Here is a 55,395-nt window from a genome sequence, read left to right as displayed (position 1 = left end):
CTGGCTTTGTCCAGGCGCCCCACGGCGCCGAGCCAGGGCAAGCCGGCGCCCTCGAGCAGGCCGTAGACCGTGTCGCGCCCGCGCTCGTCGGACGCCGTCACCAAGAGGCCGCGCGGCTTGTTGAGCGCGACGTAGACCGATGTGGCCGCCTCGGCACCGGCCCCGTCCAGTTCGACGCGCTCGTGCCCGGCGACCGGAAACTCCGGATCGCGGACGAGTCGGCCATCCACGCGCACCCGGCCTTCACGCACCGCTTTCTCGCCCTGGCTGCGCGAGCAGAGGCCGCGCTTGGACAGGACACGGGCGAGGCCGTAGCGGGGTGTCGACGATCGAGGGGCACGCGGAGGCATCGCACAAGCATAAGCGAAACCCACCGACACCAAAAAAAAACGGCATGCCGAAGCACGCCGTTTCGGAAATATACGTTGAAGGGTGCCCGTCAGATGTTGCCGATACCTTCGGGACGCTTGGCGCCCACGAAATGCTTGGACCAGTAGGCCTCGTTGAGGCTATCGACGCGGACCGTCTTGCCGGCCGACGGCGAATGGATGAACTGACCGTTGTCGATGTAGATGCCCACGTGGGAGATGGCCTTGCCCCGGGTGCGGAAGAACACCAGGTCGCCGGTCTTCATGTCGCCGCGCTTGACCTTGAGGCCGGCGAGGAACTGGCTGGCCGAATTGGTCGGGAGGTCGAGGCCGATGCTGTGGAGGAAGACGTAGCGGACGAAGCCGCTGCAGTCGAAGCCCGTGGACGGCGCGCGACCGCCGCGGTGGTACCGGATGTCACGAAGCTTCATCGCGAACGCGAGAAGGGCCTCGCGAGCGTGGCCGTCGACGTGACCGGCCAGCTTGGCGGTGGCCGCGGCGACGAGGCTATCGTCGTCATCGTCACCCTGGGCATCGTTGTCGGCCGTGGCCGTGTCGGCTACCGCCGGCGCCTGCGGCGCGATCAGGGCGGAGACGTCGGGAATCGTGGACTGGGCCAGGGCGTTCGCGGGAGTGAACACCGGGAGGTCGGTCAGCAGGATCGAGGCGGACTGATCCAGACCCTTAGGCGCGGTGACCGTATCAGCGATGGCAGGCGTCACAGCCATGAAACAGCAGGTGGCTAGCGCGAGAGCGGTCAGTCGCTTTAAGTGCATGAGCGATAAGGCCTATTCGTCGAAAAGTTAATCCACCGAAACGGCGGGACCCCGTGAATGAGGGGTGAAGTTATCAAACCGAAACGTCCATGTTGTTTTCATAAAGTTAAAAACGGCCCGTCCTAGGAAATATTCAGAGCGTTTCCCAACTTCTTGCGATCACAAATGTGAAAAATGAACGCAATGAAGGGCTTGGCTCAAACGAGCGAAACCCTACCCGTTATCGGCAGGCGGGCGGAGCGCTTGACGTTGGGGCGCAACCTTCAGGGCGTGTATCGACGTTGGCCGAAAAGGGCGCTGCCGATTCGGATCTCGTCGCTACCCTCGGCAATGGCAAGCGCGAAGTCACCACTCATCCCCATCGACAGCCGATCGACGGCATAACCGGCGTGCCTGGCCCTGTCTCGCCATTGATACAGGTCACGGAAACACCGGCGCACCACGGCCTCGTCGTCCGACGCTTCGGCCAGGGTCATGAGCCCGCGGACGTTCAACGACGGAAACGACCTGAGCTCGTGGAGGAAATCCAGCAGCGACGCCGGGTCGAGGCCCGACTTGCTCGGCTCGGTGGATGTCTTCAGCTGCACCAGCACGTCAAGCGCGCGTCCCTGCGCCTGCAAGGCCTTGTCGAGGGCCACGGCGAGGTCGATGCGATCCAGCGACTGCACCTCGGATGCGTACCGGGCCACCGCCTTGGCCTTGTTGGTCTGCAGGTGCCCGATCACGACCCAGTCCAGGTGCTCGGCCGCCAGTGCGGACGCCTTGGCCTGGATCTCCTGCACCTTGTTCTCGCCGAACCGCCGCTCGCCCGCGGCCACCGCCTCGAGCACGGCATCGGTGCCGAAGGTCTTGCTCACCGGCAGCAGGCGGACCGCCGCCGGGTCGCGGCCCGCGGCGTGACAGGCGTCTGCGATCCGCGCCCGCACGGCCGCGAGGCGGCCGGCGAACGTGGCGTCGTCGCCGGTCATGCCTTGGCCGCTTCCTGGAAGTGGCGCGCGACGACGCTGGCCACGACCATGCTCACGCGCTTGCCGGTGGGAATGTGCAGGAATTCGTTGGGGCCGTGCGCGTTGGAGTGCGGACCGAGCACGCCGGTGATGAGGAACTGTGCGTTCGGAAACTTCTCGCCCAGCATGCCCATGAAGGGGATGCTGCCGCCCTCGCCCATGTAGGCGGCGGGCTGGCCGAAGTAATCCCTCGACGCCTGGGCAACGGTATCTTCCAGCCACGGGGAGAGCGTCGGCGCGTTCCAGCCGCTGCCGTCCTTCTCAAGGTCGAAGCTCACCTTCGCACCGTACGGCGGGTCCTTCTCGAGCAGTTGCTTGAGGAACCGGCCCGCCTCGGCGCCGGAGAGGGTCGGCGGTACGCGCAGGCTGAGTTTCACCGACGTCTTCGGCCGCAGCACGTTGCCCGCGCTCTCCAGCGGGGGCATGCCGCCCACACCGGTCACCGCCAGCTGTGGACGCCACGTGCGATTGAGCACGAGTTCGGTGAGGTCGTCCGTCACCGGATTCATGCCCTCGACGAAGGGGAACTTGTCGTACACCGCCGTGCCCAGCACCTCGGCAGAACGACGCGCCTGGTCGACGCGCTGGGGCGGGATATCCACATACAGCTCGCGCGGAAGGATGCGGCCGGTGGCCGGATCCTCCAGGCGGCCGAGGATGTCGCGCAGGATGCGGAAGCTGGAGGGCACCACGCCCGAGGCGTCGCCCGAATGAACGCCCTCCTCCAGCACCTGCACGGTGAGGTTGCCGCCGGTCATGCCGCGCAGCGAGGTGGTGAGCCAGAGCTGGTCGTAGTTACCACAGCCCGAATCGAGGCAGACCACCAGGGCGGGCTGGCCGAGGCGATCGGCGAGATGGTCGACGTAGTACGGCAGGTCGTAGCTGCCCGATTCCTCGCAGGCCTCGATCAGGATCACGCAACGCGCGTGGGGCACGCCCTGGTCGCGCAACGCGAGCAACGCCGCGAGCGAGCCGAAGATGGCATAGCCGTCGTCCGCGCCACCTCGCCCGTAGAGCTTGTCGCCCTTGATCACCGGCGTCCACGGACCGAGGTCGTCGGCCCAACCCGTCATCTCCGGCTGCTTGTCGAGGTGGCCATAGAGCACCACGGTCTGGTCGGTGCCCCTGCCGCCGTCCATGCCCTGCGCGGGCACGTCGATGTAGATCAGCGGGGTGCGCCCATCGAGGCGGATGACTTCCAGGGTGGCACCCTCGAACGCGGGCAGCTTGCCGCGCGCCCAGTCCTCCATCAGCGCCACCGCCTGGTCCATGTAGCCGTGCTCCCGCCATTGGGCATCGAACATGGGCGACTTGTTCGGGATGCGGATGTACTCGACCAGTTGCGGGACGATTTCCGCGTCCCAGAGGTCGCTGACGAAGGAAGAAATGCGGGAGGTATCCATGGCCAGACCACTCGTGGGGCAAAGAGCCATTGTAGCAGCGCCGACGGTGGGCCCCTCTGGCACCGACGGTGGTACCCGGGCGGCAACGCCGCAGCGCGCCGACACCCATCGCGTCCGGCACCCGCTGCCCCCGGACGGCGGGTCGCCGCACAGTGGCCCGCCCCGCGCCATCCGGTGCGGGGGCCACCAGGAGAACCCGATGAACCGATACCTTTCCGCCCTCGCCGCGCTGCTGCTCGCCACGCCCGCCTTCGCCGCCACGCCGGTCAACGTGAACACGGCCGACGCGTCGACCCTCGCCGAATCGCTCGACGGCGTCGGCCTGGCCAAGGCGCGCGCCATCGTCGCCTGGCGCGATGCCCATGGTCGCTTCGAATCGGCCGACCAGCTCACCGAGGTCAAGGGCATCGGCGCCGCCCTCATCGACCGCAACCGCGAGGCGATCCTGCTCGACGACGGGAAGCCGGCGAAAAAGAAAGCGAAGACGGCCTCGCGGGCGCGCGCGGCCGACGCCGAGGAATGATCCACCGGGGGCGGAATGCGGTCCGCCCCCCTTTCGCCCGTCCGCGAACGCGCTACACTCGCGCCCCATGCCGGGGGCTCGATATCACATCGCCACCCGCGACGGCACAGGGGCCCGATGATCCGATGATCCTGCCGCGTTACCGCATCGCCGATTCGGGAATTCCCGGGGCCGGCAAGGGGCTGTTCGTCGACGAAGACGTGCCCGCCGGGCAGATCGTCACCGCGCCCGATGCCATCGATCGCACCTTCCGCTGGGACGAGATCGCCCGGTCGCCCGACCTGCACGCCGCCGCGCGGTGGTTCGGCGACCGCTACACGCTTTCGCCGGACTGGCCGGACGAGTGCTACGTGAACCATAGCTTCGAGCCAACGGGGCTGTGGCATCTCGGCTTCATCTTTGCCGCGAAAGATCTCGCGCAAGGCACTGAAATCACCGTCGATTATCGCCACCTGCTGGCGCCGGGCCAGGAAGAGGCCTTTCACGACGCGGTGACTGGTGAGAAAATAGTCGGCTGGTCATGGCAGGAAAGCCTGGCGTCGAGCACTCACGCACTGGCTCACCTGATCGGCTGAACTTGGTCACTTCGATGGCATTCTGCGACATACCCTCAATCGACACCGCGCGCCTGCGGCTCACCGCCCTCAGCGAGCGTCACTTCGACGATTACGCGAGCATGCTCGCCGACGCCGACAGCACCCGCTGGATCGGCGACGGGCAGCCCCTCGACCGCATGAATGCCTGGCGTTCGATGGCCATGCTGCTCGGTCATTGGGCGCTGCGCGGCTGCGGCATGTGGGCCATCGAGTTGCGAGACACGGGCCAATTCATCGGCCGCGCGGGCCTCATGAAGCCCGAGGGCTGGCCCGACCTGGAACTGGGCTGGATGCTCAAGCCCGAGCACCGGCATCATGGCTACGCGACCGAAGCGGGCGCCGCCATCCTCGATTTCGCATGGAACCGCATGCACGCCCAGCGCGTGATCAGCCTCGTGCGCATTGGCAACGAGGCCTCCGACCACGTCGCCGAACGGCTGGGCGGCGAGCACATCGACAACATCGACTTCCTCGGCGGCGCCACCCATCTGTTCGCGTACTACCCGCCGCACCGCGAAGTGCGCCGGGCCAGCTAAGGCCCCTTCAGAAGGCGGGTGCCAGCGCCGAGCGGCGCCGCTGCGTCGCGGTGCCGGCAGTGAGCCCGGACAAGGCGATCAACCGCGCGGTGCGCATCCACGCGACCACGATCACCCCCAGTTGCACCACCACGAAACCCCAGACCACCCCGCTCCCGGCAGCCGTCACGTGTCCGCGCCACGCCGCGACCAACGCATCCAGCCCTCCGCCGAACAGCGTGATCACAAGGTAGATACCGAGGCAGGCGAACGGTCGCCGGACGAACTGCACGACGCCCCGTCCGAACGCGCGCAGCGCCGATCGCAGGGTCGGGTCGGCGATGAACTGGGCGCGGGCTGATTCGACGATCGCCTGCGCGATCACGAAGCACAGCACCACCAGCGCAAGCGCCGCGTCGTGGTAGAGGTCGGCTCGGCCTTGCGACAACGCGCTCTCTACGTGTCGGTCGGCCATCGGCATCACCGCCCTGCCCGCGAGCACGACGAGCCCGTAAGGCAGGAGTGCCGGTACGTAGAGCCGGAGCAGGCGCCCGTAGTCGGCCGCGCCCCCCTGCAACAAGGCACCGAAGCCGAGCGCCCTACCCGCGCGACCGGCACTGACCGCCATAGCGGCCAGGAACGGCGACAACAGCAACGTCAGCAACGCCCCGGCGGCGACCGTGGGCGTGAGCCAGTCGCTGCCGCCGAGTGCCTGGGTCACGTCGGCCATCATCCACCCGTCCAGGTGCGATGCCCAGGCGTCGGCGTGCACCGAATAACCGAGCAGTCCGTCGAGCGTGGTCCATAGCGGCAACGCGACGAGCAGGGTCGGCAGCAGGCTGATGAGCACCCAGAGCAGCCACAGGCGCCATTGCATCGCGGCGATGGCGCCCTGGACGAGCGCGGCGACCGCCGAGCGTGACGTGCGTGTGTTCATAGCGTTCCCAGCCAGGTGTAGAGGCCCTGCAACAGGGCGGCGATATCGGCGCTCCAGCGCGTGGACGCGGCGTGGTTCGGTTCGACGGTGCGGCTGTCGTTGAGCTTGTTCGCATCCAGCAGCACCGCCCCTTGCGGGTCGAGCTCGGCCGACACGCCTTGCGCGCCGCGGGTCAAGGTGAAGCGTGCCCAGCGCCGGTCGTCGTTCCAGGGCACGGTGTCCGTCGAGCCGTCGGCGAACGTCACCCTGAGTATCTGCGGCACGCTCGCGCCGTCGCGCCAGACCGTTACCGTGGTGCGCCAAGGGAACGGACCGGTACCCTCCTTCGCGTTGGGATGCGCATGCGCCCACGCCTCGCGCTGTCGCGCGATGGCCGCGTCATTGACGTCCTGGCCGATATCGATCCGCTCGCCGTCGCGCACGGACGATCCGGCGAGCGGCAGCACTTCGACGCTGTCGATACCTGTCACGCGGTCGTCGATGCGCGCCGTGCCGTAAACGTATTTGTCGAACACATCCGCGACCACGGCGGGTTGTCCCGAGACATCGGACAGCACCTGCTGGAGGTCGCCGATGGCCGGATGACGGAAGTGCCATGTCGCGTAGTACTGCCGGAACGCTTTCTCCAGCACGTGCTTGCCCAGCCGCGCTTCCAGGTCGTGCATCGCGGTAGCCGTGCGCGAATACACCGTGCCGTAGCCGTCGCTCGACAGGCGGTCCCACGCGTTCTGGCCCAGCGGATCGGCCGGCGCCCCGAGCGCGGCGCCCATGCGCTCGATCGAGAACACGTCCACGGCCGGATCGATGCCAAAGAGGCGCCACCCACGCCGGGTGAGATGGACGCGCTGGTCGCGCGCGCGGAGCATGCGGTCGTCCCAGAACTCGTTGAGCCCTTCGTCGAGCATCGGCTCCTCGAACTCGTTCGAGGCGAGCAGCCCGTAGAAGTAGCCATGGCCGAACTCGTGGATGGTCACGAAGTCGATCAGGTACTGGTCCAGCGTCCCGGCGTCGACCCGGCGCGCGTGATCCACCGTAAAGAACGTGGGGTATTCCATGCCGCCGGCTTCGTCGGCGTTGAACGGCGGCACCACGGCGGTCACGGTGCGATACGGGTACGGGCCAAGCGTGTCCGAAAACCAGGTCAGCGAATCGGTGGCGGCCTTCAGCACGGGCCCCGCGACGTGGGCATAGTCCGGCGGATAGACCACCTTGACCTTCACCGGCGGGCTGCCCGGTCCCGACCAGGTGGTTTCGCGGGCGAGATAACCGGGCGCGGCCATCCACGCGAAGTCGTGCACGTCGCCCTGCGCGAAATGCCAGGTGGCCTCCGCACCCTCGATCACCGGTGGCCCCTGCTGCTCGCCCACGGCGGCCACCACGTAATCCTTCGGCACGCTCAGGCGGACGTCGTAGTCGCCGAAGTCCGCGTAGAACTCGCTGTTGAAATGGAACGCGTGCACGTTCCAGCGTGGCTGCGTGGCGCCGCGCTCGCCCGGGAGCTCGAGTACGCCGATCTTCGGAAACCACTGGGCGACGAGGTTGAAGTCGCCGACGTGGCCGGTGCGCACCACCACCTTGGGCAGTTGCGCATGGAACGCCATGTCCAGGGACACGCTACCGCCGGGCGGCACCGGCCGGGCCAGGTCCACGCGCACCACCGTGTGGTCGGTGTCGGGGCCGCCGTCGGGATGCACGTAGCGCCACGTCAGCGGTGCGCCATCCTGCTCCACCGTGCCCAGATCGATATAGCCCCACTCGCCCTTCTTCAGTTGTGCAAGGCCCCTCGTATCGTCGTCGGCCAGCAGGCGACGCTCGGTGAAAAACAGGCTGCCTTCGCCCTCGAACGCGTTGAGATACAGGTGCAGGAACACCGCGCCGACGGAACGATCGCTGCGGTTACGCCAGGTCAGCTGCTGGCGCCCGTCCACGGCATGCCGCGCCGCATCAAGACGGGCCTGGATGCGGTAGGACACTACCCGGTCCGATAACGTCGGCTCGTTCCCCGTGCGCGGACCACCCCAGGCGTTTGGTGCGCTCGGCGTGCGAACGTAGGCCGCGTCGGCCGCCACGAAGGGAATGTCCGCAGGGGGCGCGACGCTGCCGGCGGGTGCCGGCGCCGGCAGCGGTGCCTCCTGGGCGAAGCTGGCACTCGCGCAGGCGAGCAGGCCCACGGCAACGTGGCGGACGAATCCGGATGCCTCACGGCGCATCGATGTTTCCCCTGAAGACGATCGGTTGACGCGACGGCCGGAGCCGCTGGAGCACGCACGGGGGGTGCCTTTCCCTCAACCGGAAAAGGCGCGCTCCCGCATCCATTTGGTGACGATCCACTTCTCTCCCTGCGTCACCGGCGCGCCACCGTGCAACGTCAGCGGATCGAGCCGACCCTCGGGCATATCGTATTCGAAGTAGAGGGCCTGCCCTTCCTTCGGCACGTAACTGAAATCGATGCGCGGAAACACGGTTTCGCCGCCCGCCTCGACATCGTTGAGGTACATGATGAGCGTGGCGATGCGCTGGCCGCCCGCATCCAGGTGCGGTTGGCTGCCCTTGTCCGACGGATCGAAATAGTCGTAATGCGGCTGGTATTCGCCGCCGATGCCGTAACGCATCACCTGCAGGCCTTCGCCGTGGTCTTCGGGCAGCCGCATGAGGGCGGACACGCGACGGTCTACCAGGGCCACCAGTTCGTTCTCGGCGCGCTGGAAGTACGCCCCGTCGCTGGTGCGGATGTCCATGACCGTGTTGCGACCGTCTTCCTTGTGCACCACCGTGGAGCGGTGCAGGCGCTCGGCGGCCATCCCGCGGAAGGCCGCGCATTCCTCCGGCGACAGCACCCCGTCGAGCACGGCGACCACGGGCCGGGCGATGCGCGTGACCACGCGCACGGCGCGGTCGCCGGCGTCGATGACGTGACCGTCGGCAAGCCGGCTGTCGAACGAGGGCCGGTCGCCGATGGCGGCGTCCTCCGGTGGCGCGGCCATCAGCGCATCGTCGATGGCCTGCCACGAGGCGCGCTCGGTGAATCCGTTGTCGAGCATGGTCTGGAGGATGTCCACCGCACGCGCGCCCGCCTGCAACGACTCCGCTATCCAGCGGTGCCAATCGGGCGTAACCTTCGTGTGTTGTCGTTCCACGGCGACCATGCCGTCATCCTATCCGCTACACGAACCGGACCGGTAGCCCCATGAACCACACCGCGCAAGGCACGTTCGACGTCCGTCTCGAGCCGTCCGGCACGCCCGATCAAGGGGAAGGCAGTGCACTGGCCGCTTTTGTGCTCAGCAAGCGCTATCACGGGCCGCTCGACGCCGAATCGCACGGCCAGATGATCTCGGCCAGCAGCGTCACCGAGAAGGGTTCCGCCGCCTACGCCGCGGTCGAACGGCTCACCGGCACGCTGGACGGACGCAGCGGCAGTTTTGCCCTGGTCCATCGCGGCATCATGTCGGCGGCGGAGCGCGAACTACGCATCGACATCGTGCCCGACTCGGGCAGCGGCGAACTCAAGGGGATCCGCGGCACGCTCGACATCGAGATCGCCGCGGACGGCACGCACACCTACACGCTTACCTACGCACTGCCTGGCGGAGACGTGCACTGAGCCTCGCCGAGCAGCCAGGCAAGCTTCCGGTGCCGCGGAAGACGCTTGAGGACGTACTCCGCCTTCGATGCGGCCGATCGGTCGGCGAACGGGCGACACCCGAGCAACCGCACCGGCGGATGAGACCGCGTGTAGCGCGCCCCCTTGCCTGCGACGTGCGCGGCATATCGCGCGTCGAGATCGTTGGTGATCCCGGCGTACAGGCTGCCGTCGCGACATTCGATGAGGTACACGCACCACATGGGCGCCAAGGGTAACCCGCGTTGACGGCGCCCTACGACCTCGCGGTCAACTTACCGCTGCGCGAGCACGTCGCCGCACGCCTGCGTGACGCCCTCGCCCGTGCGCCGGTCGACGCACGGATGCTCGGTTACCCCGCACCCGGGGGGGACGCCCCGACGCTCGAAGCGATCGCGGCGTGGATGCGCCGCCACGGCGGCCACACCACCCTGGATGCGCGGCGCCTCGTGCTGACCCTGGGTGCGCGCCATGCGCTCATGCTCGCCTTGCGCCTGTGCTGCCGCCCGGGCGACGCGCTGCTGGTGGAGCGCCTTACCTATCACGGATTCCGCGCCGCGGCCGACGCCTGGGGCGTACGCCTCGTCGCGGTGGACATGGACGGCGACGGACTGTGCCCGGCCGCCCTCGAACGCGCGATCGTCGTGCACGGCGCCCGCACCCTCTACGTACAGCCCACGCTGCACAATCCGACCACGGTCACCCAGCCGCTGGCACGCCGCCGCGAGATCGCCGGCGTCGCGGCGGCGCACGGACTGACCGTCATCGAGGGTGACGTCTATTCGGCCCTCGTCGCCGGCGAGCGACCGACGCCGCTCGCCAGCCTCCTGCCCGATCGTTGCCTGCACGCGGGCGGCATCGGCAAGGTGCTCGGGCCCGGCCTGCGCATCGGCTGGCTGCTGCTTCCGGACGACGCGCGTCGCGACGCCGCCGTCGCCGATATCGCCCGCGAAAGCGATGGCCTGCCCCTCCTGCTGCCGTCGGTGATTGCCGGCTGGCTGATGGACGGCACCGCCGACGCCCTGCTCCGCGACCTGCGCGACGCGTTACGCGAACGCAACGCGACAGCCCGGGCGCTCCTGGGCGATCGGCTGGTCACGGCGGACGCCCTGCACGCATGGCTACCCCGGCACGATGCGGACAGGATCGTCGCCGATTCGCGAGCGGTGGGCGTCGCGGTGACGCCGGCCGACGGCGGCATCCGCCTCAGCCTCGCCGCCGAGGAGGACCCCGTGCGACTGGAGACCGCGCTGCGCCGGGTAGCGGCCGTCCTGGCGGGCCGCGCGACCTGACGGTCTACCGGCCCGTGTGCGGTGGCGGCCCTGGCCGGCGATGTCAGGCTGGCGTCGTCAGCTTTTCGAGCGCCTTACCCACGGCCGCGAAGGCAAACGCGCCGGTGACATGGGTGGCGGCCCCCAGTCCACCGCCGCAGTCGAGCTTGAGGGCATCCGCGCCGGCCGGCCGCACGCCGCAGACGCTGCCGTCAGGCTGCGGGTAGCGCACGTTCTGCATCGAGTACACGGCGGACACACCAAAGAACCGCTGCGGGTTGCGCGGAAAGCCATGCTCCTGGCGGAGCTTCTTGCGGATCAGGCTGAGCATGGCGTCGTGTTCGGTGCGGGAGAGGTCGCGTACCCGGATCAATGTCGGGTCGGTCCGTCCACCCGCGGCGCCGACGGTGACCAGGGGCAGCTTGCGCCGACGGCACCAGACGATGGTCTCCAGCTTGACCTTGAGCGCGTCGCAGGCGTCGATCACCACGTCGTAGCCGCGATCGAGCAGATCGTCGAGGTTCGACGGCGTGAGGAAATTCTCCACCGCTTCCAGGCGCAGCGTGGGGCTGATGGCATGCGCGCGCTCGGCCACCACCCCGACCTTCGGCTTGCCGTACTGGCCGTCGAGGGCATGGAGTTGTCGGTTGGTGTTGGACAGGCAGACGTCGTCGCCGTCGATGAGGGTAAGCCGACCGATGCCGCTGCGGGCGAGCGCCTCGGCGGCCCACGAGCCGACGCCCCCGACGCCGATGACGCAGACGTGCGCGTCGGCCAGGCGGCCGAGACTGCCGCGGCCATACAGCCGCTCGATGCCGGCGAAACGTTCGGCCTGGGCGCTGCTCACGGGGATTCCGGTATCGGGTAAGGCGTTCATCATCTCATATTGAAACAGGCGGACCGTCGGCTATGCTCAGCGTCTCACGATCCATGGACATCCGATGCGAGCGCTGCTCCTCATCCTCCTGGGCCTCGTCATCGGGGCGATGGGCGCCACGTTCGCCCTGTCGGCGCTGCGCCAGGGGGTGCCGTTCCACAAGGCGGTGATGGCCGTGATGGCCCATCACGCGGGAGAACTGCATGCCCAGATGAGGGCCGGCACCTGCGAAGCCAAGGGCATCGCGGCACGCCTGGCCCGCCTGCGGGGAGACGCCGGCGACGTCCGCGAGGCGTTCGGCGACGGGATCGACGCCGGCTTCGGCCCGGCGGCCGACCAACTGACCACCGCGCTCGACCGCGCCATCGCCGCCGCCCCGGCGTCCTGCGCGGCCCTGTCCACCGTGATGCGGCCGGTGGACGACGCCTGCCAATCCTGCCACCGCCGGTACCGGTAACGATGTCGCCACCCCCCGAGCCCGCACCGGTCGAACGCAAGCCCTTCGTGAAGATGCAGCTTTGGCTGCTGCTTCGCGCCATGGCGCGCTTCGAAACCACGATGTTCCTGCGCACGCGGTATTCGCAACCGAAGATGGTAGCGATCGGCGTGGTCGGCAGCTTCTGCCTGGCGGTCTATTACCCGGTGTGGGCTTACCTGTTTCCGCAGCCGTACGAAAACCTGCCCATGCGGCTGATCTGCAGCGCCACGTTCATCCCGCTGGCGCTGCTGCCATGGTGGCCGCGACGCCTGCGCACGCACCTGCCCACCTATTGGTATTTCGCCATGACCGTGGCGATGCCGTTCTTCGTGGGCTACATGACGCTACGCAACGCCACGCCCGCCTGGCTGATGACCCACCTGGCATGCGTGATGCTGCTGATGATGCTGTTCGACATCGCTAGCTTCCTGGTCGTGTTCACCCTGGGCAGCCTGATGGCGTTCCTGGTGTTCGCGTTGTCGCCCGAGGCGCACATGCACACGCGCACGATGCTCGAATACGTACCGCTGCTGCTCTTCGCCATGGTCGGGGGCGCCACGTGCACCGTCTCGTCCAACGTGGCCGACCAGTCCCGCATCGATGCGCTCACGGCAGCCTCGAACAACATCGCGCACGAGCTGCGCACGCCCCTGGGCTCGCTGCGCATCGCCGCCAAGGCAGTGGCGCGTTACATGCCCGACCTGTTGCGCAGCCACCGGCTCGCCGAGCAGGGGGGCCTGCCGGTGCCGGACATCCGCACGCAGAACCTGCATGCGCTGGAGCGCAGCATCGGCGTGATGGAACGCGAGGTCACCTACGCCAACACCATCATCGACATGCTGCTGCTTTCGGCCCGGCCGATCGGCGAGGTGCCCCTGGTACCGCTGACCGCGCGGGCCTGCGTCGAGCAGGCGCTGCGTCGCTTCCCTTATGGATCACGCGCCGAGCGCGAGCGGATCACCCTGGCGCCCACGGGCGATTTCCCCTTGCGGGGCGAAGAAACCCTGGTGGTGCACATCCTCTTCAACCTGCTGCGGAATGCGCTTTTCCATACCGACCGGGCCGGCAAGGGCCAGATCGAGGTGTTCATCGAACCGGACGACGACGGCAACCGGATCCGCGTCCACGACACCGGCCCTGGGATTCCGCCAGACGTCCTGCCCCGTATTTTCAACCGTTTCTACTCCTACGCGAGCGATAGCGCGGGCACCGGCACGGTCACCGGACTGGGCATAGGGCTCGCTTTTTGCCGCGCGGCGATGGAGCATATGGGCGGTAGCATCGTCTGCCGAACGAACCTGGGTGAGTTCACCGAATTCACCCTGACCTTCCCGCATCCAGATTCCGGGGACCGGCAGTGATGACCTTGAACTCGCAGGGCGACATCCAACCCTTCCATTTTCCCACCACGACCGTGCTGGTGGACGACCACGAGGAATACCTCGACGTCGTGCCGCTGCTGCTCGATCCGATGGTGCGCGTGCGCACCTTCAGCTCGCCCCGCAGCGCGCTGGCCACCCTGGGCAACAACGGCAGCCGCCCGGTGCCCGGTGGCGGCTGGCTCTATCGCTGGAAAGACCGCCCCTCGGAGACCCAGGAACTCGTCGCGCTGGACATCGACTCCATCCATCGCGTGGTCTACGACCCGGAGCGTTTCGCCGAGGTCTCGGTGGTGGTGGTCGACCAGGCCATGCCCGAAATGGACGGCATAAGTTTCTGTAAGCGCCTGCCGAATCCGCATGTCGGCAAGATTCTTCTCACGGGTCGTGCCGACGACGCCACCGCGATCGACGCATTCAACTCAGGCGTGATCGACCGCTTCATCCGCAAGAACGACCCGCTCGCCATCGAGAAACTGCAGACGGCCATCGTCGAGCTGCAACGCCGCTACTTCGAGCGTGCCAGCGCCTTCGTGGCCGAAACCCTCGCGCTGGGCAACTTCCGGTTCCTCCGCGATCCGGCGTTCCGCGAAGTGCTGCAGAGCGTCACCGCCACCTTCCAGCCGGTGGAGTGCTACGTGCACTGCAACCCGACGGGCCTGCTGCTCGTCGACGCGTGGGGGATCGGCCGGTTCCTGCTGGTGCAGACCGATGAAGACCTTCGTACCCACTATGAAATTGCGGCAGATCTGGGGGCCCCCGCCCCGGTGCTCGATGCCCTTCGCAGCGGCGAGGCCCTGCCCTGGTTCGCATCCCGCGACGGGTTCTACCACAAGGGCGTGGACAACCCCGAATCGCACATGTACCCCGCCACGGCCGTGTCAGGCGAGCAGTGGTATTACTACGCGCTCATCGATGACGTGGAGCGCTTCCGCCTTCAGCATGTGAAGTCCTACCGGAGCTGGTTACGCGAGCAGGATCTCAGCCTGTCCGCCGACAGCCGCCCGCGCTTCATCTAGTTCGACATCTCTCTGGCCATTCACGAGGCGGCCACGGCCGCCTTTTTCGTTTGTCGCGCCGACCCCGGGCGAGGTCGTCGCGCGCCCTCCGCGCATCCCCGCGCGGGCGGTGTCGTGTCGCCCGAACCACCAGAGAGAGAAAACACCATGGCACATGCAGCATCCCAAGGTCAGCGGATCGTGCGCTCCCCGGCGCTTCCGGATTTCGTCGCGCGCAGGGTCGTCCGATTTCACGACGAACGCGTTGCGATCGACTGGGGTGGCCGTCACATTTTGCGGGGTCGCCGGCCATCGAGCGACGCGTTGATGCTCCAGAGCAACGATTATCTGGCCATCGCGGGTCATCCGGCGATCATCGAGGCGCAACGTGAATCGCTCGGGAGAGGCGGCCTGGGCATGATGATGTCGGCGCTCTTCCAGCAGGACGCCGACGAGCCCCTGCACCGTGCCGAGCGCGAACTCGCCCGCGCCGTCGGCAGCGAGGACGGCATCCTCGCGCAGTCGGGCTTTGCCGCGAACGTGGGCCTGATCCAGTCGATCGCCGAGGAGCGCGTCCCCGTATACGTCGACATGCTCGCGCACGCGTCGCTGTGGGAGGGTATCCGCAGCGCGCGCGCCACGGCGGTATCGGTGCTGCACAACGACGTCACCCATCTGGAGCGGCAGCTCCTGCGTCACGGGCCGGGCGTCATCGTGGTGGATTCGGTCTACAGCACGCAGGGCAGCGTTGCTCCGCTGGAACGCATCGCCGACCTGTCGGAAGCTCACGGCTGCGTGCTCGTGGTGGATGAATCGCATTCGCTGGGTACCCACGGCGAACACGGCGAAGGCCTCGTCGCCAGCCTCGGCCTCAACGACCGCGTGCACTTCATCACGGCCAGTCTCGCCAAGGCCTATTGCTCACGCGCGGGGTTCATCGCCTGCACGACGCGTTTCAAGGATTACTTCGGTTGCGAAGCCTTGCCGGCCATCTTCAGCTCGTCGTTGCTGCCGCACGACATGGCGGGCCTGCTCGCCGCGCACGGGGTCATCCGGAGCGAAACATGGCGCCGCGAACGACTACGCGCGGTCACCCGCCACGTGCGTGGCGAACTGACCGCGTTGGGCTATCCCATCGGCGAGGGCACCGAGCAGATCATCGCGTTCGAAGCCGGCCAGGAACGGCTGACGGCCCACGTACGCGACGTGCTGGAGCGCCATGGGGTCTTCGGATCGGTGTTCAGCGCGCCCGCCACCACCGTCAATCGCTCGCTACTGCGCCTGACGCTCAACGCGGGCATGGGCGACCACGACGTGGAACGGCTCATCGCGGTTTGTCATGACGCGCGCGAAGACATGAACCTGTCGGCATGGAGCGCCAGCCGGCGCGCCCAACGCGATGGCGAACGCGTCCTGGCCGTCAGCGCAGCGTGACGCGGCCGCGGAGTACGTCGACGAACATCCGCCAGTCGCCGAGCAGGCTGTACCAGGGATGGCGGAAGGTCGCCGGCCGGTTCTTCTCGAACACGAGGTGGCCGATCCAGGCAAAGCCATAACCCGCCAGCGGCGCCAGCCATAACAATGACCAGCGGCCGGTGAGCAGGGCCGATGCCACGACGACCAGCACCAGGCTACTGCCGGCGACATGCAGGCGCCGACACCGCACGTCGGCGTGTTCGCCGAGATAGTAGGGATAAAACTCGCCGAAACTGGCAAACCGGGCCATGGATGGCCTCCCTCTCGCAATACGGGTCAATCGCTGGGAAGGGGAATACGCTCGTGCTCGTCGCCGGGCACCGGGGGAAACCGCACCGCGTTGCCGCTGGCCCAGTCGGCCTTCGCCTGCTCGATCGTATCGCGCGAACGTGCGACGAAATTCCACCACAGGTGCCGCTCGCCATCCAGCGGCGCGCCGCCGAAAAGCATGCACAAGGCGTCTTCCTCGATCTCCAGCGCCGGTCGCTCGCCGCCGAAGCTCACCGCCATCTCCTTCGGACCGACCGCCAGGTCGCCGAGGCGGGCCCGGCCTTCCACGAGGTAGACGCCCACCTCGGCGTGTTCGTCCGGCATCGCCAGCCGCGTGCCGCGCTTGAGCCGGGCTTCGACGAGGAACATCGGGGCAAAGACCTTGACCGGGGATTCGCGTCCGAACGCGGTGCCGACCACGACGACCAGCGCGCCGCCCTCCAGGATCACGGTGGGCAGCGAGTCCTTGCCGTGGTGGTGGAACTCGGGTGCGGTGTCCTCGTAGGCGGCCGGCAAGGCCACCCAGACCTGCACCCCATGGACGTCATGTCCGCGGTGGCGCTCGTCGGGCGGCGTACGCTCGGAGTGCACGATGCCACGCCCCGCGGTCATCCAGTTGACGTCTCCCGGATGGATGTCCACGAGGCTGCCGAGGCTGTCCCGATGGCGGATCGCACCCTCGAACAGCCAGCTGACCGTTGCCAGGCCGATATGCGGGTGTGGGCGGATATCCAGGCCGGCGTCTTCGTCGAACGACGCGGGCCCGAAGTGATCGAAAAAGACGAACGGGCCGACATGACGCGCCTCCAGGTGCGGCAGCAGGCGCCGCACCATGAAACCGTCGCCGAGATCCCGCGGCTTGCCTTCGATGGACAGGGTCGTCATGGGCCTCACTCCGTAGGGGCTAAGGGGCATAGCGTAGCGCCGTGCGCGTTCGCGGTCCTGCACGGGAGTGCCGCGGCGATGCGCTCGACGAGGGCGGCGGGCGACGTCATCCATGCAAAATGGTCGGCCGCGGTGCCCAGCGCGGCCGGCGTCATCGCGTGGATGGCGCGCGATGCATCGGGCATCTTGTCGAGCAGGAACTGGAGCGACGACGCGGGCGCCAGCCAGTCGTCGCGCAACACCCACGCGGCGATCGGGGCCGACTGGCCGCGCAGGGCGGCCTCCAGGTCGACCGGATGGCCCTTGGCGGAGTAGCGGCCGGTGCGACCGCTGCGGGCCCAATCGGCGATGACACCTCGCGCCTCGTTGCCACCGAAGCCGATCCGACGTCCGGGCAACCGGCCGTTCAAGCGGGCAAGCAGGGGCGCGGCCACGTAGGCCAGATACACCCAAGGTCGGAACCGACGCCAATACGGCGCGCCACTGGCCACCAGCACCAGTCCGGAGGGCGCGACTGCGCCTGCGGCGGCGAACAGACAGGCGATCTGGCCGCCCAGGCTGTGGCCGCCGAGCAGGAGCGGCCGGTCGGGAAGCACGGCGCGAAGTGCCGCGGCGCTGTGGGGAAGGTCGTCACCGAGCAGCTCGCGGTAGCCCCAGTCGCAGCGCCGCCCTGCCCGCCGGTCGCTCGACCCGTGGCCACGCCACTCGTGCACCCCCACGGCGATGCCGCGGGTAGCCATGGCCTGCGCAAACGCGTCGTAATGGCGGGCCGCCACGCCCAGCGCGGGCACCCACAGGAGGCTGGCGCGCGGCACGTCGGGCGGTCGATGCAGGCGCAGTTCGGCGCGCGCGCCGTCGGCCATGGTGAGGGGAAGGATCTGCCTCAGGACGGAGGCGTCGGGGGGATCGTCGCGCATGAAGGCCTGCTGCGAAACAAAAACTCCCCCGGGTCAGGACCCGGAGGAGTCGAATCGAAACCATGCGGGCGGCGCGGAGCCGTCCCGGCAAGGCGTCAGATGGCCTTGACGTTGTCGGCCTGCGGGCCCTTCTGGCCCTGGGTCACTTCATATTCGACCTTCTGGCCTTCCTGCAGCGACTTGAAGCCGTTGCCCTGGATGGAACGGAAATGCACGAATACGTCCGGGCCACCGCCGTCCTGGGTGATGAAACCGAAACCCTTGGCGTCGTTGAACCACTTCACCGTACCAGTTGCCATTACACATACCTCTATCGGAACTCGAAAACCCGGTCATGACGACCGGTGACGTTACTGGGCATGCATGGCTGGGTGAGGCGATGGAGCGCAAAACGAGTCGCGTACATCGGGTCACTCGCGTGACCGCGCAAACACAGTAGATCGGATCATAACCACATTTGCGATAAGTTCTGTAGGGGAAACCCTACACACGATGATTTTTTGACGTCGATCACGGCAGGCCTATGAAAAAACGGCAAATGCGTCCAGGATCGGTGAAGAAGGCATTAAAAAAGGCCGGGCGTCGCCGCCCGGCCTTTTCGAAACTCAGGTGTGAAAAGGCTTAGGCCTTGTTCACTTCCTCAGCCTGCAGGCCCTTCTGGCCGTTGACGACCTTGAAGGAAACCTTCTCGCCTTCGGCGAGCGACTTGAAGCCGTTGCCCTGGATGGCGCGGAAGTGCACGAACACGTCCGGACCGTTCTCACGGGAAATGAAGCCGAAGCCCTTGGCGTCGTTGAACCACTTGACGGTGCCGATCTCACGATCCTGCATAAAACACTCCAATAACTAAATAACGAATGAAACCAGTGACCTATGGGAAGTCACCGATTACTGGTGTGCAAGGAAACGCGAGGAGCGAAGCGATGTTGCGGATTCGTGATCAGCGGCATCGGGTCAACGTAACTCTATGACCCCGGCAAACACAGTGGCGAGATCATACCCTCCTCCGTGGCAAATAGCGATGGCGGGAATCGGGACGTTCGCATACTGACACTTCGTTCACCCCCTCTGGCCCCATGCTCTGGCCGCGTCGCAGCCGTCCTGCGACCCTCCAAGCACCTTCGTTCCGCCGATCCACACCAGGGACCGCCGCCATGATGACCCCAACCGTTTCCCGCCTTGTTCCGCTTGCCGTCGGCCTCGCGCTGCTCGCCGCCTGCGCCGACCACGGCACCCGCAGCACGACCACCGCGACCCGTTCGGTGAGCAGCCCGGCCAGCACCAGCACGCCGGCGCGCACCACCACGACCTCGACGGCGTCCACCACCACCAAGGCGGCGACCCGCGCCACCAAGCCCAAGGATGCCCCGCTGCCCAACAGCACGGGCATCGCGTCCTGCGACGAATACCTCGCCAGCTACAAGAGCTGCCACCTCGCCGCGGGAGTCTTCCCCCGCGACCAGATCGACACGCGCTACGACATGATGCGGACGAGCCTGCTGCGCCAGTCGCAGGACCCGGACATGCGCGACCAGCTCTCGGCCCGCTGCACCTCGCTGGCCAGCCAGCTCAAGGACGTGCTCCGCGGCAAGTCCTGCGCCGACGTGCCCTCGCCCGCGCCGGCGTCCACCTCGCCCTAATCGCGCAAAAGCGCGGCGATCCGTCGCGCGAGAGCGCGCGGCTCGCTCCGCGCCACGACGACGCGCGGCGTGCCATGCCACGCCGCGCACTCGCGTAGCGCTCCCGCCACGGCGTCCACTATCGATGCCGACGGCTCCACGCCGGCCTCCAGCCACAGCCCGTTCACCCTGAACACACCCTCCTGGCGATGCGCCTTGGCATCGAGTCGCCCGATGAGATGGCCCCGGTGCAGGATGGGAAGCACGTAATAGCCATAGCGCCGCTTCGGCGCCGGGACGTAGCACTCGAGCGAATAATCGAAACCGAACAGGTCGCGTGCGCGGTCGCGATCCCAGACCACGGGATCGAACGGCGACAGCAAGGTCGTGCGCGACGCTCGCAGCCTGCCGAGCGAGGCCTGGTCCAACGCCGCGGCATGATCGCGATGCACGTAGGCCGGTTCGTTCCAGCCGTCGACCGTCGCTTCGATGAGGTCCCCGCGATCGACCAACGGCGCGAGCTCGTCCGCGGTGACCCGGAGGCGCAGACGAAAATAATCCGCGATCCAACGGGCCTTCGCGATACCTAGCGCACGCACGCTGGCCAGGATGAAATGCCGACGTATGGTCGCCTCGTCGAGCGGCTCCGTCGGCGGCGGCTCCGGCCAACGCGACGTCACGCGCGAGGCGAGGTCATAGACACGCTGGAAGCGCTCCCGCCGCGACACCATCAACTCGCCCAGGGCGAACCAGGCTTCCAGCCAGCGTTTTTCGGGCTTCCAGCCCCACCACCCCGTGCCGGCGGCGGTACCGCGTTCGAAATCGGCAGCCCGCACGGGGCCTTCCCGGCGAATGCGCTCCAGGAGCGCCTCCATGTCCCCGCGCGCGTCGGCGTGGACGCGTCGCGCGTTCTTCAGTGCCCAGTGGCTGGCGCGGCCGGGACGGTAATCGCGGTGGTAGCGGTATTCGCCGACGGGGACGAAACACGCCTCGTGCGCCCAGCACTCCGCGATGCGGCCATCGGCAAGCGCATCGTCCAGCCATCCCTGCGGATATCCGCCCAGCCGCGAGAACAGCACCAGGTAAGGGCTGCGCGCGACGACGTGGATCGTATCGATCTGCAACAGCGCCATGCGCGAGATCGCGTCATCGACGTCGGCGACGCGGGCCTTGCGGGAGGGGCGCCGTAGCAGGCCCTGCGCGTGCAGGTGAAGACGTTGCGCCGAGCGTTGGGACAGGCCGATCACGCGTCGCGTCGAAGAATCGTCGGATACGCGTGATGCCACGGTGAGGCCTTTTTTCAGTTGGGCCACCATTAAATCGCGCCTTGTTAGCGTCGGCAACGTCGTCGCGAACGAGGGCGTTCGCGGCTACTCGTCACGCTCACCAATGAGGAGGCTTTCCATGAAGAAGCAAGTGTGTGCCGTCGCCTTCGGCGCTTCGCTGCTGCTGGCCGGCGCAGCGTTCGCCCAGGTGCCGCCGCCGGCCGATCCGGCCCCGTCGAACATGCCGCAGCAGCAGGTCCCGCCTCCGCCGCCGGGTGAAGCCACCCCGCCGCCGCCCCCGGGTCAGATGCCGCCGCCCCCGCCGTCGGCGCCGGGCAGCATGCCGCCGCCCCCGCCGCCGCCGCATCCGCCCGCGGGCAGCCTGCCGCCGCCGGCCTCGGACGCGCCGCCTCCGCCGCCCCCGGGTGGCGCCATGGGTCCGGACACCACCTCGGACACCATGAAAACCCCGCAAGGCCCGGTGACCGTCAACAGCGGTCCGGGCCCGGCGGCCCCGGCCGGCCCGGCCCCCGACTTCAAGACGCTGTCGGGCGGCAAGGGCGGCATCACGCCGACCCAAGCCGCGGCCTATCCGCTGCTCGCCAATGACTTCGAATACGCGGACTCAAACCGCGACGGTCGCATCAGCAAGGCCGAATACGAAAAGTGGCTCAAGCACTCCGGTGCACCCGGCCAGTAAGCCGACCATCGGGTGACATCCGCAAAGGGAGGGCCTTGGGCCCTCCCTTTGTTCATCCACGTTTCTCATACGTGCACGGTGGATACACTCCGCTTCCTCCGGCGATCCGGCCGGACCCAGGGAGCGATCCAATGAAGCGTTTCACCGTGGCGGGCGTCCTCGGCGCCTATGCCTGCCTCTCCGCGACCGCCGCGCTCGCGCAGAACCCCAGCCCAACCGACATCCGCGCCTGCTCCGGGATCGAGACCGACGCGCAGCGCCTGCTCTGCTACGACAAGGCGGTGGGCCGCACGCAGATGCCGCAGGCGGCAAAGAAAACGGACGACAAGGCCGACACCGTCAGCGTCGACGTGGCCACGCGCGATTCGCACGACGTCAAGCGACCGCTGTCGCTGCTCGACAGCCGCTGGGAGCTCTCGCCGGAATCGAAGCTGGGCACGTTCAACCTGCGCGGCTATCGCCCCACCTACGTGCTGCCCGTGTTCATGGCGTCGCGTCAGAACGACACGCCGCACAGCCCCGCGCCCGACCATACGGTGAGCACGCCGCAGGACCTGGATCGCACCGAGGCGAAGTTCCAGATTTCGCTCAAGACGAAGATCGGCGAAAACCTGTTCGGCAACAACGGCGACCTGTGGGTGGGCTACACGCAGTCGTCCCGCTGGCAGGTCTACAACAAGGAAAACTCGCGCCCGTTCCGCGAGACCAACTACGAACCGGAACTGCTGCTCGCGTTCGCGACGAACTACGAGATTTTCGGGTGGACCGGCCGCCTGGCGAGCATCGGCATCAATCACCAGTCCAACGGCCGCGCCGATCCGCTGTCACGCAGCTGGAACCGTGTGGTCGCCGACATCGGCTTCGAACGCGAAGGCTGGACGGTGATGCTGCGTCCGTGGTGGCGTATTCCGGAAGACCGCAAGAACGACGACAACCCGGACATCCAGGATTACATGGGCCGCGGCGAAATCCAGGTGGTGCACGAACTGGGCCGCAACGAATTCGCCCTCGCCGCCCGCCATTCGTTCCGGTCCGGCGACCGCTCGCATGGTTCGCTGCGATTCACGTGGAGCTTCCCGCTCGTGGGCAACCTGCGCGGTTTCCTGGAGGCATTCAACGGCTACGGCGAAAGCATGATCGACTACAACCACCGGGCGAGCTACCTCGGCGTGGGCGTGTCGCTGCTGGACTGGTACTGAGGCGCCTCGCGCCGCCAGTGACGCGTGAGCCGGGCCGGCTCACGCGTCACCGGGCGTCGCTCAATGGTGGTGGCCACCTTCACCGTGGACGTGGCCGTGGGCCATCTCGTCGTCGGTGGCTTCGCGCACGTGGGTGATTTCCACGTCGAAGTGCAGCGTCTGGCCGGCGAGCGGGTGATTGCCGTCGACCGTGACGTTGTCGCCCTCGATCTTGCTGACGGTGACGTTGATGCTGCCCTGATCGTTGCGACCCTGGAACTGCATGCCCACCTGGAGGTCTTCCACGCCCTGGAAGGCGGCGCGCGGCACGACCTGGATCAGCTCGTCGTGGCGGGGGCCGTAGCCTTCTTCGGGCGCCACGTCCACCTTGAACTTGTCGCCGGCCTGCTTGCCGGCAAGCTCCTTCTCCAGGCCCGGCACGATATGGCCTTCGCCATGGATGTAAGCCAGCGGCTCGCGTCCTTCCGAGCTGTCGATGACCGCGCCCTGGTCGTCGGTCAGCGTGTAGTGGAAGGAAACGACGTTGCGGTCGGCGATCTGCATGAAATTCTCGCTTTGCTGGGGAAAAGGCCGGCGCGCACGGCACCGGCGGACCTCCAAGGCTAGGCGACGCGCCCCCTCACTGCAAATCGGCGCGCCCGGCGATGCTGCGGCGCAACCCGCCGCGCGACGCGATTCTGCTAGCTTTCGGGGTTTTCCCATCCCCCTCTTTCGCACCGCCGGGAGCCGCATGTTCGACTGCATTCTCATCGCCAATCGCGGCGAGATCGCCTGCCGCGTGATCCGGACCTGCCGCCGGCTCGGCATCCGCACCGTGGCCGTGTACTCCAGCGCGGACGCCGACGCGCAGCACGTCCGCCTCGCCGACGAGGCCTGGCCCATCGGTGGCCCCCGGCCGGCGGAGTCCTACCTGCGTGGCGACGCCATCATCGAGGTCGCCCGCCGGACCGGTGCCCAGGCGATCCACCCGGGCTATGGCTTCCTTTCGGAAAACACGGATTTCGCGCGAGCCTGCGCGGCGGCCGGCATCGCCTTCATCGGCCCCCGGCCGGAAAGCATCGACGCGATGGGCTCCAAGGCGGCCGCCAAGGCGCTGATGGAGAAGCACACCGTGCCCCTCGTGCCGGGCTACCACGGCGACGACCAGGACCCCGCCCGGTTGGCCGACGAAGCCGCGCGCACGGGCTTCCCGCTGATGATCAAGGCCGCGGCCGGCGGTGGCGGCAAGGGCATGCGCATCGTGCGCGACGCAGACGCCTTCGCCGACGCCCTCGCCTCGGCCCAGCGCGAGGCCGCCAATGCGTTCGGCGACACCCGCGTCATCCTCGAACGCTACGTGGACCATCCGCGGCACATCGAATTCCAGGTGTTCGGCGATACCCACGGCAACGTCATCCATCTCAACGAGCGGGAGTGTTCGGCACAGCGTCGTTACCAGAAGGTGCTGGAAGAAACGCCCTCGCCCTTCCTCGATGCCGACCGCCGGGCCCGCATGGGCGAGGCCGCCGTCGCGGCGGCACGGGCGGTGGACTACGTCGGCGCCGGCACCGTCGAATTCATCGTGGGCCAGGATGGCGAGTTCTTCTTCATGGAAATGAACACCCGCCTGCAGGTCGAGCACCCGGTGACCGAAGAAACCCTCGGTCTCGACCTGGTCGAGTGGCAGTTGCGGGTCGCCTCGGGGGAGCCGCTGCCCCTGCGCCAGGAGCAGGTGCACGCACGCGGGCACGCGATCGAGGTGCGGCTGTACGCCGAAGATCCCGAGGCGAACTTCCTCCCGGGTTCGGGCCGCCTCGCGGCGCTCGACCTGCCCGCGCCGTCGCGCCATGTGCGCCTGGACGGGGGCGTGGTGGCCGGCGACACGGTCACCATCTTCTACGACCCGATGATCGCCAAGCTCATCGTGCATGACGTCGACCGTCCCAGTGCCCTGCAACGGCTGCGCGACGCCCTCGCGCTCACCGACATCGTCGGGCCGAAATCCAACGTGGCCTTCCTCGAACGGCTCGCCAGCCACCCGGTGGTGGTGGAAGGCCGGATCGACACGGGCTACCTCGACCGTCACCTGGACGAGTTCCTCACCGGCGACACCCACGCGGGCGCGACCGAGCGCTTCGCCGCCGCCGTGGCGATGCTGCTGGCGGACGAGTCCGAGCACGCCGCCCCGGCAGGCGACCCGCACTCGCCCTGGGCCGCCGCCGACGCGTGGCGGATCGGCCATGCCGGCAAGCGCGTGGTGGCGCTGCTGGAGGGCGATACGCGGCACGAGATCGAGGCACACGGCCACGACGGGCACTACGTGCTCACCCAGGGCGAGGCCACCTGCACCGTCTCGGGAGCCCGCTTGGCCGATGGCATCCTCTCGGCACGCTTCGACGATCAGGCCCGTCGCCTGCCCCTGGCCCTGCGCGGTCCGAGGGCGCGCGTGCACGACGAACACGGCCACCGCTGGGTGTTCGAGCGTGCCCCGGCCTACGCGTGGGCCGGGGCCGCCGGCGATGCGGCGCGCCATGTCGTGGCACCGATGCCCGGACGCATCGTGCTGGTGCGCGCCGCACCCGGCGATGCGGTGGTCGAAGGCCAGGAACTGCTCGTGATGGAGGCGATGAAGATGGAACTGGCCTTGAAGGCGCCGCGTGACGGCACCATCGAGTCGATCTCCGCCGCGCAGGGCGACTTCGTGGACGCCGACAGCGTCCTCGTCCGTTTCGCCGAACCGGCATGAAGGCAAACGCCATGTCCGATCACGTACGCATCGTCGAAGTCGGTCCCCGCGACGGCCTCCAGAACGAAACGATCCTCCTGCCCGCCGCGGTGAAGATCGCGCTGATCGATCGCCTGTCGGCGACCGGCCTCGCCACCATCGAGGCGACCAGCTTCGTCAGCCCCAAATGGGTGCCGCAGCTGGCCGACGCCGCCGAGGTGTTCGCCGGCATCCACAAGGTGCCCGGCGTCGCCTACCCGGTGCTGGTGCCGAACCTGCAGGGATACGAGCGGGCGCGCGAGGTAGGCGCGACCGAGGTGGCTGTGTTCACCGCCGCCTCCGAGGCGTTCAACCAGAAGAACATCAACGCGTCGATCGACGCGTCGATCGACCGCTTCGTGCCCGTGATGGACCGGGCGCGCGCCGACGGCGTGGCGGTGCGTGGCTATGTGTCGACGGTGCTGGGTTGCCCCTACCAGGGCGAGGTGCCCGTGGGCGACGTGGTCCGCGTCGCACGACGCCTGCATGACCTGGGCTGCCACGAGATATCGCTTGGCGACACGATCGGCGTGGGCACCCCCGCGAAGGCGCGCGCGATGCTTCGCGCGGTGGCGTCGGAGGTGCCGATGGCCGCGCTGGCGGTGCACTTCCACGACACCTACGGCCAGGCGCTGGCCAACCTCCTCGCCTGCCTCGACGAAGGGGTGCGCGTGGTCGACAGCGCGGTGTCGGGCACGGGCGGCTGCCCCTACGCCAAGGGCGCTTCGGGCAACGTGGCCAGCGAAGACGTGGTCTACATGCTGCACGGGATGGGCATGCGCACCGGCGTCGACCTCGACCGGCTCATCGACACCGGTGCGTGGCTGGCGACGCAGCTCAGGAAGGACACCGCGAGCAAGGTCACGCGGGCACGCACGGCGGCGTGAGGCCTCGTCGGCGCGACCGTTCGCGCGCAGGGCGCGCTCGCACGTTCACGTGCCGGAGCGCGCGCCGCGTGCGAAACGCAACGAAGCGATGACGACGCGCCCCCGGACATGGCAGCATCGCCCCATGCCCTCCGAACTCATCCTCCGCCCCATCCAACCGCGCGACGACGCCCAGGTTGCCGCCGTCATCCGTCACGTCATGCCGGAATTCGGCGCGGATGGTCCGGGTTTCGCCCTCCACGATCCCGAGGTGGACGCCATGTCCGCGGCCTACGCCGTGCCGCGGCGCGCCTACTTCGTCGTCGAGAGCGAGGGCCGCGTGGTCGGCGGCGCCGGCATCGCGCCGCTGGACGGCGGCGACGACGAGACCTGCGAGCTGCGCAAGATGTACTTCCTGCCGGAAGCGCGCGGCACCGGTGCGGCCACGAGGCTGATGCGCCTGTGCCTGGATGCCGCGCGTCGTGCCGGCTTCTCGCGCTGCTACCTCGAAACGCTCACCGGCATGGACGCCGCCCAAGCGCTCTACCAGCGCCACGGATTCACCCGTATCGACGCCCCGATGGGCGGCACCGGGCACTTCAGCTGCGACCGTTTCTACCTTCGCGGGCTCAACGACGGCGACCTCATCGTGGCACCGAAGCCGCCGTCGCTGGCATTCGCGGTGGACGAGCCGGGCCGGCCCGACGTGCTGCCGCTCATCGAGCAGTTGCACGGCTACCTCTCCGACCTCGCCCACCCCGCGGTACCGCCGACGGTCACCGTCGACAGCCTGCAGCGACCGCACGTCACCTTCATGACCGCACGCGTGGACGGCACGCCGCTGGCCTGCGGCGCGAGCGTCGGCCATGCCGACTATGTCGAGCTGAAATACATGTACGTGCTGCCCGCCTGTCGCGGCATGGGCCTGGGCAAGCAGATGCTGGAGGCCCTGGAAAACCAGGTGCGTCGCAGCGGCGGCCGCACGGTGAAGCTCGAGACCGCCACGGCGCTGACGGAGTCGATCGAACTCTACGAGCGGGCGGGCTACCGCCGCTGCCCGCCCTTCGGCGATTACCGCGCCAATGCCACCAGCATCTTCATGGAGAAGACCCTGTGATCCGCATCGCCACGGAGGCCGACGCCGCCGCCTGCCACGCCATCTACGCGCCGGTGGTGGAAACCAGCGCGATCACCTTCGAGACCGAACTGCCCGGCGACGAAGCCATGCGCGGACGGATCCGCGCGCGCCTGGCGCACCACCCCTGGCTGGTGTGGGAGGAGCACGGCCACGTGCTCGCCTACGCCTACGCGGGCCGGTTCCGCGAGCGCGCGGCCTACGACTGGATCGCCGAGACCTCGATCTATGTGCACGAGGATGCCCGCCGCCGAGGAATCGCGCGCCGCCTCTACGGCCGCCTGCTCGACGTCATGGCGCGCCAGGGGATCAACCAGGCCGTGGGCGTGATCACCCTGCCCGGCCAGAGCAGCGTCGCGATGCACGAAACGATGGGCTTCGCCCCGGCGGGCGTCTGGCCGAAGGCGGGATACAAACTGGGGCGCTGGTGGGACGTAGGCGTATGGAGCCGGTTCCTCAGCGAACCGGACGTGCCTCCGGTGCCGGTGACGCCCTTCGCCGAGCTCGCGGCGCGCGGCGGCCTGGACGACCTGCTGGCGACGTGAGACGACATCTCGCGGAGCCGGCGATATGCGGCGGCGCCACATCGGCCCGCGACGGCGTCGGCTAAACTGGGGCTCTTTGCCCACGCATCCCTGGAGTTTCCATGCAGCTCGAACAGGTCAAGGCCGTCATCACCGGTGGCGCCTCGGGTCTCGGCCACGCGGTGGCCCAGCGACTGGTCGCCGCCGGCGCCCACGTCGCGCTCTTCGACGTCAATGAAGCCAAGGGTCACGCCGCCGTCGCGGCGCTCGGGCCGAACGCGAGCTTCCAGCGCACCGACGTGACCTCCGAAGACGGCGTCGTGGCCAACGTGGCCGCCGCGAGCCAGGCCATGGGCGGGCTCAATACCGTGGTGAACTGCGCGGGCATCCTCGGCGCAGGCCGCGTACTCGGCAAGGAAGGCCCGATGCCCCTGTCGACCTTCGCCACCACGGTGATGGTCAACCTCGTCGGCAGCTTCAACGTCGCCAAGGCGGCCGCCCAGCTCATGCAGTCCAACGCGGCGGGCGACGACGGCGAACGCGGCGTCATCGTCAACACGGCGTCCGTGGCCGCGTACGAAGGCCAGATCGGCCAGGCCGCCTATTCGGCGTCCAAGGGCGGCGTGGTCGGGATGACGCTGCCCATGGCGCGAGAGCTGTCGCGATTCGGCATCCGCGTGAACACGATCGCGCCGGGCATCTTCTGGACACCCATGGTCGACGGCATGCCGCCGCAGGTGCAGGAGTCGCTCTCGGCGTCCATCCCGTTCCCGTCGCGCCTGGGCAAGCCGGACGAGTTCGCCGAGCTCGTCGCCTTCATCCTGGCCAACCGCTACATCAACGGCGAGACGATCCGCCTCGACGGCGCCGTGCGCCTCGCCCCGAAGTGATTTCCTCCACCCTGTGACGGCATCCTCGCCATGAAAGCATCCGAAGTAAAAAAGGGTAACGTCGTCGAGAACGACGGCACCGTGTACCAGGTTCGCGACATCGAGCGCAGCGCGCCCACTGCGCGCGGCGGCAACGTGACCTTCCGTTTCACGCTCTACTCGATCCCCGGCAACCGCAAGTTCGACCTGAGCCTGCGCGCCGACGACGACCTCAAGGAAGTCGACCTCGCCCGCCGCCAGGCGAAGTTTTCGTACATGGACGGCGACGCGTTCGTCTTCATGGACGACGAGGACTACACCCAGTACACCCTCGGCGCCGACGTCGTCGGCGATAACGCCGGCTACGTCGTGGAAGGCGTCGACGGCTATTACGTGCAGGTGATCGACGATGCGCCGGTCGGCCTGCAGGTGCCCAGCAGCGTCGTGCTCACCGTGGTCGATACCGCGCCCGAGCTGAAGGGCTCCAGCGCCACCAAACGCAACAAGCCGGCCAGGCTCAACACCGGCATCGAAGTGCAGGTACCGGAATACATCACCAACGGCGAAAAGGTCACGGTGAACACGCTGACCGGCGAATTCGCAGGACGCGCGTGACGCCCGGGGCGGGAGGTGGGACACCGGGAAACACGTCCGGTGAGTGACGCGGCATTCATGGCGCCGGGGATACCCTTTCGCGTTCGACGATGCGTCCCCCCTTCCCGCCTCCCACCTCCCGTGTTTCCATGACCACCCACCGCTATTCGTTCCGCGCCAGCGTCATCGACACGCTGATCCGGACGAAGCGTCCCGACGTCCCCATGCGCGTCGCGCTGCGCAACACGGCGGCCGTCGTGCTTCCGCTGGCGCTGGGCATCTACACCGGCCATCACGAGATCGGCATCGGCATCGCCGCCGGTGCGCTCGATACCATGTTTTCGGACCAGCCCGGTCCCTACCAGCAACGCCTCATCCGCCTGCTGCTCGCCGCGCTCGCCGCCGGCGCGGCCTCGCTGGTGGGCTTTCTCATCGGCGGGCTGATCCTGCCAATGACGCTGGCCTGCATCGTCTGCGGTTTCTTCGGCGGACTGCTCGTGGTGTTCGGCCCGGATATCGCCCGCGTGGGCATGACGAGCATGTTGCTGCTCGTGATCACGGCGGCCACGCCGACCGACCTTCCCCACGCGCTCTATGGCGGCCTGCTCATCTTCGCGGGCGGCATGTTGCTGGCGCTGTTTTCCATCGCCGAATGGCCATTGCAGCGCTATCGGCCCGAGCGCATGGCGCTGGCCGGGGTCTATCGTGGCCTCGCCGACCTGGCCCGCAAGCCGCAGAAAGACGGCGAGGCGCCCGGGCTGAGCGACGCCATGAACGTGCTCCAGGACACCCTGCTGGGGCGGCACCACGCGCACGGTCGCGCGATGGAGGCGTTCCGCGTGCTGCTCGACCTCGCCGAGCGTATCCGTCTCGAACTGATCGCCATGGCCGAACTGGAAACCCGACGCGACGGCATGGGCGAGATGTTCCGCCACGACGCCGCGCGCGTGCTGACGGCGGTGGCCGAGGCGATCGATGCCGCGGAGCCGCCGCAGCGCGCCGAACGGGCCCTGGCCACGCTGCGCGCCAGCGAGCGCGCCCTGCTCGGCGGCGTGACAGGCCTGGGGCTCACGGCGCACATCCAGGCGCTTTCGGGGCAGTTGGCCGCGGTGGTCCGTAACGCGAACTGGGCCGGCAGCCGCGGCGAAGAGCGGGCGCAGCGCGCCGAAACCATGCTTCCCGAGACCTTGCGCAGCGCGTCGGCGCTGGCCACGCTGCGCGCGAACATCACGCCGGGCTCGGTCGCCTTCCGCCATGCGGTGCGATGCGCGGTGTTGCTGGCGCTGGCCTTCGTGCTGTCGCGGCACTTCGGCCTGCCGCATGGCTATTGGCTGCCGATGACCGCCGCGATCGTGTTGCGCCCGGACTTCGCCGCCACCTTCAACTTTGGCCTCTTGCGCGTGGTCGGCACGGTGCTTGGCCTCGTGCTCACGACATTCCTGCTGCGCATCACGCCCGACGAGGTGTGGGCGCACATCGCCGTGATGGGCGTGCTGTGCGTGGCGTTCCGCTACCTCGCGGGCGCGCACTACGGTATCGCCGTCACGGCGCTCACCGGCACCGTGGTGGTGCTGCTGTCGTTCGAAGGCGTCGACCCGGATGCGGCGATGTACGACCGGGTGCTCAATACCGCGCTGGGCAGCGGCCTCGCCCTCATCGCTTACGTACTGTGGCCGTCGTGGGAGCGGCACCGGGCACGCCATGCGCTGTCGGACATGCTCCGCGCCTACGCGGACTACCTCGACGCGCTCGCCGGGCCGGACGATCGGGCCCGACGTCACGGCGTGCGCATGGCCACGCGCACGGCGCGCACGAACGCGCTGGCATCGGTCGACCGCATGCGCGCCGAGCCGGGCACGCCCGCCGTGCTGCAAGAACTGGCCGAGACGCTCTATGCCAACGGCAATCGCGTAGCGCGTACGGCGATGACGCTCGAGGCATTGATCGACGCGAGCGACGTGCCGGCCGAGTGGGAGCATGTCGGGCCTTTCCTGGGCGAATCGTCGATCGCGTTGCGCCGGCAGGCCGAGGCGCTCATGCAGGCGGAGGCGGTGACCGCGCCGCCGATGCTGCGCGAGCACCAGCGCGCCTTGGTGGACACCCTCGCTCGCGTGAAGGATCGCGAGTTCGCCGACGCGATCGGCCGCCTCACCGATCGCCTTACCGATAACGTCGATACCATCGCCCACGTGGTGACCCGGCGCAGCGCGGCACCCGCCTGATAGCTGCACGGCGGATGCGCAGGGCACGGGTCGATGCGGGCCGTGTCCACGAACCCTCAGGGTCGCCACGGTCGAACGCTGCCGTCGCTCGCACGATGCCGGCTGGCGCGGGATCGCCGATGCGGTCGGCTCCTCCCCTTCGGTCGCTACAAGGCGCGGGTGGGAGCGGCCCATGCTGCACTGCCAGAGGCATCGCCCGACACCCGGGCCTACACTCGGGCCATGCTGAAGATCGATACCCACGCGCATATCCTCCCTCGCGACTGGCCCGATCTGGCGGCCCGTTTCGCCGATCCGCGCTTCCCGGTCATGACGCACACCGATGGGCGGCATCGCATCTACAAGGATGGCAAATTCTTCCGCGAAGTCTGGGAGTCCGCCTTCGATCCCGTCCTGCGCACGGCCGACTACGCCCGCTTCGGCGTGGGCGTGCAGGTCATCTCCACCGTGCCGGTGATGTTCTCCTACTGGGCCAAGGGGCACCAGGCGCTCGAGCTTCACCGACACCTGAACGATGCCATGGCCGCCATCTGCGCCGACCACCCCCGGCACTACGCGGGTATCGGCACCGTGCCGTTGCAGTCTCCCGATCTGGCGATCCGCGAAATGGAACGCTGCATCGGCGAACTTGGCCTGCAAGGCGTGCAGGTCGGCTCGCACTGCAACGACTGGAACCTCGACGCACCGGAGCTTTTCCCCTTCTTCGAGGCGGCGGCCGACCTGGGCGCGGCGATCCTCGTGCATCCGTGGGACATGATGGGCGCCGACAGCATGCCACGGTACTGGCTGCCCTGGCTGGTCGGCATGCCGGCGGAGCAGTCGCGCGCGGCGTGCTCGCTGATCTTCGGCGGCGTGCTCGAACGCCTGCCTTCCTTGAGGGTGATGCTCGCCCACGGCGGCGGTAGCTTTCCCTACACCATCGGCCGGATCGAACACGGCTTCCGCATGCGCCCCGACCTCGTCGCCACCGACAACGCCCGCAACCCGCGCGCGTATTTCCCGCAGCTGTTTTTCGACTCGTGCGTGCACGACGACCGCGCCCTGCGCTATCTCCTGGACACCGTCGGCAGCGACCGGGTGATGCTCGGCACAGACTACCCCTTTCCCCTGGGCGAGCAGTCGCCAGGCAGCGGCATCGACGCGCTGGGCCTGGACGACACGACGCGTGCCCGCCTCTTCCACGGGACCGCGCTGGCATGGCTCGGCGTGCCACTGGCGCGGTTCCAGGCAGCCGCCGCCGGGGCGTGACGTGGCGCACAGGCGCCGCACGAGCCCCGTGGCGCGCTTGTGCCAGAATGCGTCCACCGAGCCGCCATTCGTTCCAGGGGAAACCGACGTGAGACGCCCGCTGTCCCTTCTTGTGATCGCGCTCGCCAGCGCGCCCGCGTTCGCCACCGACGTCAGCATGGCCAACGGCGATGTCCGCTTCCACGTCCCCGACGGATGGATGACGATCATGCAGTCGCAATCGGAAGACACCGAGGCGCAGGTCTTCCAGGTGCCGGGATCAGCCAACGCCGATGCCACGCTCGCCCGGGTGTCCGTCACCGTGCGCAAGGCGTCCAGTCTTATCGCCTTCCAGCAGTTCGACAAGGAGTATCGCAACCGGGCCAGCCAGCTGACGGACTACCAGGCGGGCACCGCGAAGCAGCCGACCCAGAACGTCTACAGCGCGAAGGAAGGCCCCGTGAAGCTGTCGTATGACGAGCGCTACTTCTACGCCAACGGCTACGCCATCCAGCTCCGTTGCGTCCGACCCACCGGCGATGCGAAATTCAGCGCCGCCTTCGACAAGGGCTGCGCCGACGTCGCCGCCAGCATGCCGTCCTGATCCCATGACCGACTTCGAATGTTCCCGCACCTGGGCCGAGGCCCAGGATGCCGCCGATCCGCTGCGCGCCTTCCGCGACGAATTCCACATTCCGCCGCATGACGGGCGCGATGCCCTGTATTTCTGCGGCAATTCCCTCGGCTTACAACCGAAGGGCGTGGCGGCGGCATTGCAGGCGGAACTCGACGACTGGTCGAATCTGGCCGTCGAGGCGCACTTCCGCGGCCGCTCGCCGTGGATGCACTATCACGAGTACGTACGCGACACGATGGCCGAGGTGGTCGGCGCGCTGCCCCACGAAGTGGTCGCCATGAACTCGCTGGGCGTCAACCTGCACCTGATGATGGTGAGCTTCTACCGGCCGACGGCGGAACGCCCCGCGATCCTGATGGAGGCCGGCGCGTTCCCCACCGACCGTTACGCGCTGGAATCGCAGGTGCGTTTCCATGGTTTCGACCCGGCGCGCGACCTGATCGAGCTTCATCCGGACGGTCCCGGCGGCACGCTGTCGATGCAGGCCATCGAACAGGCCATCGCCGAGCACGGCCACCGCGTGGCGCTGATCCTGCTTCCTGGCATCCAGTACCGCACCGGCCAGGTGTTCGATCTCGCCCGCATCGTTTCGCTCGGGCACGCCGCCGGATGTGCCGTGGGGTTCGACCTGGCCCACGCCGTGGGCAACCTGCCGCTGACCCTGCACGACGACGGCCCCGACTTCGCCGTGTGGTGCACTTACAAATACCTCAACGCCGGGCCGGGCGCGGTCGCGGGTGCCTTCGTGCATGAGCGCCACGCCCGCGCCGACGTACCGCGTTTCGCTGGCTGGTGGGGCCATGACAAGACCACGCGCTTCCAGATGGGCCCCACGTTCGTGCCCACGCCCGGTGCCGACGGCTGGCAGCTTTCCAACCCGCCGATCATGGCACTGGCTCCCCTGCGCGCGTCGCTCGACGTCTTTCACCGCGCGGGCATGACCGCGCTCTCGTCAAAGAGCCGCCGCCTCACCGCCTACCTGGACTGGCTCATCCGCTCCCGGCTGGATGACGTGTTGGATATCGTGACGCCGAACGATCCAGCGCAACGCGCCGCGCAATTGTCGATCCGCGTACGCGCCGGACGCGACGCCGGGCGCGCCCTGTTCGAGCACCTCGAACGCCACGGCGTCATCGGCGACTGGCGCGAACCCGACGTGATCCGGCTCTCGCCGACGCCGCTTTACAACCGCTATGCGGATTGTTTTGGCGCGGTCGAGACCATCGAAGCATGGCGGCGGAGCGTTACGGCGTAAACGTGTCCCATCGGTCATCCACCGGGACGACCGAAGGGGTGGGAACCGACCGCATCGGCGATCCGGCGCCAGCCGGCACCTCCCTGCCTTTACGATCTACGCGTCAAACGCCTGGAGACGGGCACGCAACGTGTCGAGCATGAGATCGTGCCCCGCGCCGGGCGACGTGCGCGCCGCGAGGCTGGACTCGGGCGTGCGTCCCTCCCCCGCCGAGGCGGCGGTTTCGGCCGCGGCACGGTAGGCGTCACGGAACGGCACGCCGGCCACCGCCTGCTCGATAGCCACGTCGGTGGCGTACATCGCCGGTTCGATGGCGGCGCGCATCTTCCCGGCCTTCCACTCGAAACGGGCGAGCATGTCGGGGAGCAGTTCCAGCGCCCCCAACCCCATGGAAAAGCCGTGGAACAACGACCCCTTCGAGAACTGCAGGTCGCGCTGGTAACCCGACGGCAGCGACAGCAACTGCTCGATCTCCGTACGTGCGGCAGCGACGCTGGCATAGCTGGCGCGCAACAACTCCACGACGTCAGGGTTGCGCTTGTTCGGCATGATCGACGAACCGGTGGTGTACTCCGCCGGAAGTGTCACGAAATCGAACTCGGCCGTCGTGAACAGCGAGAGATCCCACGCCAGGCGACGGGTGTCGAGCAGCGCCGTGCCCACCGCGTCGAGCGCGGCCATCTCGAACTTGCCGCGCGAGAGCTGGGCGTAGATCGGCGATACCTGCATGCGTGCGAAACCGAGCACCGCCGTCGTATGCGCGCGATCGAGCTTGACGTTGACGCCATAGCCCGCGGCGGTACCGAGCGGATTGGCGTCGATCAGCGCCAGCGCCTGGCGCGCGCGCAGGGTGTTGTCGATGAAGGCCTCCGCGAAGGCGGCGAACCACATGCCCGTCGACGACACCACGGCGCGCTGGATGTGGGTGTAACCGGGCATAGGCAGCGCGTCGCCCGCCGCGCGGTCGAGGCACACCTGGGCAATACGGCGGCACAGCGTTTCGAGCGTGCCGAGTTGCTCTTTCAGCCACAGTCGCGTGGCGACCAGGATCTGGTCGTTGCGGCTGCGCCCCGTGTGCACGCGGCGGCCGGCATCGCCGAGTCGTTCGGTCAGGCGAGCCTCGATGGCCGAATGGCCGTCCTCGAACCGCTCATCGAGAATGAAATCGCCCGCGCGGAAATCGTTCGCGAGCACGTCGAGCTCGCGCAGCAGCGCGTCTCGCTCGTCGGACGACACCACGCCGATATGGGTGAGTCCTTCGACGTGCGCCTTGCTCGCCGTGATGTCGTGGAGGAAAAACTCGCGGTCGAGCACCACGTCGTTGCCGGCGAGGAAACGCATGATGCGCGCGTCGACCTGGGTGTCGGATTTCTGCCAGAGCGGCTGGGTCATGGGTGGCGGAGCCTCAAAGCGGAATGGCGGTGAGTTCGTCGAAGCCGAGCGAACGGTTGACGTTCTGCATGGCCTGGGTGGCGGCACCCTTGAGCAGGTTGTCGAGCGTGGCGACGACGACCACGCGACGGCCGTCCGCCGACAACGCGAAGCCACCCACCTCCAGATGGTGCTTGTGCGCGATGCGGCTCACCCAGGGTGCCTCGTCCACGATGTGGATGAGCTTCTCCCTGTCGAAGCGCGACTGGAAGCGCTGGACGATGTCCTCGCGACGATGCGGCTTGGCCAGATAAAGGTTGGTGGTTACGGTGAGGCCGCGAAAGTGCGGCGCGACGTGCGGCATGAATTCCACCGGCAGGCCCAGGTGACGGCTGGCTTCCTTCTCGTGCATGTGCCCGGTGAGCGAATAAGGCATGAGGTTGTCGCGCAGCTTGTCCGGATCGTTGCGGTCCGATGGCGTGGTGCCCGCGCCCGAGTAGCCGGAGACGCCGAACGACACCGGCGGCGCGGCCAGGAGGTCCTTGATCGGGGCGATCGAGCACTGGATCGCCGTGGCGTAGCAACCTGGATTGCTCACGCGCTTCTCGCCACGCCAGCGGTCGCGGTACAGCTCGGGCAGTCCGTAGTACCAGCGCTCGTCGAAACGGTAGTCCGCGGAGAGGTCGACGATGACCGTGTCGCCGCCGGCCTTGTCGATCGCCTCCACGTAGGGAGCGGCCTTGCCGTTGGGCAACGCGAGGATCACCACGTCCACGCCCTGTCCAGCCACGCCGGCGGGGTCGAGGTTCACGTAGCGCAGCTCGCCCCGGTAGACGTCGTTGTGCTCCGCCAGGCGCTGGCCCTCAAGTTCGCGCGACGAGACGAAGGCCAGCGTCAGCGAGGGGTGCCGGGCGATCAGCCGGATCAGTTCGGCGCCCGTGTGGCCGCGCGCGCCGACGATGCCGATGGTCTTGGTGGACATGGGGGTTCAGTCCTGCAGGGTGGGCGTACGCGTGGCGCAGTGCGCGACGCAGCGTTCGATGTCGACGAAGCTCTCCAGGCCATACCAGAAGACTTTCCAACGGGCCTGCTTGTAGCAGCCGTCGGACTCCGCGTAATAGAACGGGTTGATGGCGTTACCGTGGCGCGAGCGCCAGAACAGCTTCGGGTTTTCGTCGTGCATCACCTGCCATACGGCGCGACCCAGACCCTCGCCTTGCGCGTCGTCGAGCACGGCGAACTTGTCGAGGTAGGCGAATCCCTCCTCCATGGTCAACACCATGGCCGCCCGGTAATTCTCCGAGACGTACAGGCGATACAGGCGGGTGCGATCGAAGTAGTCCGGCACGAGGGCGCGGCCGAAGCTGGATTCGATGAGCTGGCGCATGCGCGCGAGGTCAACGCCGTCCCAGCTCTCGAAACGCAGCACCCGTTCGCCGCGGCGCACGAGCGTGCCCGAGCCCTTGTGGGTGAACAGTTCTTTCGCCAGCTCGGACGGCCGGGTGATCGACACCGACGAGGTCAGCGGCAGATCGTCCAGCAGATCCTTGATCTGCTCGATCTTCAGGCGCATACCCGAATGCAGCCATGGCTGGGCCAGCAGCTGGTCGTATTCGGTCGAGAGGTTGATCGAATCGATGACGTTGCCGTCGCCGTCGAGCAGGCCGCCCGTGCCGGTGAGGAACACGATCTTGTACGGCTGCAATACCCGCACCAGTTCGTTCGCCGCAAAGTCGGCGTTGATGTTGAGGATCTGGCCGGCGTCGGTCTCGCCCAGGCTGGCGATGACCGGGATCGAGCCCGCGCGCAGGCTGGCTTCGATCGGTGCGAGGTTGATCTCCCGCACGCGGCCGACCAGGCCGAGCGTCTGCGGATCGAGGAAGTCGGCGGCGAACACGCCCGACGGCACCGAGGTGGCGCGGGTGCCGACTTCCTGCAGGGCCTCGACCAGGCGCAGGTTCTGCGCCTGGAACACCTTGCGCACGATCGCCAGCGCCTCGGGCGAGGTGACCCGCAAGCCGTTGACCGTCTTCTTTTCGATGCCCGCCGCCTGCAGCTCTTCGTCGAGCTGCGGGCCCGCGCCGTGTAGCACGATCGGGGTCAGGCCCACCTGCTGCAGGAACGACAGCGACGAGGTGAGGTCGGGAAGCTCGTCGCGCAGTACCGCGCCACCCACCTTCACCACCGCGAAACGCGAGGCGTCGAGCTGGGAGAAGCGCTTGAGGTACTGCTGGATCTCGCGCGCGCTGCCCATGGCGGAGAGCAGGCGCACGATGGTCTTGCGGGTGTGCTTATTGGTGTCCACTGACGATCCGATGGATGGTCCGGGCGTAGTGCCCGAGTTGTTCGAGAGCGACCCACTCGTCGGCCGTGTGGGCCTGCGCGATGTCGCCGGGGCCATAGACGAACGAGGTATAGCCGGCCAGGGAGAACAGCGCGGCCTCGGTCCAGAAGTCGACCGCGTTGCCGATCGGGATGCCCAGTTCGTCGGCGAGATCGCGCGCGGCAAGGCGGCGCGTCTCGGCGGTGGCGACATCGCCCGCCGGCAAAGCGTCGCCACGGAAGGTCTCGCCGTATTCCACCGGATGCGGCTCGACCAGGGTGCGGAAGGTCTCCAGCAACGCGTCGGCATCCATGGACGGCAGCGGACGGAAGCCGAAGCGCACGTCGGCCGTCGGGGCGATCATGTTGGCCTTGATGCCGCCTTCGACCTTGCCGACGTTGAAACGCAGGCCGGTGAGCCCGCCGAAACGCGCGTGCGACAGCGCCTGCACGTGGTCGAGCGCGGCCGCGCCCCAGCGGATGGCCTGGTGCAGCGCGCTGTCCGAAGGTGTCTGATCGCCCGAGGCGTGCCCGGCGCGACCGAGGAAACGCATCTGCACCGAGTGTATGCCACGGTGGGCCAGCACCGCCTCGCCCCGGGTGGGCTCGGCGACGATGATGGCGTCGTAGTCGCGACGCGTCTTCAGGAAGCCGTCGATGCAACGCGCATCGTTGGCCTCTTCATCGGTGGAGAGCAGCAGGGCCATGTCGCCGTCGGTGGCGTTGGCCACGGCCACGAGGGCCGCCGCGGCGCCCTTGATGTCGCAAGCCCCCAGGCCCACGGCACGCTCGCCGTCCACGCGCAGCTCGAACGGGCTGGCCGTCCAGTGCGGCGAGTCGGGCACGGTGTCCAGGTGCACGTTGAACAGGTGCCTCGGTGTGCCGCGCACCGCGTAGAGGTTGACGGCACCGGCGCCGAAATCGGTCACCTCGACGTGGAACCCCGGCAGATGCTCGCGCAGGTAGTCGAAGATGCCGCCGGTGCCGATGGTTCGGGGCGGATTGCGCGTGTCGTACGAGACGAGCGCGCGCAGATGGGTCAGCGTGTCCTGGAGGAGTGTGTCCATGGAGGGTCAGTTCCCGTTGGCTCGATCGACTTCCGCCCACAACGTGGAGCTCATGCCGTAGAGCTTGATGAAGCCCTCGGCCTCGGCCACGCCCCAGTCGGCGGCCTGCGCGTACGTGGCACGCGCCGATTGCAGGATATTCTTCGACTCGACCTTCACCGCGTAGACGGTGCCGCCGCGCGTCTCGATGATCACCTTGCCGTCGACTTTGCGCTGGGTGGAGACGAGGAAGGCTTCGAGGTCGGCCTTGATCGGGTCGTTGAAAAAGCCCTCGTACGCCACTTCCGTCCACTTGCGGCCGATCTCGGGCTTGAAACGGTTCTGCTGCTTGGACAGCACCGTTTCCTCCAGCGCGCGGTGCGCGGTGAGCAGCGCGGTCAGCGCGGGCGCCTCGAACACGATGCGGCCCTTCAGGCCGATGTTGGTATCGCCGGTGTAGGTGCTGCGGCCCACGCCATACTTCGCCAGCTCGCGATTGAGAAACCCGAGGATCTCCGGGCCCGACGCCGGCTTGCCGTTGAGCGAGGTCGCTACGCCCTTGTCGAAGCCCAGCGCCACGCGCAGCGGCTCGGCCGGCCATTCGGCCCGCGGCGCGCACCAGCCCACCGCCCCCTCGCCGGGGATCTCCCATGCGTCGATCTCGCCGCCGGAGATCGTCACGCCCAGCACGTTCTCGTTGATGGTGTAGTGCTTGGTCTTGGCGCGCACCTCGAAGCCCTTGCCCTCAAGGTACGCCTGCTCGTAGGCACGGACCTGGGTGTGTTCGCGCTGGATCTCCCGGATCGGCGCCACGATGGTGTAGTCCCCCAGGGCCTTCACGGTGAGGTCGAATCGCACCTGGTCGTTGCCCATGCCCGTGCAGCCGTGCGCGAAGAACCGGGTGCCCAGTTCGTCGCAGCGCTCCAGCGACGCCTTGACGATGAGATAGCGGTCCGACACGAGCAGCGGATACTGGCCCTGGTAGAACTCGCCGGCCCAGATCAGCGGGGTGACGAAGCTGTCCCAGATCGCCTGCGCGGCATCCACGGTGCGGTGCGAGGCGGCGCCGAGTTCCTTCGCGCGCTGTTCGATGTACTCACGCTCGTCGGCGGACACGCCGCCCGTATCGACGAACACGGTGTGCACGGCATAGCCGCGCTCCATGAGGTAAGGGACGCAGAAGCTGGTGTCGAGGCCGCCCGAGAAGGCGAGGACGATATCGTGGGACATGCGGGCTCCGGAACGGTAAGGGCGAAAGGGAAAGATCAGATCAGAAACCGAGGCCGGACCTGGCGCCGGAGGCGGTGGCTATCAGCGACGCCATCACCGCCTTCTGCACGTGCAGGCGGTTTTCGGCTTCGTCGATGGCGATGCAGGCGGGCGAATCCATCACCGCGTCGGTGGCCTTGATGTTCCGGCGCAGCGGCAGGCAGTGGCTGAAGAGGCCGTTGTCGGTAAGGGCCATCTTCGCCTCGTCGACGATGAAGTGCCGGTTCGCGTCGCGGATGGCTTTTTCTTCGTCCCAGCGACCGAAGTACGGGATCGCGCCCCAGCTCTTCGCGTAGACGACATGGGCGCCGCGGTAGGCCGATTCGATGTCGTGCGACACCTGCAGCGAGCCGCCGTTCTCCTCGGCGTTCTGTCGGGCGAAATCCATGTAGCGCTCGTCGAGCACGTAGTCCGGCGTCGGGCACAAGAGGGTGACGTCCATGCCCATTTTCGTCGCGATCAGCAGCGCCGAATTGGCCACGGCGGTGTTCAGCGGCTTGGGATGGTAGGTCCAGGTGAGCACGTATTTCTTGTGGCTCAGGTCACCCAGGTGCTCCTTGAGGGCCAGCGCGTGGGCCAGTTCCTGGCACGGGTGGGTGATGGTCTCGAGGTTAATGACCGGCACGGTCGCGTACTTCGCGAAACCGGCGAGCACCTTGTCCTGGCGATCGACCGACCAGTCGACGAACTTCGGGAAGGCCCGCACGCCGATGAGGTCGACATAGCGCGACAGCACCCGGGCCACTTCCGCGATGTGTTCCTCGGTGTCGCCGTCCATCACGGTGCCCAGGTCAAACTCGATGGGCCACGCGTCCTTGCCGGGCGACAGCACCACGGCGTGGCCGCCGAGGTGGAACGCGCCGAGCTCGAAGCTGGTGCGGGTGCGCATCGAGGCGTTGAAAAATACCAGTGCGATGGATTTGCCCGCCATCTGCTGGCCCTGCGGCGAGCGCTTGAACTCGGCGGCCTGCGCGAGCAGGGCATCGATCTCGGCGCGGCTGTAATCCTGCGTGGAAAGGAAATGGCGGGGGGTCATGGCGGTCCAGGGGTGGGCGGAAGGGAAACCGGAAACGAAAAAACCCGGCACGTGGCCGGGTTTTTAGTCGAGACGAATGAAACGCGCGCGACAGCCTACCCGGCCGAGTACCCGATGTACGGTCGACGAGCACGCGAGGTCATCCCTGCGGCCATACGGGCGCTGGTGAAGACGATCGCGGTGTAGACGGCGTGGGACACGGCGGGGCCTGAAGGAAGTGAACCCCGATGATGCCGTGGATTGGTGCGTTGCGCAATGGGTCGCCGACGGGGTGGGAAGCCGATCGTATCGGCGACCCGGTGCCAGCCGGCACCCGGCAGGGGAAGGGGTGACCTCGCGCGATCACGTCATGGCCTCATTCGCCCGAGCCTGGCCCGGGAGTTCGCGGATACGATCCGCTCGCACCGCAGGGCGCGGCGCTCTTGGCCTGGCCGGCCCGAGCGTTCGCGCGCTGGACGCACCAACCAAAAAGGCCGCGATCGCTCGCGGCCTTTCGGTGATGCGCCCTGGCCGGATCAATCGGCCGGCGACACGCTCACACGAACGCGCAACCGCTCGCCCGGATCGTAATTGAGGCGGGACACGTACACCTCGCCTCGATACCGGTATTCGACGTCATACCCTGCGATACGACGCTGTTCGGAGACGGTGCTGAAATCGCGGCAGCGGGTCTCGGTGCCCTCATAGGTGCGATCGTCGCGCGAGACGTTGTTGCCCACCACGCCACCGGCCAGCGCACCGGCCACGGTGGCGGCCTTGCGACCATCGCCCTTGCCGACGGTGTTGCCCAGCACGCCACCGACGACGGCGCCGAGGATGGTGCCGGCCGCGCTGCCGCCACTGGATTCGCGACGGACCACCGGCTGGTCGTAGCACTCCTGTCGCGGCGTCTCCACGCGCGACACGCCGTAGACCGGATCGACGCGCAGCACGTCGGCCCAGCCGAAATGGGTGTTGTCGTCCGGACCCTGCGGCGGGGGCGGACCATAGCGGCCATCCTGCGCGACGGCGCCGGTGGCGAAGACCGCGAAGAACAGCGCGGGGATGAGCAGGCGAGCCATGAAGAAAGACCTCCAGCGAGGCGCCCCAAAAGCGCCTACTGGCGCCCATTCCATCAAGTTCACGCTGAATCCACGCTTATAGTTTGCTTCGGTGTCTTCACGTTCGCCCGTCAACGGATCGCCCGCTCGCGCGTGCGCCCCTGGCGGCCTCGCCTTGCTACTATTTCAGGCCGGCCGCCCGCCGCGCCCGCCATGGACCCCCGATGCCGATCTCGCTCTACAACACCCTGTCACGCCGCACGGAAGCGTTCAGCCCCCTCGATCCGGAACGGGTGACGATGTATGTCTGCGGGCCCACGGTCTATAACTACATCCACATCGGCAACGCGCGGCCACCGGTCGTCTTCGACGTGCTGGCACGCCTGATCCGCCGGCACTACCCCACCCTCGTCTACGCGCGGAACATCACCGACGTCGACGACAAGATCAACGCCGCCGCGGCGGCGGCCGGCGTGCCGATCGGCCAGATCACCGAACGCTTCGCCCAGGCCTACCGCGACGACATCGCCCGGCTCGGCGTGGCACCGCCTGACGTCGAACCGCATGCCACGGCGCATATGCCGCAGATCGTCGCGATGATCGAGCGCCTGATCGCGAACGGCCACGCCTACGCGGCGGAAGGCCATGTCCTGTTCCATGTGGAGTCGTTCCCGGCCTACGGCGCGCTTTCGGGCCGCGATCCCGACGAACTGCTCGCCGGTGCCCGCGTGGAAGTGGCCCCTTACAAGAAGAGCCCGGGCGACTTCGTGCTCTGGAAGCCATCCGACGCCACCCTGCCCGGCTGGGAGAGTCCCTGGGGCCGTGGACGTCCCGGCTGGCACATCGAATGCTCGGCGATGAGCGAGGCCCACCTGGGCGAAACCATCGACATCCACGCCGGTGGCGTCGATCTGACCTTTCCCCACCATGAGAACGAGATCGCGCAGAGCACGTGCGCCCACAGGGGCAAGGTGTTCGCGCGCTACTGGCTGCACAACGGCATGCTGACGTTCGACGGCCGCAAGATGTCGAAGTCGCTGGGCAACGTGCTCCAGCTGCACGAACTGCTCAAGAAGCATCCGGCCGAGGCGTTGCGTCTCATGTTGTTGCGCGGCCACTACCGCCAGCCGCTGGACTGGTCCGATGCCGCCCTCACCCAGTCCGTGCGCACGCTCGATGGCTGGTACGGCGCGCTACGCGACCTGGCCGGGGTCGAGGCCGGTGACGCCGTGGTGCCGGAGGCGGTGGAAGCGGCGCTGTGCGACGACCTCAACACCCCTCAGGCGCTGGCGGAGATCTCCCAGCTTGCCGACGCCGCCCGTCGCGCCAGCGGCGCCGAGCGGGGCAAGGCAAAGGCCGCCCTTCTCGGCGGCGGCGCGCTTCTGGGCCTGCTTCAGGACGATCCGGAAGCCTGGTTCCGCCAGGGCAATCCGGGCGAAACCGTCGATGCGGACGCCATCGAAGCGCTGCTCGATGAACGGCGCGCGGCCCGCGCGGCGAAGGACTTCGCCCGCTCCGACGCGATCCGCGATCAATTGAAGGCCATGGGCATCGCCATCGAGGACGGCGCCCAGGGCACCCGCTGGAGCGTGGTAAAGGCATGAGCCATCCGCAGGAACCCACCGCCGCCGAGGCACAGACCGCCATCGCCGACGAATTCGCCTTCTTCGGCGACTGGACCGAGCGCTATCAATACCTGATCGACCTCGGGCGGCAGTTGCCGGCCTTCCCCGAGCAGGACAAAACCGAAGAGCACCGCGTGCATGGCTGCCAATCCATGGTGTGGCTGATTCCGTCGGGCGATGCCTCACGGCTGCATTTCGCCGCCGCCAGCGACTCGGCCATCGTCTCCGGGCTGATCGCCCTGGTGCTGCGGGTCTATTCCGATCGTCCCGCGCAGGAGATCGTCGACACCCAGCCGGACTTCGTCCAGCAGATCGGCCTGGCCAAGCACCTGTCCCCCACCCGCTCCAATGGCCTGGCCGCGATGCTGGCCCGGATCAAGGCCCACGCCAGCGGCGTCCTGGCCGCGTAGGAGCCCGCCCCGCAGGCGAGCCGGCGGTATCCAGCCTCGGGCACTGACGCCGGGCGCCCGCACCGTGGCGACCGCGGCTTCGCTCGCTCGGTGCCACCTGGGGGTTCGCGGACACGGTCCGCTCCTACACGAAGGGCGCCCAGCGCGTCGAGGGATCAGGACGCCTCGCTGCGCTCACGCACGCTCGCGAACGAGGCATCGCGTCGCAGGACGCCGTTTTCCCACACCGTTTCCATCGCATGGTCCCAGCCCGGCTCCAGGGGCATCGCATCCGCCGTCTCGATGTCGTGGGGTATCGGGACTGTGCGCCACGTACCGTAGTCGCGATGCCGGATGAGCGTGAGGCGGCCGCGCTGGGAAAACTTGCCCGCGTCGGTGACGGGCGCCTTGAATACATCGACCCACTGCCCGTCGATGCGCGCCGCCGAACACTTCAGGGCGAATTTCTGCGTGTCCCGATCCACCTTCTGCAACAGCGCGCCACCCATGCCGAAAGCGATGTTGTCGGCGGCGTACCCCGCCCCGGTGATCCGTTCGAGGATGGCGCGGATGCTGTCGGGATTGACGCCATCGCCCTGGATGACGCGCACGTGGTTGAGCACGCGGTAGCCCTTGCCGTTGAGCGTGGCGCCGAACGCGTCGTCGAGCAGGGTCAGGCAGCGATGCACCACTTCGACCGGATCACCCGAGTCCGGACGCACCACCAGGGTACCTCCGGAGGCGATCACCTGGTCGCGAAGGGTGCGACCCCAATGCTCGCGGATGGCGTGAAAGATGTCGTAGCTGTCGGACACCACGGCCACGAGGCTGCCGGGCCGGGCGAAGTGCCGGAGCATGTTGCGGTAGGCGTCGACCTCGCGATCGCGTCCCCAACTGGTGATGGTGCTGTGTTCCGCCGCGGCGATCGAATACCCCGCCATCGCCTCGCCGTAAAACTCGCGGGCCGCCAGCACACCCTGCACCGTGTCGGTGCCGCGGAAATTGACCAGGTGCGCCATGCCGCCCAGTGCGGCGGATTCGGCGCTGGAAACGCCGCGAGCGCCGAAGTCGTGCAGCTTGAACGGCAACTGCCCGTCCACGTCGTCGCTCGTCCGCTCGAGAAACTCGCGGACGGTTCGCTTCACGTGCCAGCTGAGCGTGGCGACCGTCACCGGATACCACAGCCGCAGCAGCAGGGTTTCCAGGTAGCTGGGCAACCAGAATGCCTGCGGATCGGTCGACTCGATGGTCACCAGGGCCTGGTGGGTGGGCACCACGGTGCCTTCGGGCACAGCACGGATGCGCATCGGCAGGTGGCCGCCGTGCACGTCGACGATACGATGCCAACCCTCCTCGTTGAACGGCTCCCCGTGGACGGCGAAGACATCGCGCGCCTCGTCCACGTCGGCGTGGGTGACGGGCCGGCTCAACCAGGCTTTCAGGATGGCCTGCAGGCCGAAGAAGACGGTGCGGTCGTAGACGCCACCGCGCGACTCCACGTAGAAGAAGGTCCGGTCCGTGCCCGGCGGGTATTGCAACCAGTGACTGGCCTTGTAGCTGTCCGTGTTGAGGATCAGGTTCTGAAGATGGCGCATGGCGGCTCCTTTGGCCGCCAGTGTAGCCCCAGCCCTGGTTCGGCGAGAGGCAAAAACAGGTTCTTCGCGCGAGTGCGTGGATAGTGCATGGATGCAGGCCTGCCGCCGGCCCGGACGGTGAGGCACGAGCCTTCGGTGTCCCCCACGAAACGCCCAGGTGCAACGCGCTCGGGCGCCACAAGGTCGCGACAGCCCCACGGCTCGCGGGATCGAACCATCCACCGGGTCATAAGGTCGATCGCTCGGGGTCCCGGACTTTCGTGACGAACCCAAAAAAGAAACCCCGCTCAGGGCGGGGTTTCCGTGGGTCGCGATGCGACAGGCTCAGTCGCCCATCTGCTTCTGCAGATGCTCGCGGCGCTCTTGCGCATCGAGCGTGAGCGTGGCGATGGGGCGGGCATCCAGGCGCTCGAGGCCGATCTCTTCGTCGGTCTCTTCGCAAAAGCCGTAACGGCCTTCCTCGATCCGGCGCAAGGCCTTGTCGATCTTGGAGATCAGCTTGCGGTAACGATCCCGCGTGCGCAGCTCCAGCGAGTTTTCGGTCTCGCGGGTGGCGCGCTCGGCCTCGTCGCCCACGTCGCGGACTTCTTCACGGAGGTTGTCCATCGTCTGGCGCGATTCTTCGATGAGGTCGTCGCGCCACTTCTTGAGCTTCTTACGAAAATACGCAAGGTGCTTGGGGCTCATGTACTCCTCGCCGTCGTCGTCGCTGGGACGATAGCCGTCGGGGAGATCGATGATCGTGGTCGCCGGCAGCGCGTAGCGGCCGTCTTCTTTCGTGATGCCGTTTTCGAGAGCGGTGCTGTTCATGCTGGATTGCGCGGATTTCTCGGTTCGGGATGGAATGGCGCTGGCCACCGCGGATGCCGTGCGGCCGGTGCCGGCCGCGGGCGTGTCGGTGGCTGGGGTGGCTGTCGCCGCCTTGGCCGGTTTCGCCTCGGGCGCCGTTTTCTTCACGGGCGCGGCGGGCGTCTTCGTCGTCGCCTTCGTGGCGGCGGCGCTGGTTTTCTTTGCCGCAGCAGGCGCCGCTGGCGGCTTGGCGGCCTTGGACGGGGCCGTCTTGGTCGCGGCCTTCTTCGCCACGGCCTTGGCCGGTGCCTTGGCGGCGGTCTTGGCCGGTGCCTTCACCGACTTCGCCGCGGCCACGGCCTTCTTGGACGGAGCCTCGTCGCCGGCCCCGCCCTTCTTGGGGGCGCCCTTGGCAGCTGCGGAACGTGGAGCGATTTTCGCCATTTCCTTCACCTCGGTGGCCGTGGCGGCGGGGTGTTATAGCCCAGATGCGTTACCCCATCAACCTTTCTTCTGGGATACTGTCGGCTGACATACGCCGGTCGATACCGTGCCCGCATCGTGACCCGCCTCCTCCTTCTACTGTTGTCCTTCTATAAACGGTGGCTCAGTCCCTTGCTGGGGGCCCGCTGCCGGTTCCATCCATCCTGCTCGGATTATGCCCGGGTCGCCATCGCCCGCTTCGGCCCCGCGCGCGGCACCGTGCTGACCGCCTGGCGGCTCCTTCGCTGCCAGCCCCTGTGCGAGGGCGGCAACGATCCCGTTCCCGACCGTTTCATCCTGCGCCGCTGCGGCGCCCAAGGAGCTCATACCCATGACTGATGCCTGGCTCATCCAGAACGCCGAACTCGTCAACGAAAACAAACGGTTCAAGGCCGACGTGAGGATCCGTGACGGAAAAATCGCGAGGATCGCCGAGCGACTGGAAAAAGAGCGTGACGACCAGGTGATCGACGCCACCGGACTGTGGCTGCTCCCGGGGATGATCGACGACCAGGTTCACTTCCGCGAACCCGGCCTCACCCAGAAAGCCGACATCCGCAGCGAATCGCGCGCGTGCGCCGCGGGTGGCATCACCAGTTTCATGGAGATGCCCAACACCCGCCCGCCCGCGCTCGACCGGGATACGCTCGAGGCCAAGTACGCACGCGCGGCAGAGACGTCGGCGGTGAACTACGCCTTCTACATGGGTGCCAGCAACGACAACCTCGAACACATCCGCGCGCTCGATCCCAAGGCGGCGCCGGGGGTGAAGGTATTCATGGGCGCCTCCACGGGCAACATGCTGGTCGACGATCCCGCCACCCTCGACGGCATCTTCCGCGACACGCCGGTGCCGATCATCACCCACTGCGAAGACACGCCGATGATCGACGCCAACCACGAGAAGGCGCGCCAGATCTACGGTGACGACATCCCGGCCTGGGAACACCCGCACATCCGCTCGCGCGAGGCCTGCATCACGTCGACCCGCCTGGCGATCTCGCTGGCGAAGAAGCATGGCACCCGCCTGCACGTGCTGCACATTTCCACCGCCGACGAGCTGGCGCTGTTCGAGCCCGGCCCGATCGAAGGCAAGCGCATCACCGCCGAGACCTGCGTTCACTTCCTGCATTTCGGCGGCAAAGCCGATTACGACGAGAAGGGCTTTCTCATCAAGTGCAATCCCGCGATCAAGGACGAGGCCGATCGCGACGCGATCACCAGGGCGCTGGCCGAAGGCCGGCTCGACGTACTTGCCACCGACCACGCGCCGCACCTGCTCGAGGAAAAAGCCCAGAAGTACGACAAGGCGCCCTCGGGCCTGCCGCTCGTGCAGTTCGCCCTGCAGGCCGCGCTGCAACGCGTGACCGAAGGCAAGCTCACGCTGGAGCGGGTGGTGGAGACGGTCTGCCACAACCCGGCGAAACTGTTCGACGTGAAGGAGCGCGGCTTCCTCCGCGAGGGCTACGCCGCCGACCTGGTGCTGGTCGATCCGGGCAAGCCACACACCGTGACGCGTGCCGAGGTGCTCTCCAAGTGCGGCTGGTCGCCGTTCGAGGGCACGACCTTCAGCAGCAGCATCGTGTCCACCTTCGTCAACGGCCAGCGCGTGTGGGACGGCCAGACCGTGAACGACGACGTGCGCGGCCAGCGCCTGGCCTTTGATCGATGAGGTCGCCCTGGGGGGCGTGCATGGCCCTGTTCTTCTCCGGCGCGACCCTCGCGGCCGTGCCGGACCTGCCGGACCTGCCGGCGAGCGTCTCGCAGGGGGGCCTGGTGATCGCCCACGTAGCGCCCGGCACGCGCGTCACGATCGACGGAAAGCCGGTGCACGTGGGCACCGACGGCACCTTCGTGTTCGGCGCGGGGCGCGACGAGAAAGGGCCGATCCGCGTCGGTCTCGGGACCGTCGCGCGCGAGGTGGCGGTGACGCCCCGTGACTGGCCCACCGAGCGCGTGAACGGGGTACCCCCCAAGACGGTCAACCCGCCGCCTGACATCGCCGCACGCATCGAGCGCGAGCAGGCCGCCGTGGTCGCGGCCCGCCAGCGCGACGATGCCCGCGAAGACTTTACCCACGGCTTCATCTGGCCGGTAACGGGGCGCATCAGCGGCCGCTTCGGCAACCAGCGCATCTACAACGGCGATCCGAAGGCACCGCATTCGGGCATGGACATCGCGGTGCCGGAGGGCACGCCGGTGAAGGCGCCCGCCGACGGTATCGTCACCTTCGCCCGGCCCGACCTCTACCTCACCGGCGGCACGGTGCTGCTCGACCACGGCTTCGGCCTGTCGTCGAACTTCCTGCATCTGTCGCGCATCGATGTGAAGGTCGGCCAACGCGTGCACCAGGGCGACATACTCGGCGCGGCCGGCATGACCGGGCGGGCGACCGGTCCGCACGTGCATTGGGGCTTCAACTGGTTCGGGGTGAGGCTGGACCCCCTGTTGCTCCCCGGCATCCACTGATCGCCGGTTCCATCGGCGACACACGCTGCCTCAGCGCCGCACCTTGCTCGAAAACGCCACCGCGTCGTGCGGATGAAGGCTTTCGTGGTGCGCCACGCGTACGTGGAAATCGGCGATGCGTTCGTCCGCGTCCAGCGCCTTCTGGATGCGGCGGGCGGCATCTTCGCAAAACATCAGGTTGCCGCCGTTGGCGAGCGCGAACGCCTGCTCGTCGACGCGCTTGACTGCGGTCTGCACCGGCGTTCCCAGCGCGGTTTCGACGCGATCGACCATGCCGATCAGGTCGAACGTGCCCTCGCCCGCCGGGCGCACGCGGATCGTGGCCGTGCTGCGCTGCGCATGCGGCGTCGCCACGATGCCCTGCTCGGTGCCCAGCCAGGCGAGGATCGTTTCGCGATCCATCGAGGCGTCGGCGGGGAATGCCTTGGCAAAGCTGTCCTGGATGAGCTGGCGCGACAATGCCGCGGACGCGGGACAGGTGGATGAATACACGACGTCGGTGGTGATCTCGACATGGAACGCGTCGCCCTTGAGCGTCGCGTCGATCGTGATCGGGTAGGCGCGCCAGCCGCTGTTGTCGCTACGAAGGGCGCGACGGCGCACGAGGTGCTCGAAACCCAGGGTGATGCGGGCGTGGTCCGACAGGCCCTCGTGCGAGCTGAGGAACCGGCCCAGCAGCTGGCGCAGGCCGTCCAGGGTCAATGGCCCCGCCGACAGCGCCTCGGACACCAGAAGGTAAAGGCGCGACATGTGGATGCCGCGGGTATCCGACCGGTGGAGGTTCACGAATGCGCCGACGCGGGCACCGGTGGCCCGAATGTCGCCGTCGCCGGCGTCGAAGGCTACCGGCATTTCCATGCCGTCCATGCCCACCCAGTCGAGCGTGCCGATGGCCAGCGCATGCTCCTGCGAGGCCACGTCGGGAAGCAGGCGGGTCGGGGAATCTTGGATGTACATCGGTGGATCCTTGCAAAGGCCGCCAGGCGGCTCACCGCCCCGAGATGGGGCGCACGGGGTACAGGGTCAATGGTGAGTGCCGGGAAACGGTCCGTTCAGCCCAATCGACCGGCGCGCCGGGCCGCGGCCCACGCCCTGAGCGCGGTCGCCGGACCGGTGCGCGACTGGCGGCGGTGCAGCTCGGCGAAGGGCTCCGTCGCCCGCGCCGCGCCATGCGCCGTGGCCCGCGCCGTGCGCCCTTCCAGCCCACGGAACGTGCCCAGCGGTTCATCGAGCGCCAGCGCGGCACGCAGGGCGCCGGACAGCTCGCGGAGCTGGGCCCGTACGGCGTCGCGACGGGCGGGCGAATCGGTTTTCAGCTGGCTGCGCGACAGGCCGTGGCGCGCCAGGCGCGACATCGGCAGCGGGAGGCGTTCACGATCGGCGTCCAGCTCCAGCCGCGACAGCGCGAACACCAAGTGCGACAGGGTCGCGACCTGGGTCGCCGCCTCGCTCGGGGCATCCGCGCCGAACCACCACGCGGTTTCCAGCGCGGCGAGCGCGCCGTGCAGATGGCGGGCGGCGGCCACCTGGGCGGCGAAATCCGACGCGGTGCCCTGCTCCAGTTGCGCCATGGCCGCCAGCACGGGGGCCAGCCAGGCCTGCGCGGGCACCCGGGCCGCCCGAGTACTGGCGAAAAGCACCTTGGTCAGCGGATGACGGCCACCGCTGGCGGCGGCGCCGGCAAGTTCTTCGGCCCACCATTGCAGTTTCGCGGCAGCGACCTGGGGCTCACGGATGCCATAGGCCGTGGCGATGATTTCCTGCTCGAAGGCGGCCAGGGCGACATGTTCGTCGCGCACGGCCGGATCGACGAAGCCCAGCGCCACGCGCTGCTGCGGCTGCACCGCCAGCCATTTGTCGACGAAGCTCTGGGTGGCGCCGTCGCTCACGCCGCCACCTCGCGCACGCCGAGCAGGCGGGCGAGGTCGTCGGGGTGATCGACCACGGCATCGGCGCCCCACGCGTCGGGATTGCCACCATCGAGGTAGCCCCAACGCACGGCGACGGTGAACAGGCCCGCCGCGCGGCCAGCGAGGATGTCACGCCGGTCGTCGCCCACGAACACCGAGCGGCCGGCCTCGCAACCCGCGATCGCGCAGGCATGGCGTACCGGTGCCGGATCGGGCTTTTTCACGGGCAACGTGTCGCCCGACACCACGGCCGCCGGGGTCCAGTGCGGCACGGCCCGCGGCAACAGCGCGTCGGTGAGGAACCCAGGCTTGTTGGTCACGATACCCCAGCGCACGTTCGCCGCCTCGAGCCCGGACAGCACCGACTCGACTCCCTCGAACGGCTGCGAGCCGTCGCCCCCCATCAGCGTTTCGTAGAGCGCGAGGAAGCGCGGCACATGCCCGAGGATGGCGTCGGCGTCGGCCTCGGGAAACGCCACGGCCAGCATCGCGCGCGAACCGCGCGACACCACCTCGCGCACGCGGTCGAAAGGCGGCGGGGTGACGCCCTGCTCGTCGCAGAGCCGGACGACCGCCGCGTAGAGGTCGCGGGCGCTGTCGAGCAGCGTGCCATCGAGATCGAAAAACACGCCCTCCGGCTTGAACGGCAAGGACGTCACGGCGCCTTCCTTGCGCACAGCACGTAATTGACTGCCGTATTCCCCGAGAGCTTCGCGTTGCGCGTGAGGGGGTTGTAGGCCAGACCCTTGATGTCTTCCAGTTCGAGATCGAAGCGGCGGATCATCGCCGCCACTTCCGATGGCTTGAGGAACTGGGCGTAATGGTGCGTGCCGCGCGGCAGCAGGCGCATGAGGTATTCCGCGCCGACGATGGCGGCGCCGAAGGCCGCGGGCGTGCGGTTGAGCGTGGACAGGAACAACCGGCCGCCGGGCTTGAGCATGGCCGCCAGGTCACGCACCAGCACCAGAGGATCGGGCACGTGTTCGATCAGTTCCATGCAGCACACCACGTCGAAGGTGCCGCCCTCGGCCTCTGCCAGCTCGGTGGACGACTGCACGCGATAGTCGACGCTGAGATGGGACTCGAACAGGTGCAGCTTCGCGATCTCGATGAGCTTGTCGCCCAGGTCGATGGCCGTGACGTGAGCGCCCGAACGGGCGAGCGCCTCGCTCAACAGGCCGCCACCGCAGCCGACGTCGGCCACCTTCGCGCCGCGCAGCGGGGCGAGGCCGGCCACGTAGGCGGCGCGCACGGGGTTGAGGTCGTGGAGCGGACGCGACTCGCCGTCCGGATCCCACCAGCGGGAGGCGAGTTTTTCGAAGCGGGCGATTTCTTCCGCGCTGACGTTGGCTTGCTGCATGACGAAAACCTCAGGAAAAACGGCGTACTCGCCATTCGTGCACGGTGAGCATGGACGACCCGGTCGTGTGCAACGGGTCGGCGTGGGCGATCTGCGTGGCGGTGGCGAGGTCGGTGGCGCGCAACAGATAGGCGCCGCCCGTGCCGTCGGTGAAAGGGCCGGTCAGTTCAAGCAGGTTCTGCTCGATCAGGTCGGCGAGGAACGCCTGGTGGGCCTCGCCCGCCGATGCCTGGAAGGCAGGGGTGCGCATGGCCATGACGAGGTAAAGGTGCATGGGATCGTTCATGCCGGATCCTCCGCGGCGATGCGCTGGCGCCAGCCGCGGGCCTTGTCGCGGATGGCATCGATGTCGACGCCGACCAGGCGCGTGTCGGCGAGCTTGCGCTCGCCGTCGATCCAGACGTCGCTTACCTGGTGACGTCCGGTGGCATACACCAGTTGCGAGGCGACATGGTACAGCGGCTGGGTTTCCAGGGCGTCCAGGCGCACCGCGGCCAGGTCGGCGCGTTTGCCCGGCTCGATGGAACCCACGCGCTCGCCCAGGCCGATCGCCCGGGCTCCGTTGAGGGTGGCCGCACGCAGCGCCGAGGCGGCGTCGAACGCCGCGGCGTCGCCCGCCACGGCCTTGGCGAGCAGCGCCGCGGTACGCATTTCGCCGAACATATCCAGGTCGTTGTTGGAGGCGCAGCCGTCGGTGCCGATGCACAGGTTGACGCCCGCGCGGCGCAGCTTTTCGGCCGGGCAGAACCCCGAGGCGAGCTTGAGGTTGGATTCCGGGCAATGCACCACGGACACGCCCGCGGCGGCGCAGGCAGCGATCTCACCATCGGTGAGCTGGGTCATGTGCACGGCGATCAGCCGCTCGTTGACGAGGCCGAGTTTCTTCAGGCGCTCGAACGGACGCATGCCATCCTTCGCGACGGCCTCGTCCACTTCCTGCGCGGTCTCATGGGTGTGCAGGTGGATGGGAATATCCAGTTGCTCGGCGAGCACGCGCAGGCGCTCGAAGTTTTCGTCCGACACGGTGTACGGCGCGTGCGGCGCGAACGCCGTGCTGAGCAGGGGCTCGTCGCGCAGCGCGTCGTGCACCTCCACGGCGCGCTGGAAGTACTCATCGGCGGTCTTCGCCCACGGCGTGGGAAAGTCGATGACCGGCAGGCCGACAACGGCACGAAAGCCCATGCGCCGGTACGTCGCGGCGATGACATCCGGGAAGAAATAGTTTTCGTTGGCGCAGGTGGTGCCACCGCGGATCATCTCGGCCACGGCCAGTTCGACGCCGTCGCGGATGAAGTCCGGACCCATCACGCGACCTTCCGCCGGCCAGATGTGCTCCTGCAGCCAGGTCATCAGCGGCAGGTCGTCGGCGAGACCGCGCAGCAACGTCATCGGGTTGTGGGTGTGCGCGTTGACGAGGCCCGGGATGAGCGCGTGTTCGGCGAGCGTCACCCGCTCGCGCGGCGCGTAGAGCGAACGCGCCTCGTCGGCGGGCACGATCGCCACGATCTCGCCGCCATTCACGATCACGGCGTGATCGT

At 68.0% G+C, this 55,395-nt stretch carries 58 protein-coding genes and 1 pseudogene (2 of these 59 cut by a window edge); 28 read left to right on the top strand and 31 right to left on the bottom strand.

Features of this window, described 5'->3' with window-relative positions; all coding sequences use genetic code 11:
- The 4 genes from PI246_RS03720 to PI246_RS03705 all read right to left on the bottom strand — a co-directional run.
- A protein-coding gene (locus PI246_RS03720) for a pseudouridine synthase (protein WP_320549938.1) crosses the window boundary here: on the bottom strand, positions 1-350 show its start. Its footprint begins 439 nt before the window's first position; only the first 350 of its 789 coding nucleotides appear in the window; it begins with the start codon at positions 348-350; the stop codon falls past the left edge of the window.
- An 89-nt stretch (positions 351-439) separates the two neighbouring features.
- Positions 440-1,096, bottom strand: a complete 657-nt coding sequence (locus PI246_RS03715) for a C40 family peptidase (RefSeq protein ID WP_320549937.1) — start codon at positions 1,094-1,096, stop codon at positions 440-442.
- 311 nt (positions 1,097-1,407) lie between these two features.
- Positions 1,408-2,112: a YggS family pyridoxal phosphate-dependent enzyme gene (locus PI246_RS03710; RefSeq protein WP_320549936.1), complete on the bottom strand. Its 705-nt coding sequence runs from the start codon at positions 2,110-2,112 to the stop codon at positions 1,408-1,410.
- Positions 2,109-3,554 carry a M20 family metallopeptidase gene (locus PI246_RS03705; RefSeq protein ID WP_320549935.1) on the bottom strand — a complete coding sequence of 482 codons (1,446 nt, stop codon included), beginning with the start codon at positions 3,552-3,554 and terminating at the stop codon, positions 2,109-2,111. The genes PI246_RS03710 and PI246_RS03705 overlap by 4 nt, the downstream gene beginning before the upstream one ends.
- A gap of 199 nt (positions 3,555-3,753) precedes the next feature.
- On the opposite strand from PI246_RS03705, the gene PI246_RS03700 reads away from it, so the two are divergent.
- The 3 genes from PI246_RS03700 (at position 3,754) to PI246_RS03690 (ending at position 5,209) form a co-directional block, all read left to right on the top strand.
- On the top strand, positions 3,754-4,077 hold the full coding sequence (locus PI246_RS03700; protein WP_320549934.1) for a ComEA family DNA-binding protein: 324 nt from the start codon (positions 3,754-3,756) through the stop codon (positions 4,075-4,077).
- Positions 4,078-4,202: 125 nt separating this feature from the next.
- Positions 4,203-4,652 (top strand): SET domain-containing protein, encoded by a 450-nt coding sequence (locus PI246_RS03695; RefSeq protein ID WP_320549933.1) that lies wholly within the window; start codon positions 4,203-4,205, stop codon positions 4,650-4,652.
- A gap of 14 nt (positions 4,653-4,666) precedes the next feature.
- Positions 4,667-5,209 carry a GNAT family N-acetyltransferase gene (locus PI246_RS03690; protein ID WP_320549932.1) on the top strand — a complete coding sequence of 181 codons (543 nt, stop codon included), beginning with the start codon at positions 4,667-4,669 and terminating at the stop codon, positions 5,207-5,209.
- 7 nt (positions 5,210-5,216) lie between these two features.
- Here the strand turns inward: PI246_RS03690 and PI246_RS03685 are convergent, their stop codons facing one another.
- The 3 genes from PI246_RS03685 to PI246_RS03675 form a co-directional block, all read right to left on the bottom strand.
- Positions 5,217-6,125, bottom strand: a complete 909-nt coding sequence (locus tag PI246_RS03685; protein WP_320549931.1) for a hypothetical protein — start codon at positions 6,123-6,125, stop codon at positions 5,217-5,219.
- The gene (locus tag PI246_RS03680; RefSeq protein ID WP_320549930.1) at positions 6,122-8,335 is read right to left on the bottom strand and encodes a M1 family metallopeptidase; all 2,214 of its coding nucleotides are present in this window, start codon (positions 8,333-8,335) and stop codon (positions 6,122-6,124) included. The genes PI246_RS03685 and PI246_RS03680 overlap by 4 nt, the downstream gene beginning before the upstream one ends.
- Positions 8,336-8,410: 75 nt before the next feature.
- Complete coding sequence (locus PI246_RS03675; RefSeq protein ID WP_320549929.1) at positions 8,411-9,271, bottom strand: 2OG-Fe(II) oxygenase; 861 nt, start codon at positions 9,269-9,271, stop codon at positions 8,411-8,413.
- 41 nt (positions 9,272-9,312) lie between these two features.
- Between PI246_RS03675 and PI246_RS03670 the strand changes: the two genes are divergently transcribed.
- The gene (locus PI246_RS03670; protein ID WP_320549928.1) at positions 9,313-9,729 is read left to right on the top strand and encodes a DUF3224 domain-containing protein; all 417 of its coding nucleotides are present in this window, start codon (positions 9,313-9,315) and stop codon (positions 9,727-9,729) included.
- Here PI246_RS03670 and PI246_RS03665 read toward each other — a convergent pair.
- A complete protein-coding gene (locus PI246_RS03665) occupies positions 9,699-9,971 on the bottom strand; it encodes a GIY-YIG nuclease family protein (RefSeq protein WP_320549927.1) in 273 nt (90 codons plus the stop codon). The two genes, PI246_RS03670 and PI246_RS03665, sit on opposite strands and share 31 nt — an antisense overlap.
- Before the next feature lie 21 nt (positions 9,972-9,992).
- On the opposite strand from PI246_RS03665, the gene PI246_RS03660 reads away from it, so the two are divergent.
- Positions 9,993-11,039, top strand: coding sequence for an aminotransferase-like domain-containing protein (locus PI246_RS03660; protein ID WP_320549926.1), 1,047 nt, complete (start codon positions 9,993-9,995; stop codon positions 11,037-11,039).
- 43 nt (positions 11,040-11,082) lie between these two features.
- Here PI246_RS03660 and PI246_RS03655 read toward each other — a convergent pair whose 3' ends face one another.
- Positions 11,083-11,865 carry a tRNA threonylcarbamoyladenosine dehydratase gene (locus PI246_RS03655; RefSeq protein WP_320549925.1) on the bottom strand — a complete coding sequence of 261 codons (783 nt, stop codon included), beginning with the start codon at positions 11,863-11,865 and terminating at the stop codon, positions 11,083-11,085.
- Between the two features lie 94 nt (positions 11,866-11,959).
- Here PI246_RS03655 and PI246_RS03650 point away from each other — a divergent pair, with 94 nt between their 5' ends.
- The 4 genes from PI246_RS03650 (at position 11,960) to cqsA (ending at position 16,184) form a co-directional block, all read left to right on the top strand.
- Positions 11,960-12,352, top strand: a complete 393-nt coding sequence (locus PI246_RS03650) for a cytochrome C (RefSeq protein WP_320549924.1) — start codon at positions 11,960-11,962, stop codon at positions 12,350-12,352.
- A 2-nt stretch (positions 12,353-12,354) separates the two neighbouring features.
- Positions 12,355-13,734, top strand: coding sequence for a sensor histidine kinase (locus PI246_RS03645; RefSeq protein WP_320549923.1), 1,380 nt, complete (start codon positions 12,355-12,357; stop codon positions 13,732-13,734).
- A complete protein-coding gene (locus PI246_RS03640; RefSeq protein ID WP_320549922.1) occupies positions 13,734-14,771 on the top strand; it encodes a response regulator in 1,038 nt (345 codons plus the stop codon). The genes PI246_RS03645 and PI246_RS03640 overlap by 1 nt, the downstream gene beginning before the upstream one ends.
- Positions 14,772-14,918: 147 nt before the next feature.
- Positions 14,919-16,184, top strand: a complete 1,266-nt coding sequence (cqsA, locus tag PI246_RS03635; protein WP_320549921.1) for an alpha-hydroxyketone-type quorum-sensing autoinducer synthase — start codon at positions 14,919-14,921, stop codon at positions 16,182-16,184.
- Here cqsA and PI246_RS03630 read toward each other — a convergent pair.
- The 5 genes from PI246_RS03630 to PI246_RS03610 all read right to left on the bottom strand — a co-directional run bounded on the left by PI246_RS03630 (position 16,171) and on the right by PI246_RS03610 (position 19,129).
- On the bottom strand, positions 16,171-16,476 hold the full coding sequence (locus tag PI246_RS03630) for a DUF962 domain-containing protein (RefSeq protein ID WP_320549920.1): 306 nt from the start codon (positions 16,474-16,476) through the stop codon (positions 16,171-16,173). The genes cqsA and PI246_RS03630 overlap by 14 nt on opposite strands.
- 26 nt (positions 16,477-16,502) lie before the next feature.
- Positions 16,503-17,381: a pirin family protein gene (locus PI246_RS03625; RefSeq protein ID WP_320549919.1), complete on the bottom strand. Its 879-nt coding sequence runs from the start codon at positions 17,379-17,381 to the stop codon at positions 16,503-16,505.
- A 5-nt stretch (positions 17,382-17,386) separates the two neighbouring features.
- The gene (locus tag PI246_RS03620; protein WP_320549918.1) at positions 17,387-18,298 is read right to left on the bottom strand and encodes an alpha/beta hydrolase family protein; all 912 of its coding nucleotides are present in this window, start codon (positions 18,296-18,298) and stop codon (positions 17,387-17,389) included.
- A 95-nt stretch (positions 18,299-18,393) separates the two neighbouring features.
- Positions 18,394-18,597 (bottom strand): transcription antiterminator/RNA stability regulator CspE, encoded by a 204-nt coding sequence (gene cspE / locus PI246_RS03615; RefSeq protein WP_320549917.1) that lies wholly within the window; start codon positions 18,595-18,597, stop codon positions 18,394-18,396.
- Positions 18,598-18,919: 322 nt separating this feature from the next.
- Positions 18,920-19,129, bottom strand: a complete 210-nt coding sequence (locus PI246_RS03610; RefSeq protein ID WP_320549916.1) for a cold-shock protein — start codon at positions 19,127-19,129, stop codon at positions 18,920-18,922.
- A gap of 323 nt (positions 19,130-19,452) precedes the next feature.
- Here PI246_RS03610 and PI246_RS03605 point away from each other — a divergent pair, with 323 nt between their 5' ends.
- Positions 19,453-19,938: a hypothetical protein gene (locus PI246_RS03605; RefSeq protein WP_320549915.1), complete on the top strand. Its 486-nt coding sequence runs from the start codon at positions 19,453-19,455 to the stop codon at positions 19,936-19,938.
- On the opposite strand, the gene PI246_RS03600 is transcribed toward PI246_RS03605, so the two are convergent.
- Entirely contained in the window at positions 19,935-21,233 is a 1,299-nt protein-coding gene (locus PI246_RS03600; RefSeq protein WP_320549914.1) for a winged helix-turn-helix domain-containing protein, read from the bottom strand. The genes PI246_RS03605 and PI246_RS03600 overlap by 4 nt on opposite strands.
- Before the next feature lie 88 nt (positions 21,234-21,321).
- Here PI246_RS03600 and PI246_RS03595 point away from each other — a divergent pair, with 88 nt between their 5' ends.
- Both PI246_RS03595 and PI246_RS03590 read left to right on the top strand, forming a co-directional pair.
- Positions 21,322-21,882, top strand: a complete 561-nt coding sequence (locus tag PI246_RS03595; protein ID WP_320549913.1) for an EF-hand domain-containing protein — start codon at positions 21,322-21,324, stop codon at positions 21,880-21,882.
- 131 nt (positions 21,883-22,013) lie between these two features.
- Positions 22,014-23,081: a phospholipase A gene (locus PI246_RS03590; protein ID WP_320549912.1), complete on the top strand. Its 1,068-nt coding sequence runs from the start codon at positions 22,014-22,016 to the stop codon at positions 23,079-23,081.
- A 60-nt stretch (positions 23,082-23,141) separates the two neighbouring features.
- On the opposite strand, the gene PI246_RS03585 is transcribed toward PI246_RS03590, so the two are convergent.
- Complete coding sequence (locus tag PI246_RS03585) at positions 23,142-23,624, bottom strand: FKBP-type peptidyl-prolyl cis-trans isomerase (protein WP_320549911.1); 483 nt, start codon at positions 23,622-23,624, stop codon at positions 23,142-23,144.
- 187 nt (positions 23,625-23,811) lie between these two features.
- Between PI246_RS03585 and PI246_RS03580 the strand changes: the two genes are divergently transcribed.
- The 11 genes and pseudogenes from PI246_RS03580 (at position 23,812) to kynU (ending at position 35,153) form a co-directional block, all read left to right on the top strand.
- Positions 23,812-25,806, top strand: a complete 1,995-nt coding sequence (locus PI246_RS03580; protein ID WP_320549910.1) for an acetyl/propionyl/methylcrotonyl-CoA carboxylase subunit alpha — start codon at positions 23,812-23,814, stop codon at positions 25,804-25,806.
- Between the two features lie 11 nt (positions 25,807-25,817).
- Positions 25,818-26,711: a hydroxymethylglutaryl-CoA lyase gene (locus PI246_RS03575; protein WP_320549909.1), complete on the top strand. Its 894-nt coding sequence runs from the start codon at positions 25,818-25,820 to the stop codon at positions 26,709-26,711.
- Between the two features lie 124 nt (positions 26,712-26,835).
- Positions 26,836-27,321, top strand: a pseudogene (locus PI246_RS03570) (GNAT family N-acetyltransferase); the annotation flags it as partial.
- A gap of 18 nt (positions 27,322-27,339) precedes the next feature.
- Entirely contained in the window at positions 27,340-27,807 is a 468-nt protein-coding gene (locus PI246_RS03565) for a GNAT family N-acetyltransferase (RefSeq protein WP_320550243.1), read from the top strand.
- Entirely contained in the window at positions 27,804-28,370 is a 567-nt protein-coding gene (locus PI246_RS03560) for a GNAT family N-acetyltransferase (protein WP_320549908.1), read from the top strand. The genes PI246_RS03565 and PI246_RS03560 overlap by 4 nt, the downstream gene beginning before the upstream one ends.
- Before the next feature lie 101 nt (positions 28,371-28,471).
- Positions 28,472-29,239, top strand: coding sequence for an SDR family oxidoreductase (locus PI246_RS03555; protein WP_320549907.1), 768 nt, complete (start codon positions 28,472-28,474; stop codon positions 29,237-29,239).
- Between the two features lie 30 nt (positions 29,240-29,269).
- Positions 29,270-29,833 carry an elongation factor P-like protein EfpL gene (efpL, locus tag PI246_RS03550; protein ID WP_320549906.1) on the top strand — a complete coding sequence of 188 codons (564 nt, stop codon included), beginning with the start codon at positions 29,270-29,272 and terminating at the stop codon, positions 29,831-29,833.
- Between the two features lie 128 nt (positions 29,834-29,961).
- Complete coding sequence (locus tag PI246_RS03545; RefSeq protein ID WP_320549905.1) at positions 29,962-32,034, top strand: FUSC family protein; 2,073 nt, start codon at positions 29,962-29,964, stop codon at positions 32,032-32,034.
- A 222-nt stretch (positions 32,035-32,256) separates the two neighbouring features.
- Complete coding sequence (locus PI246_RS03540; protein ID WP_320549904.1) at positions 32,257-33,282, top strand: amidohydrolase family protein; 1,026 nt, start codon at positions 32,257-32,259, stop codon at positions 33,280-33,282.
- Between the two features lie 88 nt (positions 33,283-33,370).
- Complete coding sequence (locus PI246_RS03535; RefSeq protein ID WP_320549903.1) at positions 33,371-33,865, top strand: hypothetical protein; 495 nt, start codon at positions 33,371-33,373, stop codon at positions 33,863-33,865.
- A gap of 4 nt (positions 33,866-33,869) precedes the next feature.
- Entirely contained in the window at positions 33,870-35,153 is a 1,284-nt protein-coding gene (gene kynU / locus PI246_RS03530) for a kynureninase (RefSeq protein ID WP_320549902.1), read from the top strand.
- Between the two features lie 96 nt (positions 35,154-35,249).
- Here the strand turns inward: kynU and PI246_RS03525 are convergent, their stop codons facing one another.
- From PI246_RS03525 to PI246_RS03495, 7 genes are all read right to left on the bottom strand, one after another.
- Positions 35,250-36,545 (bottom strand): argininosuccinate lyase, encoded by a 1,296-nt coding sequence (locus PI246_RS03525; RefSeq protein ID WP_320549901.1) that lies wholly within the window; start codon positions 36,543-36,545, stop codon positions 35,250-35,252.
- Between the two features lie 13 nt (positions 36,546-36,558).
- Entirely contained in the window at positions 36,559-37,506 is a 948-nt protein-coding gene (gene argC, locus PI246_RS03520) for an N-acetyl-gamma-glutamyl-phosphate reductase (RefSeq protein ID WP_320549900.1), read from the bottom strand.
- Between the two features lie 6 nt (positions 37,507-37,512).
- Positions 37,513-38,829: an acetylglutamate kinase gene (locus PI246_RS03515; RefSeq protein ID WP_320549899.1), complete on the bottom strand. Its 1,317-nt coding sequence runs from the start codon at positions 38,827-38,829 to the stop codon at positions 37,513-37,515.
- Positions 38,816-39,913, bottom strand: coding sequence for an acetylornithine deacetylase (locus PI246_RS03510; RefSeq protein ID WP_320549898.1), 1,098 nt, complete (start codon positions 39,911-39,913; stop codon positions 38,816-38,818). The genes PI246_RS03515 and PI246_RS03510 overlap by 14 nt, the downstream gene beginning before the upstream one ends.
- 6 nt (positions 39,914-39,919) lie before the next feature.
- Entirely contained in the window at positions 39,920-41,122 is a 1,203-nt protein-coding gene (locus PI246_RS03505; protein WP_320549897.1) for an argininosuccinate synthase, read from the bottom strand.
- A 40-nt stretch (positions 41,123-41,162) separates the two neighbouring features.
- Entirely contained in the window at positions 41,163-42,197 is a 1,035-nt protein-coding gene (locus PI246_RS03500; RefSeq protein ID WP_320549896.1) for an N-acetylornithine carbamoyltransferase, read from the bottom strand.
- 515 nt (positions 42,198-42,712) lie between these two features.
- Positions 42,713-43,258, bottom strand: coding sequence for a glycine zipper 2TM domain-containing protein (locus PI246_RS03495; protein WP_320549895.1), 546 nt, complete (start codon positions 43,256-43,258; stop codon positions 42,713-42,715).
- A 203-nt stretch (positions 43,259-43,461) separates the two neighbouring features.
- On the opposite strand from PI246_RS03495, the gene cysS reads away from it, so the two are divergent.
- Positions 43,462-44,841: a cysteine--tRNA ligase gene (cysS, locus tag PI246_RS03490; protein ID WP_320549894.1), complete on the top strand. Its 1,380-nt coding sequence runs from the start codon at positions 43,462-43,464 to the stop codon at positions 44,839-44,841.
- The gene (locus PI246_RS03485; RefSeq protein WP_320549893.1) at positions 44,838-45,272 is read left to right on the top strand and encodes a SufE family protein; all 435 of its coding nucleotides are present in this window, start codon (positions 44,838-44,840) and stop codon (positions 45,270-45,272) included. The genes cysS and PI246_RS03485 overlap by 4 nt, the downstream gene beginning before the upstream one ends.
- A 155-nt stretch (positions 45,273-45,427) precedes the next feature.
- Here the strand turns inward: PI246_RS03485 and PI246_RS03480 are convergent, their stop codons facing one another.
- Positions 45,428-46,846 (bottom strand): nicotinate phosphoribosyltransferase, encoded by a 1,419-nt coding sequence (locus PI246_RS03480; RefSeq protein WP_320549892.1) that lies wholly within the window; start codon positions 46,844-46,846, stop codon positions 45,428-45,430.
- A 324-nt stretch (positions 46,847-47,170) separates the two neighbouring features.
- On the bottom strand, positions 47,171-48,079 hold the full coding sequence (gene dksA, locus PI246_RS18575) for an RNA polymerase-binding protein DksA (RefSeq protein WP_455429787.1): 909 nt from the start codon (positions 48,077-48,079) through the stop codon (positions 47,171-47,173).
- A gap of 117 nt (positions 48,080-48,196) precedes the next feature.
- Between dksA and yidD the strand changes: the two genes are divergently transcribed.
- Genes yidD through PI246_RS03455 form a run of 3 tightly spaced genes read left to right on the top strand, consistent with a single transcriptional unit; the run spans position 48,197 to position 50,587 of the window.
- The gene (yidD, locus tag PI246_RS03465; protein ID WP_320549889.1) at positions 48,197-48,457 is read left to right on the top strand and encodes a membrane protein insertion efficiency factor YidD; all 261 of its coding nucleotides are present in this window, start codon (positions 48,197-48,199) and stop codon (positions 48,455-48,457) included.
- Positions 48,450-49,790 carry a dihydroorotase gene (locus tag PI246_RS03460; RefSeq protein WP_320549888.1) on the top strand — a complete coding sequence of 447 codons (1,341 nt, stop codon included), beginning with the start codon at positions 48,450-48,452 and terminating at the stop codon, positions 49,788-49,790. The genes yidD and PI246_RS03460 overlap by 8 nt, the downstream gene beginning before the upstream one ends.
- 20 nt (positions 49,791-49,810) lie before the next feature.
- On the top strand, positions 49,811-50,587 hold the full coding sequence (locus PI246_RS03455) for a M23 family metallopeptidase (protein WP_320549887.1): 777 nt from the start codon (positions 49,811-49,813) through the stop codon (positions 50,585-50,587).
- Positions 50,588-50,617: 30 nt separating this feature from the next.
- On the opposite strand, the gene folE2 is transcribed toward PI246_RS03455, so the two are convergent.
- The 6 genes from folE2 to PI246_RS03425 form a co-directional block, all read right to left on the bottom strand.
- Complete coding sequence (folE2, locus tag PI246_RS03450; protein ID WP_320549886.1) at positions 50,618-51,544, bottom strand: GTP cyclohydrolase FolE2; 927 nt, start codon at positions 51,542-51,544, stop codon at positions 50,618-50,620.
- Positions 51,545-51,639: 95 nt separating this feature from the next.
- Positions 51,640-52,476 (bottom strand): squalene/phytoene synthase family protein, encoded by an 837-nt coding sequence (locus tag PI246_RS03445; protein WP_320549885.1) that lies wholly within the window; start codon positions 52,474-52,476, stop codon positions 51,640-51,642.
- Positions 52,473-53,156, bottom strand: coding sequence for an HAD family hydrolase (locus PI246_RS03440; RefSeq protein WP_320549884.1), 684 nt, complete (start codon positions 53,154-53,156; stop codon positions 52,473-52,475). The genes PI246_RS03445 and PI246_RS03440 overlap by 4 nt, the downstream gene beginning before the upstream one ends.
- Positions 53,153-53,857 (bottom strand): bifunctional 2-polyprenyl-6-hydroxyphenol methylase/3-demethylubiquinol 3-O-methyltransferase UbiG, encoded by a 705-nt coding sequence (gene ubiG / locus PI246_RS03435; protein WP_320549883.1) that lies wholly within the window; start codon positions 53,855-53,857, stop codon positions 53,153-53,155. Before ubiG ends, PI246_RS03440 begins: the two co-directional genes overlap by 4 nt.
- A 10-nt stretch (positions 53,858-53,867) precedes the next feature.
- A complete protein-coding gene (locus PI246_RS03430) occupies positions 53,868-54,143 on the bottom strand; it encodes a YciI family protein (RefSeq protein ID WP_320549882.1) in 276 nt (91 codons plus the stop codon).
- A protein-coding gene (locus PI246_RS03425) for a TRZ/ATZ family hydrolase (RefSeq protein ID WP_320549881.1) crosses the window boundary here: on the bottom strand, positions 54,140-55,395 show its 3' portion. 82 nt of this gene lie beyond the right edge of the window; only the last 1,256 of its 1,338 coding nucleotides appear in the window; its start codon lies beyond the right edge, outside the window — the gene reads right to left on this strand; the stop codon is at positions 54,140-54,142. Before PI246_RS03425 ends, PI246_RS03430 begins: the two co-directional genes overlap by 4 nt.

The sequence above is a fragment of the Luteibacter sahnii genome, assembly GCF_034063545.1.
GTDB classification, from domain to species: Bacteria; Pseudomonadota; Gammaproteobacteria; order Xanthomonadales; family Rhodanobacteraceae; genus Luteibacter; species Luteibacter sahnii.
This window is presented reverse-complemented; position numbering and strand designations above follow the sequence as displayed.

What these genes read in the sequence shown, in the direction of transcription:
- kynU (WP_320549902.1), top strand. Translation starts at nt 33,870, where the DNA reads ATGACCGACTTCGAATGTTCCCGCACCTGGGCCGAGGCCCAGGATGCC.
- PI246_RS03460 (WP_320549888.1), top strand. Translation starts at nt 48,450, where the DNA reads ATGACTGATGCCTGGCTCATCCAGAACGCCGAACTCGTCAACGAAAAC.
- PI246_RS03670 (WP_320549928.1), top strand. Translation starts at nt 9,313, where the DNA reads ATGAACCACACCGCGCAAGGCACGTTCGACGTCCGTCTCGAGCCGTCC.
- PI246_RS03605 (WP_320549915.1), top strand. Translation starts at nt 19,453, where the DNA reads ATGATGACCCCAACCGTTTCCCGCCTTGTTCCGCTTGCCGTCGGCCTC.
- argC (WP_320549900.1), bottom strand. Translation starts at nt 37,506, where the DNA reads ATGTCCACCAAGACCATCGGCATCGTCGGCGCGCGCGGCCACACGGGC.
- PI246_RS03430 (WP_320549882.1), bottom strand. Translation starts at nt 54,143, where the DNA reads ATGAACGATCCCATGCACCTTTACCTCGTCATGGCCATGCGCACCCCT.
- PI246_RS03620 (WP_320549918.1), bottom strand. Translation starts at nt 18,298, where the DNA reads ATGCGCGACGATCCCCCCGACGCCTCCGTCCTGAGGCAGATCCTTCCC.
- PI246_RS03705 (WP_320549935.1), bottom strand. Translation starts at nt 3,554, where the DNA reads ATGGATACCTCCCGCATTTCTTCCTTCGTCAGCGACCTCTGGGACGCG.
- PI246_RS03505 (WP_320549897.1), bottom strand. Translation starts at nt 41,122, where the DNA reads ATGTCCCACGATATCGTCCTCGCCTTCTCGGGCGGCCTCGACACCAGC.
- PI246_RS03610 (WP_320549916.1), bottom strand. Translation starts at nt 19,129, where the DNA reads ATGCAGGATCGTGAGATCGGCACCGTCAAGTGGTTCAACGACGCCAAG.
- PI246_RS03485 (WP_320549893.1), top strand. Translation starts at nt 44,838, where the DNA reads ATGAGCCATCCGCAGGAACCCACCGCCGCCGAGGCACAGACCGCCATC.
- cspE (WP_320549917.1), bottom strand. Translation starts at nt 18,597, where the DNA reads ATGGCAACTGGTACGGTGAAGTGGTTCAACGACGCCAAGGGTTTCGGT.
- PI246_RS03595 (WP_320549913.1), top strand. Translation starts at nt 21,322, where the DNA reads ATGAAGAAGCAAGTGTGTGCCGTCGCCTTCGGCGCTTCGCTGCTGCTG.
- PI246_RS03685 (WP_320549931.1), bottom strand. Translation starts at nt 6,125, where the DNA reads ATGAACACACGCACGTCACGCTCGGCGGTCGCCGCGCTCGTCCAGGGC.
- PI246_RS03630 (WP_320549920.1), bottom strand. Translation starts at nt 16,476, where the DNA reads ATGGCCCGGTTTGCCAGTTTCGGCGAGTTTTATCCCTACTATCTCGGC.
- cqsA (WP_320549921.1), top strand. Translation starts at nt 14,919, where the DNA reads ATGGCACATGCAGCATCCCAAGGTCAGCGGATCGTGCGCTCCCCGGCG.
- ubiG (WP_320549883.1), bottom strand. Translation starts at nt 53,857, where the DNA reads ATGCAGCAAGCCAACGTCAGCGCGGAAGAAATCGCCCGCTTCGAAAAA.
- PI246_RS03455 (WP_320549887.1), top strand. Translation starts at nt 49,811, where the DNA reads ATGGCCCTGTTCTTCTCCGGCGCGACCCTCGCGGCCGTGCCGGACCTG.
- folE2 (WP_320549886.1), bottom strand. Translation starts at nt 51,544, where the DNA reads ATGTACATCCAAGATTCCCCGACCCGCCTGCTTCCCGACGTGGCCTCG.
- PI246_RS03585 (WP_320549911.1), bottom strand. Translation starts at nt 23,624, where the DNA reads ATGCAGATCGCCGACCGCAACGTCGTTTCCTTCCACTACACGCTGACC.
- PI246_RS03650 (WP_320549924.1), top strand. Translation starts at nt 11,960, where the DNA reads ATGCGAGCGCTGCTCCTCATCCTCCTGGGCCTCGTCATCGGGGCGATG.
- PI246_RS03680 (WP_320549930.1), bottom strand. Translation starts at nt 8,335, where the DNA reads ATGCGCCGTGAGGCATCCGGATTCGTCCGCCACGTTGCCGTGGGCCTG.
- PI246_RS03710 (WP_320549936.1), bottom strand. Translation starts at nt 2,112, where the DNA reads ATGACCGGCGACGACGCCACGTTCGCCGGCCGCCTCGCGGCCGTGCGG.
- PI246_RS03600 (WP_320549914.1), bottom strand. Translation starts at nt 21,233, where the DNA reads ATGGTGGCCCAACTGAAAAAAGGCCTCACCGTGGCATCACGCGTATCC.
- PI246_RS03645 (WP_320549923.1), top strand. Translation starts at nt 12,355, where the DNA reads ATGTCGCCACCCCCCGAGCCCGCACCGGTCGAACGCAAGCCCTTCGTG.
- PI246_RS03480 (WP_320549892.1), bottom strand. Translation starts at nt 46,846, where the DNA reads ATGCGCCATCTTCAGAACCTGATCCTCAACACGGACAGCTACAAGGCC.
- PI246_RS03545 (WP_320549905.1), top strand. Translation starts at nt 29,962, where the DNA reads ATGACCACCCACCGCTATTCGTTCCGCGCCAGCGTCATCGACACGCTG.
- dksA (WP_455429787.1), bottom strand. Translation starts at nt 48,079, where the DNA reads ATGGCGAAAATCGCTCCACGTTCCGCAGCTGCCAAGGGCGCCCCCAAG.
- PI246_RS03580 (WP_320549910.1), top strand. Translation starts at nt 23,812, where the DNA reads ATGTTCGACTGCATTCTCATCGCCAATCGCGGCGAGATCGCCTGCCGC.
- PI246_RS03665 (WP_320549927.1), bottom strand. Translation starts at nt 9,971, where the DNA reads ATGTGGTGCGTGTACCTCATCGAATGTCGCGACGGCAGCCTGTACGCC.
- PI246_RS03590 (WP_320549912.1), top strand. Translation starts at nt 22,014, where the DNA reads ATGAAGCGTTTCACCGTGGCGGGCGTCCTCGGCGCCTATGCCTGCCTC.
- PI246_RS03575 (WP_320549909.1), top strand. Translation starts at nt 25,818, where the DNA reads ATGTCCGATCACGTACGCATCGTCGAAGTCGGTCCCCGCGACGGCCTC.
- PI246_RS03555 (WP_320549907.1), top strand. Translation starts at nt 28,472, where the DNA reads ATGCAGCTCGAACAGGTCAAGGCCGTCATCACCGGTGGCGCCTCGGGT.
- PI246_RS03695 (WP_320549933.1), top strand. Translation starts at nt 4,203, where the DNA reads ATGATCCTGCCGCGTTACCGCATCGCCGATTCGGGAATTCCCGGGGCC.
- PI246_RS03500 (WP_320549896.1), bottom strand. Translation starts at nt 42,197, where the DNA reads ATGACCCCCCGCCATTTCCTTTCCACGCAGGATTACAGCCGCGCCGAG.
- PI246_RS03495 (WP_320549895.1), bottom strand. Translation starts at nt 43,258, where the DNA reads ATGGCTCGCCTGCTCATCCCCGCGCTGTTCTTCGCGGTCTTCGCCACC.
- PI246_RS03640 (WP_320549922.1), top strand. Translation starts at nt 13,734, where the DNA reads ATGACCTTGAACTCGCAGGGCGACATCCAACCCTTCCATTTTCCCACC.
- efpL (WP_320549906.1), top strand. Translation starts at nt 29,270, where the DNA reads ATGAAAGCATCCGAAGTAAAAAAGGGTAACGTCGTCGAGAACGACGGC.
- PI246_RS03690 (WP_320549932.1), top strand. Translation starts at nt 4,667, where the DNA reads ATGGCATTCTGCGACATACCCTCAATCGACACCGCGCGCCTGCGGCTC.
- PI246_RS03525 (WP_320549901.1), bottom strand. Translation starts at nt 36,545, where the DNA reads ATGACCCAGCCGCTCTGGCAGAAATCCGACACCCAGGTCGACGCGCGC.
- PI246_RS03540 (WP_320549904.1), top strand. Translation starts at nt 32,257, where the DNA reads ATGCTGAAGATCGATACCCACGCGCATATCCTCCCTCGCGACTGGCCC.
- PI246_RS03700 (WP_320549934.1), top strand. Translation starts at nt 3,754, where the DNA reads ATGAACCGATACCTTTCCGCCCTCGCCGCGCTGCTGCTCGCCACGCCC.
- PI246_RS03715 (WP_320549937.1), bottom strand. Translation starts at nt 1,096, where the DNA reads ATGGCTGTGACGCCTGCCATCGCTGATACGGTCACCGCGCCTAAGGGT.
- PI246_RS03510 (WP_320549898.1), bottom strand. Translation starts at nt 39,913, where the DNA reads ATGGACACACTCCTCCAGGACACGCTGACCCATCTGCGCGCGCTCGTC.
- PI246_RS03625 (WP_320549919.1), bottom strand. Translation starts at nt 17,381, where the DNA reads ATGACGACCCTGTCCATCGAAGGCAAGCCGCGGGATCTCGGCGACGGT.
- PI246_RS03675 (WP_320549929.1), bottom strand. Translation starts at nt 9,271, where the DNA reads ATGGTCGCCGTGGAACGACAACACACGAAGGTTACGCCCGATTGGCAC.
- cysS (WP_320549894.1), top strand. Translation starts at nt 43,462, where the DNA reads ATGCCGATCTCGCTCTACAACACCCTGTCACGCCGCACGGAAGCGTTC.